Here is a 57,671-nt window from a genome sequence, read left to right on the forward strand (position 1 = left end):
CTACCCAGCTCAGGGGCTTTTTTTTTGTTTCATCGCATATTAGGGCAAGCATCAACGTTTGCTTAAAGCAGCAATTCTCTGATTGCCGTGATAAATGTTTTAGATACAAGTCTAACGGAAAAGACCCGCGTGATATTAAGTAATACCTTTTTTAGAGCACAGGCCTAGCGCAAAAAGGCGAAGTGACATTAAGTCACTTCGCCTTTTATTGCTGGTACCGAGAGCCGGAGTCGAACCGGCACGGCCGTAAAGCCATTGGATTTTGAATCCAACGTGTCTACCAGTTTCACCATCCCGGCAGATTAGTGTGTTTAGCTATTAGTCTGCGACAACACCATTAAGACAGACTTCAGTCTTAGAAACACGTTCAGTTTTTAAGACGGCGCGAATCATGTCATTATCAGAGAAGCTGTCAATAGAGTATGTAGTCGCCGGAGTAGGGTAATGACATATTAAATATCCTCTGTTTTATACATGTATTCAGCATTTTTTACCGCAGAGTACGCAAAGTTGCGCAGAGAAAGTCAAAAGTATTGTATTACAGGGCTCAATATGAATGTAGTGGAGCAAAAAGAACAATCATTGAACCATGATAAATCACCATACCAATGAGAGAGCAGCAAAATCATTGTTTATTGTTTGTTTCTACTTTGCGTCACTCTGCGTCCTCGGCGGTGAATGTTTTTTAAGGTTTTAATGCGATTGCCCTAGTAGTTGGAGTTCTCCTGCTGTTTCCCATTCAGATAGTCTATCTTGCAATCCGGCATAAACAGGCAAGGATATGAACTTATATTTGGTAGGGGAAAGAGAGATCATGGGGCTTGCAAAACATATAGATTTTGACGTTGTCATCGTTGGTGGCGGTGCCATTGGTGCTGTGCTGGCGCTGGAACTGGATCGATTGAATTATAGTGTGGCTATCGTTGAACTGCGCGAACCTCTTTTTTCATCGACCAACCCTGAGCGCGTGGTGGCATTGAATGATGGTTCACGTTGTTATCTGGAAGCTTTGGGTTTGTGGAAAGAGATTGAAGCGTTTGGTTTGGGTGATATCCGTCATATTGTTGTCACTGAACCGGGCAATCGTGGACGTTTTGATTTGCATGCAGATGATCTACAGAGCGCTGATAATGAACATGCCTTGGGTCATGTTGTGGAGATGGGGCATCTGCTTGAACCGATGTATCGGGCTTTGCAGGACTCATCGGTTGAACTGATTGCACCGGCTTGCATTGAAGCCTTTGAAGTACAACAGGATCAGGTCTCGATTCAAATACGCCGTGACGATGAACTATCCACAATTACAGCAGCTTTGCTGGTCGGTGCTGATGGTACTTATAGCCAGATACGTGCTATGGCGGGCATTGGTGTGTTTGGTTGGGATTATAATCGTTTTGGACTGGTGGCATCGGTGACTACAGAGCTTGGCCATCAGGAGACAGCACATGAGTGTTTCAGGTCATCGGGGCCGCTGGCTTTTTTGCCGTTGGCTGATGGTCGTTTCTCTATTGTCTGGGCTGCCACACCGGCTGAAGCAACACAGCTGTTGGCGATGGATGATGAGTCCTTTATCTATGCCCTGCAAAAAGCCGCCGGGGCATCTACGATGTCGAAACTCGGTGCGGTTACCGGGATATCAAAACGCGCCAGCTTCCCGCTTGAATTGACTATCGCCAAATCATTCGCCCAGTCTCGACTGGCCTTGCTTGGAAATGCTGCCCATACCATCCATCCGGTAGCAGGGCAGGGTATGAATCTGGGCTTTCGTGATGTAGAGACGTTGATTGAAGTGCTTGCTCGCGCCAAAGCACAGCAAGGGGATGCATCCGTTGATCCAGGCCAATCGATTCTGATGCAGGCCTATGCAGAGAAGCGACGTGGTGATGTGATGGCTGTGGCGGGATTTACCGAGTCGATGTCACATATCTTTGGCAGTAGTGTGCCCGGCATGAAATGGTTGCGCGGCATGGGGTTGGATAATCTTTCCAGCGTGCCAGCTCTGGCTGATCTGTTGTTGCAACAGGCTTCGGGTCTTGCCCAATTTAAACAGTTTAAACGCCCGGAGGTTCCTCATGCGTGATCATGCTGATGTAGTGATTGTTGGTGGTGGCATGGTCGGTTTGGCGCTGGCTTGTGCTTTAAGGCATACCGGTTTGCGTATTGTGATTGTCGAGCGTGGTGAGCCGCCAGTGCGTCTCTCCCTCGGTAGAGATTGCCGTGTGTCAGCCATTGTGATGGGCAATGTACGCATTCTTGAAGGTTTGGGTGTGTGGAAGCATCTCAAAGATGATGCAGGGCCTATGCGCAGCATGAAGATTTGGGATAATCAGGAGCAGGGTGGTATCCGCTTTGATGCATCCGAGATTGAAGAAGATGCACTAGGTTATCTGATTGAGAACTCCTGCACGCAGCGGGCTATGCATAAAACATTGCTGGATAGTGATGATGTGGAATTCTATTCGCCGGCTGAAATCACAGCCATCGATTGGCAGCCGGGTGATTGGTCGCAAGAAGATTGTTCGAAGAATCCGGCCAGGGTAAGGCTTGCTGATGGGCGGGTGATTACAACACCATTGATTGTAGGGGCTGATGGCGGTCGCTCATGGGTACGTGAGCAGGCTAATATCGGTGTCTGGCAGCGTGATTATGCGCAGAAAGGTGTGGTGGTGAACGTGCGTGCTGAACATCCGCACCGTGGTATCGCTTTTCAACGTTTTTTGCCAACCGGCCCATTAGCCGTATTACCGTTGAGTGATAATGTATGCTCCATTGTCTGGAGTGCAGAAAATGCCGAGGCGGATCGTCTGTTGGCGATGTCCGATGAAGAGTTCCTGGATGCATTGAATCTCACCTTTGGTCCTGTGCTTGGTCGTATTACAGAAGCCGGTGATCGGGCTGCTTTCCCGTTAAAAGGGCAGTTGGCCAAACATATGGTGCGTGAACGCGTGGCACTGGTTGGCGATGCTGCGCATTGTATCCATCCTCTGGCTGGTCTGGGCGTGAATTTAGGCTTGCGCGATGCCATGGTGTTGGCGCAGGAAATCGCTGATGCCAAACGCTTTGAAGAAGATTGGGGCGAGTTGGCGGTTTTAGATCGTTATATGAAACAGCGTATGCCTGATGTGTTATCGGTCATGGGTTCTATGGAAGGACTGCATCGGGTGTTCACGACAAACATTCCGGGCCTGAAAGAAGCGCGTGGGTTGGGCATGCGTATGGTTGGTAATGCCGGAGCGATTAAACATCTACTCATGCGTAATTCGACAGGCTTGTCTTTACCCGTTCCAAAACAAATTCGCACGTAACTATTCTTATTAATAAAAACATTTTACCGCTGAGGACGCAGAGTTACGCAGGGTAAAAGCGAAGCAGGGAGAGAGATTAAGTGCTCAATCAGTATTACCCATATCCACAAATGCTGCGCCCGATAGCTGTCTACATGACCTGCCAGTTTAATCTGCATCTGACTTCCTCTGCGCAACCTTGCGTACTCTGCGGTAGATGCCTTTGAATTTACAATATGGATGATTTGCAAAACTGGCAATATATTGCTGCTGCACTGATTTTTGTCTGGACCGGTTTTGTGCGTTCAGGTTTGGGTTTTGGTGGAGCAGCTCTTGGTTTGCCGCTGTTGCTGCTGGTGGTTGATGATGCACTGGTCTGGCTGCCGTTGATTGGTATTCACCTGCTCTTCTTTTCATCGATCACTGTCAGTTCCCGCATGCAGCATATTGATTGGGCCTACCTCAAAAAAGCACTCGCTATCATGATCATTCCCATGCTGGTTGGGGTGTTCGGGCTGCTAACGCTGCCTTCTGAGTGGGTGGTGGTGTTTGTCTATCTCACCACGCTGTTTTATGCCTGCTGTTATCTGTTTAAGTTTCAGATCCGCAGTAATAATCGTTGGGCTGATCATGTGCTGCTGATGAGTGGCGCCTATGCTGCCGGTGTGTCGCTCATTGGCGCGCCGCTGATTGTGGCGGTGTTCACCCATCACGTGGTCAAAGAGATGTTGCGCAACACCTTGTTTGTGCTGTGGTTTATACTGGTGGTGATCAAACTTTCCGTATTGTGGTCGGTGGATGTGAATTTCTGGTGGTGGCATCACCTGTGGTTGTTACCATGCGCCGCTATTGGCCATGTAGTTGGTTTGAAGTTGCATGATCACCTGATGGCAGGTGACGCGACCAGGTTTAAACAGGTGATAGGCGCTGTGCTGGTACTGATATGTATGGTTGGTCTGTCGGCTCAGTTTGAAAATGTGCTTTAAGTGACAGTAAAGAGGTGTTGAGTGAGTTTAGGAAATATTGATGGCTGGCAATTGATGGGCACGGTGGCGGCGCTGTCATTTACGGTAGGTTTTGTGGATCAGCTTCGTATTACCTATAAAACTAAGAATGTGGATGGCTTGTCATTCTTGCAATGGGCCGTGTTTGCCTCTGCATCGAGTATGTTTACAGCCTATTATGTGCATCTGGATCAGTGGATGATGGTGGCCGTGTCTGTTTTTGGTACGTGCTGCTGTCTAGCTATTCTGGCCATGATGATGCGTTTTAGGAGCACATAATGCGCAGTGCGATGGCCAAACATATTCTGGTCAAAACCAGGCAGGAAGCTGAAGAACTGAAACAGCGCCTAGCCAAGGGTGAAGACTTTGCCAAGCTGGCAAAAAAATACTCTCTATGCCCCTCAAAAAAGCGCGAAGGTGATTTGGGTGAGATCTATCCGGGGCAATTGGTGAAGTCTGTTGAACAGGTCATCTTCAATAAACCGCTTTCGAAAGTGCACGGCCCGGTGAAAAGTAAATTCGGCTTTCATCTGATTGTGGTCTATTTTAGAAATTAAGTACGAGCCTTTATATCGTTCAGAAAAGACTGCACGATCGGCAGCCTGCTAGCGGGGGAGGGAGACCTTTCTATTCTTTCCGTTGAAATAGGGCTAAATAATCACTCCTTTGGGGTGGTGTTTTTTCTGTTTTTTACTCAGGTTTCAGGAGTGTTTGAAAAGAGAGGTTTGATATCAGTGATCAAGACACTATGAGTAATTCCGTGGTTCATATTCTGTCGCCTCAGGTGGCCAATCAGATTGCTGCCGGTGAGGTGGTTGAGCGGCCTGCATCGGCGGTCAAAGAGCTGATGGAAAATGCACTTGATGCTGGCGCCACCAAGGTGGTTGTGCGCATTACTGGGGCCGGAAAAAAATCGATAGTGATTGAAGATAATGGTTGTGGCATGTCGGCGCACGATGCTGAACTCTCCTTGCAGCGCCATGCCACCAGTAAAATTGCGTCTTCAGATGATCTGCATCGCATCGCCAGTCATGGTTTTCGTGGTGAGGCGCTGCCATCCATCGCTTCCGTTTCACGCTTTCGCATGCAGACCGCTTTAGCTGGTAGCAGCGAGGGCATTGAAGTGCGTGTGGATGGAGGAGCTGAGACCGAAACGCGTCCTGCCCCACCGCGCCATGGCACCCGTATTGAGGTGCTGGATCTGTTTTTGAATACTCCGGCACGTCTGAATTTTATGCGTACAGATAAAACCGAAGAAGCCGCGATTGCCGAATCCTTTCGCGCTTTGGCGTTGGCCAACCCTGGTGTAGCAATGCAGTTGGAGATTGAAGGGCGTAGTCGTTTTAATTTTACCAGTCAGGATGAGCGATCCCGTATCATAGCAATTCTGGGTGATGCATTTGCTGAGAATAGTATGGAGCTAAGCATTGAGCATGAAGGTATGCTGGTTTCTGGCCATTTGGGATTGCCTACATTCCATCATCGTGATTCCACCAAAATGATGTTTCTGGTCAATGGCAGGGTTATCCGTGATAAACAGTTGATTGCAGCTATGCGAGCGGGCTATCGCGATGTGATGTTTCATGATCGATACCCTGTAGGGCTTATTCGCATTGAAATAGATCCGGCCGATGTGGATGTGAATGTTCATCCGGCCAAACGTGAAGTACGTTTCAAATCACCACAGACGGTGCGTGCAGGCGTTGTATCCTGTATCCGTGCAGCCATTGAACGCATGGGGCAATCGGTAGCATCTACAACGACTGATCAGGCCATGCATGCCATGCAGCAATCGGGCTCTTCAGACTATCAGCGCCAGGCGGGTACTTCTTCTGGCGCATTTGCTAATGCTTCCATGCCGAATTTCTCATCCGGTGATTTCAGGGTTCCTGTGCGCCAGCCGGCCTCTTCTGCTGCAGGTATGCCAGTAGATCTCCAGCGTATTCTGTTTGCCAGCGGTTCAGCGCATGAACCGGAAGGCTGTTATCAGGTAGATGGGGGGCTGGATTTAGGACATGCCCTGGCTCAAATTCATCGCTGTTATATTCTGGCCCAGACTTCATCCGGTGTTATTCTGGTCGATCAACATGCAGCCCATGAGCGCATGACCTATGAAAAACTGAAAAAGCAGTTGGCGGGTGCGCGTATTGCTACGCAGATGTTGCTTGAGCCGGTAAGTCTTTCTTTGGCTGCTGAATCAGCAGCCTGGCTGCATGATCATGATGATGCCTTGGTGTCATTCGGTGTTGAGATTGATGTGACCGGCGAGGAGTCCTGTTGCATTCGTTCTGTGCCAGCCATGCTTTCGACAGAACCTGTGGCTGAGTTGGTGGCGGAATTGATTGAGGCCTGTCGTCTGCTTGGAGCAGAATCAGAAGCCGGATCCAGTGGACAGGCGCGCGTACTGGAGCGTTGGCTGGGCAATCGGGCTTGCAAAGGGTCGATCAAGTCAGGACGTTTATTGTCACATGAAGAGCAGGAAGCGTTGTTAAGAAAGATGGAGCAGACGCCGAATATCGCACAGTGCAACCATGGTCGTCCGACTTATGTGTCACTATCGCTGAATGATCTTGATCGTCTGTTCGGGCGAAAAGAGTGAGAGGTTTGTTGGGTACAGAATACCGATTGTTAAGGATGGAGCACTAGATGCATCTTGATCCGGTGATTCTGGTTATCACCATTGTACTGTTTTTCTCCATGTTGATGGCTTATGTCGCCATGCGTGTGAAGTTACCTATTGTGGTAGCCTATATTCTTACCGGCGTGTTGCTCGGCCCATCCGGTTTTGCAGTGATTGAAGATCATGGTCTGGTGACCCGTATTGGTGAGATCGGTGTGATCATGCTGCTCTTTTTTGTTGGTCTGGAAGTGTCGATTCCGCGTTTGTTAGAAGGTTGGAAAATAGCATTTATCGGTACCAATATTCAGATACTTGTGAGTGTAATCGCCTGCGTGGCATTGGCGATGCTGTTTGATATGAGTTGGCAGCAGGGGGTGTTGTACGGCTTTATTATCAGTCTTTCCAGTACCGCCGTGGTGCTGAAAATATTGCAGGATTCCGGCGAAATCGAATTGCCGTTGGGGCAGAATGCACTTGGCGTGCTGCTGGTGCAGGACCTGGCAATTATTCCGATGATGGTGATTCTAGGCATGCTGGGAGGCGGTGAAGAGAGCACTGTCTCATCACTGGTGGTTCAGGTTGCCGGTGGTGTAACAGTGATTGGTTTTGTAATCTGGTTAATGCGTACAGGGCGTTTTCATATTCCCGATGCACTGCTTGGCAGTGATGAGCACCGCATGATGCTTGGTCTGTTGCTCTGTCTGGGTTCGGCCACATTGACTGGCTGGTTGGGGCTATCTCCTGCACTAGGAGCATTTCTCGCGGGTGTACTGCTCGCTTCATCGGATCAGTCTGAATGGGTGCATGATCATCTGGGACCGGTGCATATTATTTTCATGGCGATGTTCTTCCTCTCCATCGGTATGCTGGTAGATCTCGATTATTTGATTGCTCATGTTTGGGTTGTCGTTGTCGCCACGCTGTTGGTATTTCTATTTAATGCAGGCACTAATGTGTTCGTCATGCGTGCACTCGGTGAAGATTGGGAGTCGTCATTATTGACGGCTGGCCTGCTCAGTCAGATTGGAGAATTTTCATTCCTGCTGGCTGCGATTGGTTTGCATGTCGCGCTGATTGATGAGCCTCTGCATAGTTTGACGGTTCTGGTCATTGCACTGACCCTGATGCTCAGCCCAATATGGTTGATGTTGATCAAACGTTTCGCCCGTATGCGCGGTGTTGTGAGGGAGAGGGAGTCATGAGTGCAGCATTACAGGCTGTGGCGTTGATGGGCGCAACAGGCACGGGTAAATCTGCGCTGGCCATGCAAGTGGCGAAAGCTACGGGCATGAGTATTATCTGCTGTGATTCGATGCAGCTGTATAGCGGGCTGGATATCGGTACTGCCAAGCCGACAGTTGATGAACGAACACAGGTTGAACATTTTTTAGTCGATTGTTGTGAACTGCCTGATCTCTATTCGGCCGCACGCTGGGCCAATGAGGCACGCATCCATATCAGGGCGCAGAATGCGTTGGGTAAAGTCCCGATCATTGTGGGTGGGACGGGACTCTATTTGAAGGCACTAACACAGGGCTTTGCAGATATTCCGGAAGAGAAACCTGAAGTCAGGGCACATCTGGAAGCGGTGCAGAACGCTTTAGGTACTGCTGAATTGTATCGTTTATTGCAGGCGTGCGATCCGGACATGGCATTGCGCTTAAAAGAGAACGATACGCAACGCATCATGCGGGCACTGTCTGTTTATGAGAGTTCCGGCAAAGCATTGAGTGTATGGCAAAAGCAGGCCGCCGATATTCCTGCCATTGATTGTCCTGTATTTGTGCTTGATGTGGCCAGAGACGTGTTGCGTCAGCGTTTGGCGGATCGTTTTGACGTGATGATGAGCGATGGTTGGATGGAAGAGGTGAAATGGTTGGATGCGCTGCAACTGCCTGATACACATCCTACGATGCGGGCAGTGGGTTATCGTCAATTGCTGGACCATCTGCATGGTGATTTGAGTGTGGATAAAGCGTTAACCGATGGCATTACAGCGACCCGGCGTTATGCTAAACGACAGGTAACATGGTTTAATCACCAGGCGAAAGATGCAATCCATGGCGATGCGCAAGCAATTCAGACGTTCATCATGGCTTGTATGCACAGGCAGATAGATAAGATTGGTCATATTGATCAAAGTGAACAAACAGGGGTAGAAGATGGCTGAGACACATGATGTCGCATTAGAGAAGGATATCGCCATCAGCGTACATCCTGAATTTCCTACCAAACAGCTTGGTGCATATGCCTGGAAGGCACGGGCTGAAGAGTTTGATCTATTGGTAGATTCCAGTGGCTGTGAGCTGGTTGAATCAACGCGCGTGAATGTGCGGCGTATTACATCGGCTACGCTGTTTGGTTCAGGCAAGGTTGAGGAAGTGCGCTTGTTGGTTGAAGAACATGAGGCAAAAGTGGTGTTTGTTGATCACCCTTTAACGCCGGTACAGCAGGGTAAACTTGAGGACGCCTGGACAGCCAAAGTGGTAGATCGTACAGGTCTTATCCTGGAGATTTTCGCATCCCGTGCCCGCACGCGAGAAGGTATTTTGCAGGTTGAGCTGGCCAGTCTGAATTATCAGATGGGCCGACTGGTGCGCAGTTGGACCCATCTGGAACGTCAGCGTGGTGGGGTTGGTCTGATGGGCGGACCTGGTGAGCGCCAGATTGAGCTGGATCGACGTATGATCCGGGATAAGGCCATATCTCTTGAAAAAGATCTGGAAAAAATAAAACGTATGCGAGCCACACAGCGGGCTGGCCGGCAAAAGAAAGATATGCCAACCGTGGCCTTGGTGGGCTATACCAATGCGGGCAAGTCAACCCTGTTCAATCTTCTGACCAATTCCGGTGTCTATGTGGCAGATCAACTGTTTGCCACCCTTGATCCGACCCTGCGTTTGCTTCAGATAGGAGATAACTTGCGTTTGATGCTCTCCGATACGGTGGGTTTTGTGCAGGAGTTGCCGCATGAACTGGTGGATGCTTTTAAAGCGACACTGGAAGAGGTGATTGAAGCAGATCTCATTTTGCATGTGCGTGATGCGTCTGATCCGATGAAGGCTGAGCATGCCAAGGTTGTGCATGAAACACTCGAGCAGTTGGGTTTGGTAGGCGACTATGCGCCTCCGATTGTTGAAGTCTTGAACAAGAAGGATCTTGCTCCGGAGCTTGAGAGTTATCGTGCCGATGAGATCGCCGGCAGTCGCATGGCTATTTCTGCGCTTACCGGCGAAGGCATGGACGCGCTGGTGCAATTGCTGACCGACTGGCTGTGCCAGGAGATGCGTGAAATGCATCTCAAATTGAATCTTTCGGATGGGAAAGGCCTGGCGTTCTGCTATCAGCGCGGTGCGGTGCTGAGTAAAAATTGTGATGATGATAGTATGCATGTTGTGGTTCGCTTAAATACACTTGATGCGTTAAAGTTTATTGAAGATGATGGCTTCCATCGATTGCGCTGACTCAATCAATGTGATGATTTATAGACTAGTATGCGTGCGAACCTTTGTTGAGTTGCGCATCAGCTCAATATCTAGATAGAGATGCTCTATCAACCCGGCCTATTCATGAATAGGTCGGCTTAGAACGACTCACCAATATGTTGAATATTGGCAAGGAGATAACGTGCCACAAACAGTATCTGAACCAGTAGATTCAAATTTACCGCTTGATCATAAGGATCTCTATATCAATCGTGATTTAAGTATGCTTGAATTTAATCGGCGTGTGCTTGAAATGGCTGGTGACCCCAATACACCATTGTTGGAACGGCTTCGGTTTTTATGTATTTACACATCGAATATGGATGAGTTTTTTGAAGTTCGGATAGCTATTCAGAAGCATCGGCTTGCCCTTGGTTCGTTGAGTACAGGGCCGGATGGTTTGACTGCAACGGATATACTGTTGAAAGCGCGCGAGAGAATTGAAGAATTGGTGTCGGAGCAATATAACCTGCTCAATGAAGATCTGTTGCCTGCCTTGCGCGAGGAAGGGATTCGCATTTTACCTCGCGTAGAATGGACAGACGAGCAGTCCGATTGGGTTCGTAAATTTTTTAAACGCGAATTGTTACCAGTGCTGACTCCGATTGGGCTGGATATGTCGCACCCCTTTCCAGGTGTGCTGAGTAAAATTCTCAATTTCATTGTAGCCCTTGATGGTAAAGACGCATTTGGACGTGAGTCTAAGTATGCCATTGTGCAAGCTCCACGATCACTCTCCCGTGTGATTCAGTTACCCGATGATATTAGCAATTCAGAACATAACTTTGTGTTTTTGTCCTCGATTATTCATGAACATGTTGGTGATTTCTTCCCGGGTATGAAGGCAAAATCTTGTCACCAATTCCGCATTTCACGCAACAGTGAATTAATCGTTGATGAGGAAGAAGTTGATGATTTGAAAAAAGCGGTGGCAGGTGAACTGCTTGAACGCCGTTTTAGTGCGCCTGTGCGTTTGGAAGTGTCGAATAAATGTCCTGAAGAACTATATACGTTTTTGTTGCAACAATTTAATTTGCATGAAAGTGATTTATATCGGGTTAATGGGCCTGTTAACCTGTACCGGCTGGCAGCTATTTATGACAATGTGGATCGTCCTGACCTCAAATATCCACAGTTTGACCCGGGTGTGCCTGCCAGTTTACAGCTTGAGGATGAGGATATGTTCAGTGTCATTCGACGCGGAGATGTGCTCTTGCATCATCCATTTCAGAGTTTTAAACCTGTCGTGGAGCTGATTAATCAGGCAGCAGCAGATCCTGATGTATTGGTTATTAAACAGACGATGTATCGGGTAGTGCCTGACTCACCGATTGTTGACGCTCTGGTTAAAGCAGCGCGTGCCAATAAAGAAGTTGTGGCGGTGATCGAATTGCGTGCACGCTTCAATGAAGAAGACAATATTGCGCTGGCTGACCGCTTGAGTGGAGCTGGAGTGCAGGTGGTTTACGGTGTGCTTGGTTATAAAACCCACTGTAAAATGATGCTGATTGTGCGCAGAGAAGGGCGCAAGCTATGCCGATATGTGCACTTAGGTACAGGTAACTACCATACCATTACCACTCACTTTTATACTGATTTCGGCATGCTTAGCTGTGCCCCTGACCTGGGTGAAGATGTGCATCGGGTATTTCAACAATTGACGGGTATGGGACGTGTGTCCAAATTGAAAACCATGTTGCAGTCACCATTCTCACTGCATAGCGGTTTGATTGAACGCATTGGATTGGAGGCGGCCAATGCCAAAGTATATGGAAAGGGTCGTATTATCGCTAAAATGAATGGTTTGGAAGAACCCGAGATGATAAGGGCCTTGTACAAGGCATCACAGGCTGGCGTGAAAATTGACCTTATTGTGCGTGGTATTTGCTGCTTGAGGCCAGGCATCAAGGGGGTTTCTGATAATATTCGCGTTCGTTCAGTACTCGGCCGCTTCCTCGAACATACACGCGTCTTTTATTTTTATAATGGTGGGGAACCTGAAACGCTGTGCGCAAGTGCTGACTGGATGGGACGCAATTTGCTCAGGCGTGTGGAAACATGTTTCCCTGTACGTGACAAAAAACTGGCGCGTGAGATTATGACATTGGGTTTACGGCCATATTTGACCGATAACACAGGCGCATGGGCAATGCGTAAGGAAGGTGATTATCGACGCGTGCGTTCAAAATCCAAGCTACGTAGTGCGCAGCTGCTTCTTATGAAGACGCTTGGTCGCCTTGGTGGGTGAAATTATGTGTCTGCTTTTACATTGAGGTCAATGTGTAGTTTTCTGTCGAAAGCCTGCTTAATGTAATCGACGGTTTGTAAAGCAGCCCAGCGTTCCAGCATCAAGTCACCATCGCCTTCAAGATGTAGTGTGATATTATGATGATCTGTTTCGACATAAATATTGTGTACACGGTCTCGTCGTTCTTTGTTTAACGCGATGCCGAGCCGAAGCAAAGCACTTAATTGCCAGGCTTTGGCCTGATTTTCAGTCGATAGACTAGTAAAGTCACGATGTGCTTCCGAAGGTGCCGCTTTACGTTGATAACGTACAACTTGAGCCAATAAGGCCTTTTCGTGCTTGCTCAAACCTAGTAGCGGAGAGACCGAGATGATGTAAGCAGCATGACGATTGTGGCCACCAACACGGATGTACATGCCTATTTCATGTACCAGTGCAGCTACCTCTAATAGCAATCGTTCCAGATGTCCCAGTTTGTGCGTGGCAGCCATTTGGTCAAACAGGGCAAGCGAAAGCCTGGCGACGTGTTTGCAATATTTTTGGTCTACATGGTATTTCCTTTTCAGGCTGCGCGTCCAGGCGATAAGATTGTTGCGTTTTGACAGGAAAGTACGTTCTTCTCCGTCCATCATATCAAGAATGATACCATCAAGCAGACTGGCATCTGGCATGGCCATCTTTTTGGCACCAGCCAAAGCCATGATTTCATAAAACACCATGGTTGCAGGCAATATGACATCGGCCCTGTCGGGACGTAATCCCAGGTCGCGTACGCGTTCCTCGAAGCTGAGAACGGATATTTCATCAATCAATATGCCGAGTTCTTTGCGGCTGATCTGTTGTAAAGACTCGGTTGCCAGCAGCTGGTGCGCTAGTTCACCGATGGCACCGGCATTACCTCCGGTAGCAATGCACAGATCTGCTTTGCGTTTACCAATTTGTTCGCGAATTTTCTTGCGCATGCCATCCAGATATTCAGAGAGAAGTGTATTGAAGTCTCCACCTTTCCCCATCATTTCGAGCAGACGAACGGTACCAATTTTAAAACTTTGGGACGCAACCACCTCGCCGTTGTCGCAAAGCGTGATCTCCACACTGCCGCCGCCCATATCTACCAATAGGGTGAATTTATCAGCCAGATCCACGCGCCGGGAAATAGAGTAATGCACCAGCCTTGCTTCTTCCTCTCCGCTGATAAGTTGCAGCTTAATATTCGTTTCATCCCGGATGCGCTTGACCAGTTCGGCTCCGTTTTTGGAGTCACGCATGGCACTGGTGGCAGTGGCGCGATAGGTACCAATTTGTTGTTGATCGAGAATGCGCCGAAATTGACTAAAGGCCTCTACAGCATCATCCATGGTTTGCTGGCTCAAGATGCCAGTGGTGAAGGCATCGTGCCCCAGCCGTACGGCTTCACGATAACGTTGAATGAGCCTGGGCATGCCATCTGCATCACGCGTGGCTACACCCATACGAATAGCGTTGGAGCCAACATCAATAGCGGCGACCATGGCACCCGGTTCGGGTAGTGCATCATCTTCGACGAGGTTGATAATTTCCATGTGCTTATGATGCCTGCTGTTCAATACGAGGCCAACAAATTAATTTGATATTCATTTGACATGCGACGGTATCGGTTTGGTTTTTTTATAGTAGTGCTGTATACTGTTTTTTCCTTTCAAGCGGGGAATAACTATCAAAGGGGTATGATTGTCATGACAACAGAGGCAACAGGTGAAGTAATCCAGTGCAGTGGTTCACAGGAGGAGCTAATGACGAATGTCCGTTGTTTTGATGCGCTGGCAGAAAAAAATGATTTAAGTGATGAGAAGATAAAAAAGATCCTGGTTAAATATCAGCAGGAGCAGGAACTCAAGCCGTTTCAGGCAGAGCTTATTCATTTACAAACATATCTGGAAGAGACAGGGAAGCGTATGATTATCCTGTTTGAAGGTAGGGATGCTGCGGGCAAGGGCGGCACCATTCGCCGTGTCAGCCGCTATATGAATGAAAAACATTATCGCATCATAGCGCTAGGTAAACCGACCGAAGAGCAGCGTGGTCAGTGGTTCTTTCAGAAGTATGTATCTCAGTTTCCACATGGTGGTGAAATCGCCATGTTTGATCGCAGTTGGTATAACCGTGCGATGGTGGAACCGGTGTTCGGCTTTTGTAGTGATCAGGAGTATAAAAATTTCATGAAAGGAGTGGTGGGGTTTGAAAAGGACTTGGTACGTCAGGGAACGATTCTAGTGAAAATCTATTTTTCAGTGACCAAGGATGTGCAGCAGAAACGCTTTGATCGCCGTAAGGATGATCCACTCAGGCAGTGGAAGTTGTCTGAAGTTGATGTGATGGCGCAGGAACGTTGGGATGATTTCGATAAGGTGAAGTATGAGATGTTAAGACGTACGCATACTGCCGCTGCTCCGTGGACGGTCATTCGTTCGACCAATAAACATCTGGCCCGTTTGAATGCTATCAAATCAATCCTTAATGCTGTGGACTATGAAAAGATTAATAGAGAGCTGAACTATATACCTGATGATGATGTGGTGGTTTCCGGAGCGCGTGAAATTGAGTTGATGCAGCGAGAGCGCTTGCGTAAGGGGCAAAAAAGATTCTGAATAAATTTACTGATGATTGAAAAAGGAGGGTGAGCTAATCACCCTCCTTTTTTATGATGATTACTGATCAGGTAAATATGCCTTTAAACAGGAAGAAGAACAGTATGGAAAGTCCTGCACCGGCTGGAAGGGTAACTATCCACGACATGAATATGGTTTTAATGACGTTGCCATTTAATGCTCCAATACCGCGTGCCAGGCCGACACCCAGCACGCCACCGACCAGTGTATGGGTGGTGGAGATTGGTAATCCGGTTCCGGATGCAAACACGATGGTAATAGCGGCAGCCAAGGTAGCAGCAAAGCCGCGACTGGGGGTGAGTTCAGTGATACCTGAGCCAACCGTGGCAATGACTTTATGACCGTAGGTAATGAGCCCAATCACAATGCCTGCGCCGCCAAGTATCAGAATCCATATTGGCGTGGTCGATTTAGCTGCGATTTCACCGGCGCTACTGACAATGCCGACAATGGCCGCGACAGGACCAATGGCATTGGCTACATCATTGGAGCCATGGGCAAATGCGATAGCCATGGCGGTAAAAATCATCAAAACGCCGAAGATTTTCTCCATGTGATTGAAATGAAAATCAAGCTCAACAGTTGGATCAAATTTCAGACGATTGATTAAAAATGTACCGATGATGGTGATCACTATACCAATTGCAGATGCTACGATTAAGCATTCGCCCATCGACATATCAATGCCAACATGTTTTAAGCCTTTGACCATGGTGACCATCGCAATGATGAAGCCCACCATAAAGATATATGCAGGCACATACTTTTTGGCATTAGCAACAGGATCGTCTGTGTTGATGATTAACTTTTGAATACTACGGAAGAGGAAGAAGGCAATAGCACCAGCCAATAGGGGAGATGTAACCCAACTGGCTGCGATGGTGCCAACCTTACCCCAATGGACCGCATCCATGCCGATACCAACGGCACCAAAACCGACAATTGCACCGACTATGGAGTGGGTGGTGGATACAGGCCAGCCCTGGCGAGTGGCGACCAGTAACCAGATTCCGGCAGCCAGCAGGGATGCGAGCATGCCATAGACCAATAACTCAGGGGTGTTCCCCAGCGATGACACATCAATGATACCTTTGCGTATGGTCTTGGTAACTTCACCGCCAGCGAGTATTGCACCGGCTAATTCAAACACGGCTGCTATCATCACTGCCTGTTTGAAGGATAATGCTTTGGATCCTACGGAGGTACCCATAGCGTTGGCGACATCATTGGCTCCAATGCCCCAAGCCATGAACAGGCCGAAAATAGCGGCCAAGCCTATGTAGATCGTTGCATGTTGTACGAGGATGGATTCCATGCCTTGCTTGCTCTCCCTATCGGGCCATCAATAACTGAATGCGGGAGCCAACCTGATGAGAGACATCAGCTAGCTTGCCTATTTTGTCAATCATGCGGTAGAGGAACATCATATCCAGTGGCTCATATTTCTTTTCAATTTTGAACATGGCATGACGCAGTTTGCGTTCCTGTTGGTCGGTCTCTTTTTCAATCTGTTCGAGTTTTTCGATCAATGACTGGACGATATCAAGCTGTCTGCCACGAAAGCCGGTTTCCACCAGTTCATCAAGCTCATTGATAGCTTTTCTCGCCTGAAAAGCAGCATCTACGGCACGTTGAACAAAGGCAATAAACAGTTCATCAACAGGTGTGGGAATTTCTGTTTTGCGACCGGTCATGATGCCAGAAATATCTTGAGTGGTATTGGCGATTTTATCCTGCAGACGCAAAATTTCGAGCACTTGTTCACGCGGCATGGGCATGAACAGGCTGTTTGGCAGGTGCATGCGTAGATCAAGTTTGATGGTGTCGGCTGCTCTTTCCATGCTGGAAATAGATTTGTGCAGCCGTTTGCAGGCATCGTAATCTTTGTCTAATGATGCCTGAAAAAATAGAGGTAACTGGTTAGCACATTGGCATACCTGCTCCATATGTTGTTGTAACGGCTTGATCGGTGACCCGGCAAACATGCTGGTGATAGCGCTTTTTCTGATCATATCAAAGCTCCCTTTTAAAACAAAAAAGTTTAATCGCATCGCCTGCCAAGGTCACTCTATATGTTATGAACCGATGTTAGAGCATATCTTACTCATTGATCAGGGCTGTTGCTGTATCGGTATCAACGTGGCGTACTTCTTTGCCTTTGACCATGTAAATAACCATTTCTGCAACATTGACTGCATGATCTCCAATACGCTCCAGGCTTCTGGCGATATCTGTGGCAATCAGACCGGCGGTAATCTGGCGTGGGTCTTCCATCATATAGGTCAGGTATTCGCGCTGCATAGATTTGAAGTTCTGTTGAACCTTTTGGTTCTCTTCAATGCAAACCATCGCATCGTCTAAATCACCTTTTGAAAAGGCATTGAGCGCTTGTGTAAGCTGATCTAGTACAAGATCGGAGAAAGACTGCAAAGAGGAGATCTGGGTCAACGGATGCTCTTCCGTTTTCAGCATGTTTTCAGCAATATTTTCGGCCAAATCGCCCATGCGCTCCAGATCCGTTACGACCTTAATCGTGGTCATGATAAAACGCAGATCACCCGCAGCAGGCTGACGTAGCGCCAGGATAGTGCGTGTCATATCGTCAATTTCGACTTCCAGCGTGTTAATGGCATGGTCACGATCAATCACTTTATGTGCACGTTTGGAATCTTGTTTGATTAATGAGTTCATTGAGCGTTTCGTCGCTTTTTCAACCAGCCCACCCATGGCCAACACCTTTTCTTTCAGTTCGGTTAACTCATCTTCAAAGCGTTTAATGGTATGTTGGTTCATGGCTTTATCCCTCTTGTCTTTCTTATCTATACACTAGTGTAGTTGAATACAGTGTTATCCGAAACGGCCGGTAATGTAATCTTCAGTCTTTTGATTGGCTGGCGCTGTGAAAATGGTGTGTGTATCCGCAAACTCGATCACGTTACCAAGGTAAAAATATGCTGTGTAGTCAGATACGCGTGCTGCTTGCTGCATATTATGGGTGACGATAACGATGGTGTAGTCTTTCTTTAGTTCATCCATTAACTCTTCTATTTTAGCCGTAGCAATGGGGTCGAGGGCGGAGCAGGGCTCATCCATCAGAATTACATCGGGTTCTACTGCAATGGTGCGGGCGATGCAGAGGCGCTGCTGCTGGCCACCGGAGAGCGCTGTGCCCGGTTGTTGCAGCTTGTCTTTCACTTCATCCCAGATGCTGGCTTTTCTTAATGAGGACTCAACAAGCTCATCCATATCAGGGCCATCGTTAACCAGACCGTGAATACGCGGGGCGTATGCAATATTTTCATAAATGCTTTTAGGGAACGGGTTGGGTTTCTGGAATACCATGCCAACATGGGTGCGCAGTTGCACTACATCCACTTCAGGTGCATAAATATTTTGACCTTCAAGCAGGATTTCACCCTCAATACGGCATGACGGAATGCGATCATTCATACGGTTCATGGTGCGTAAGAAGGTCGATTTTCCGCAACCGGACGGGCCGATAAAAGCGGTAACTTTACCGCTCAATATATCCAGATCGATGCCGTGCAGGGCCTCAAAGTCACCATACCAGAGCTTCAGGTCACGGATGCTTATCTTGGTTTCGTTGTTTGTATTGTTGCCAGTACTCATGTTTCCTCACATGTTTGTTGCATACGATATATCACCATGATTGTTGTGAACGATTTCTAAGCTTAACTGCCAGCGCATTCAGGCTTAGCAGAACCGCCAATAGTACAAGAATACCCGCCGCAGTGCGTTCACCATAACCGCGCATGGATTCCGTTGACCATGTATAGATTTGTGCAGGTAATACCGTAGTTGCATCTAAAATTGTTGTAGGCGCTTCAGGGATATACGCCATCATGCCGACAATAATCAAAGGTGCTGTTTCACCCATAGCCTGCGCCAGTCCAATGATGGATCCTGTTAAGATGCCCGGCATGGCCAGTGGCAAGACATGGTGCCAGGCTGTTTGTAAATTTGATGCGCCAAGTCCATAGGCTGCTTCGCGAATCGATTCAGGTACAGCGCGCAGGGCGGCACGGGTAGTGATAATGATGACCGGCAGTGTCATCAGCGCCAGTGTCAGGCCGCCGGCAAGGGCAGATGAGCGTGGCACACCAAAAAAGCTAATGAAGATGGCTAGTCCCAACAGGCCATAGAGGATCGACGGGATGGCGGCCAGATTGTTGATGTTCACTTCAACCATACGGGTGAAACGGTTGTCTTCGGCAAACTCTTCGAGATAAATAGCGGTCATCACACCAATAGGTACAGCAACCAGCATGGTGATCAACAGGGTGAATACGGTACCAACGGATGCTGCCAGAATACCGGCATATTCAGGTAGCTTGGAGTCGCCATTGGTGAACAGTGTAGTGTTGAATACAGTGCGTATTTTGCCATCTTTGAGCATGGCATCGACAGTGCGCCGATGCTTGGATTTCAGGCCATGGCCATCATGTTGTTTGATATATTGATCTACCCGGCTGTCTGCAAGCACCCACAATTCAGCGCTGCTACCCATCAGTTCAGGGTGTGCTTTCATATATGCAGGCAAACTGCGCAACCAGGCCCGGCTGACGACACCACGCATTTTTTTATCGATAGCTTTATTATAGTTTTTGCTGGCAGCCTCGGAGTAATGAATGGTGGCTAGCACTTCTGTTTCATCAAAGGCAGGCAATGCCTTACCAATGATATCAACAAAAAAGAAGACCAAAAAGGCCAGAGCCAATGCGATAGCTGCAAAGCCATAAAAATGAAAACGGGCATCGGCGCGTTCGCGTTTGCGTTGATGCGGACTTTTGTGTTCATTCATAAAGCTCGGTGTGGTCTTACCTGCTTCGGTATTGTTTAAATCGTTGGCCATGGTTGTTGTATCCATTTTTGCATCATTGTTCGTATGCATAGCAATATCCGCTTCCGCTGTTTTATTCATAACGCTGCCTGAACTTTCGAACCACTATGGTTGACACAATGTTAAGCATGAGGGTGATGATGAGCAGTACCAGGCCGAGCGCAAAGGCCGACAGGGTGAAGGCGGAGTCAAATTCCTGATCGCCGGTAAGTGCCTCGACTATTTTTACGGTTACGGTAGTCATGCCTTCCAATGGATTGGCTGTAAGGTTGGGGCGAAGGCCGGCAGCCATGACCACAATCATGGTTTCACCGATGGCGCGAGATACGGCCAGCAAACATGCGGCGACAATGCCCGGAAATGCAGCAGGCAATACAATGTGGCGAATGGTTTCTGCTTTGGTAGTACCCAGTGCCAATGAGCCATCCCGCATTGATTGTGGAACAGCACGAATAACATCATCAGAGAGTGAAGAGATAAACGGGATAATCATGATACCCATAATCAGGCCCGGAGCCAGGGCATTGGTGTAGTCTGCTTCCAGTCCAAAGGAGTGGGCAATTTCTACTATGATAGGGCTGATGGTAATCGCGGCAAAGAAGCCATACACGACAGTAGGGATGCCTGCCAATATCTCCAATAGCGGTTTCAGACGACCGCGCGAAGCGTGACTGGCATATTCAGACATATAAATGGCGGCAAACAGACCAATGGGAATGGCTACCAACATAGCGATCAGGGTGATCATGAAGGTGCCTGCAAAAATTGGCAGGGAACCAAACATGAGAGGGCCAACAGATTCAGCGCGTCCTGCACCAATCAAAAAGGCTGTGTCAGGCTGCCATTGGGTGCCGGTGATGAAATCCCATACAGGTACAACCTGGAAGAAACGGATGGATTCAAAAATGACGGATAATACAATGCCGAGCGTAGTGAGAATAGAGATGATTGCAGCACTTAGCAGCACACCACGCATCACTTTTTCAACAGCAGGGCGGGCGCGGAAATCTGCCTTGATATGACCTAGTGCAAACCACATACCAGCACCGCCAAGTGCAAATGCTGTTGCTAATAACATGGTGGCAGGAACACTGAATAGGTGAAATAGATGCCCAATACTGAATATTAAGGATGTAGCCAGAGCAGGTAGCGCCACCCAGATAACCGTGTACCAACCATAAAAGCCGGGGCGAGAGTGCATTCGAATATTATTTTTTTCTGAAGTGATGGCTTTGCCACGGGCTAAAAAGTAAGCCATAGCTGAGAGCGGCAACAGGCCGCCAAAAAACCAGAGAAATAGATCAGCAATGCTCATGGGTATGGTGTAACTCCAGTTTTTTTATCTTTATAAATCTTGCTGTTAAAGAAAAACTGACCGGAGCGAGCTCCGGTCAGTTATCTAAGGCTGAAATAGTATTACTTTAAGAGGTGTTTGTTTAGTGCTTTTTCTTAAAAACTGATGGAGTCATGCGAGTGAGCTCTTTCAGGTTTGAACGATATTTAGCACGCATCTCTTTAGGCAACGGGATCAGACCGATATCAGCACATTCGCCTTCATCACCAATCATCTGTTCGCTCATAAACAGGTTGGCATATTCGAGCATGCCAGGAACCTTGTTGATATGAGACTGTTTGATGTAGAAGTACAATGAACGCGATAGTTTGTAAGAACCGTTCTGAACTGTTTCAGGTGCAGGAGCGATGCCTTCGATTGTTGCTGCTGCAATGCTGTCGCTGTTTTCAGCCAGGTAGCTATAACCGAAGATACCCAGTGCCTGTGTGTCTTTAGCCAGTTTCTGAACGATCAGGTTGTCATTTTCACCGGATGGAACATAAACGCCGTCCTGACGGATTTTGTGGAACTTCTTGTATTGTTTGTTTTTTACTTTGTCCGCTTTATACAGGTCAGTGTAAACATCCATATGCTTGGTGATGTGTTTGAGGATCATGTCTTCAAATGCATCACGCGTACCGGAAGATGCTGGTGGGCCATAGATGGTGATTTTACGATGTGGCAGTTTTGCATTGATTTCATTCCAGTAGTGATACGGGTTTGCAACCAGGCTCTTGCCATCTTTGCTTGGTACTTCTGCAGCTACTGCCAGCATCATTTCCTTACGGGTAAGGTCTAATGCAGCTGTAGATTTAGCCTGTGCGATGGCAATGCCGTCATAACCAACAACCATTTCAGTGATGTATTTAACACCGTTTTTCTGACATTTTTTGAACTCTTTGGCTTTCATGCGACGTGATGCATTGGTAATGTCAGGCGTGTCCATACCGTTGCCAGCGCAGAACAATTTCATGCCGCCACCGGAACCGGTTGATTCAACTACAGGAGTTGTGAATTTTGTTGTTGAACCCAATGCTTCAGCAGAATAACTGGAGAATGGGTAAACTGTTGATGAACCAACAATTTTAATTTGTTCGCGCGCTTCAACTGCATGGGCAGCGATGAGCAGTGTTGCTGTTGCCAGTATAATTCGTTTCACTAGTATTGCTCCGTCTTAATAAGATTTTTGTGATGATACATATTGAGATAGTGATGTTAGAAATAAAAGGCTGGGGGGTGAGCCCCAGCCTTTTTGTTTGTGTGACTAGAATTTAGTTTGAGTCCAAAGACCGAAACGTGTGGTTTTCTTACTGGTGACGCCTGCAAGTTTTGTTGTTGCTTTATCAATACCTAACGCAAGAGTGACATGTTTAACAGGTGAGTATTCTACACCACCGGCAAAACGATTGGTCTTGGTGACAGATGCAGCATTGTCTTTTGTGAGTTCATAACGGCCGAATACACCGAAGCCGTTGCTGATTTTACTCCAGCCCCAGATAGCATACGCTTTCTCTTTTACAGAGGTAGCTGTCGCAGTGGTTTTAACTCTGTTGTTGGTGTAGTTAGCACCAACGCGATAGTCGCTGCCTGAACCATAAGTGGTCATGATTTGGTACAATGTGCTTTTCTTTTCAGCCAGGTTAGTTGGAACTCTTTTGGTTCCTTTATAGCCATCGCGGTATTGGAAATCTACGGTCATGCCTTTTACAGGGTACAGGCTGAATCTGGAGTCAATATCCATAGTCTTGCCAGTAACTGCAGGGTGACTATAGCCAGCTCCATTGGTGTACGTGACAAAATATTTTGCCATGCCATCAAACAACTTACCTTTCAGACCAATGCCAAGATCAGATGAAGCATCATAACCATTGGTATCAATCATGACTTTTGAGAAATAACGATGTTTCCAAAGTCCTTGCTCATAATCAATCCATGGTGTGTGGGACTGACCAATACGTAATACAGCAGCGTCGCCATACAACTTACCTTCCAGATATGCATATTTAAGAAAGATATTGTTGTTTTTCTTGTTCAGGTTGGGGTCAAGGTTGACATCAGTAGTGATGCGCATCATCCAATCAGAGTTAAATGAATATTTTGCAGTTAAGTAAGCGCGTTCAACGCGAGCGCCCAGGGTCTCTTTTGTAGTGGCGCCAGTTGAGTTGGTTTGTTTGAATGAGGTGATGTCTGAAAAGACCTTACCACCTAGTTTTAATTTACTGTCGCCATCGTCATAGACATTTACGCCGCCAGCCATTGCTGGAGCAGAGAATGCCAACATAGCGAGAGCAGAGATTGAACGAATAATTGCTTTCAAGTGTTTCTCCTGTTTTGTGGATGTAAATAAAATCTCTTTCGAGTTGCCGCGGATGGTAATGGCTCTTTGTGACATGCATATGACATAAAGTCAGGCGTGTAGGTCTGTCACATGCATGTCATATCTATGGGTGAGAATAGCTCTATTCTTAATTTGTAAAGAGAGGTCTATATGTATATAAATCATGCCACTCAGGCAGAGCTTACAGAAGCTTTTGCCGCGACTCGAATGGCAGGTCCTTTATTTCATCAGTTTTGTGCGCTACCCGTCTGTGAGAAAATGCAGCCTGAAGAATGTATGCAGCTATTTCACTGTTTTGATGTTGTTGCCGTGAGTGCGGGTGAGGTGATTTATGAAGCAGATAGTAAGTCTGACAACACCATTCGTTTGATTGTTGAGGGGAGGGCTGAAGTATCCAGTTCCTTGATGAGTATATATGGTCATCTTGGTGCAGGGGATCTGTTTGGCTTGTTCTCTTTTTTAGATGAAGATCGACTGCATTCAGGTACGGTCAAGGCTGAGTCGGATATGATATTACTCTGTATTAACCGTGATTATTTTAATCTGATTACCGTTGAAGATGCTAAACTCGGTAATTTGTTATTACGCTCGATGTTTCGTTTGTTATCACATATGTCGTTGAAAATGGAAAATGAATACGTTGCCATGCGCCATTATATTGCAGGGAGGCATGGCTGATGCTAGAGATGCGGCATGGAAATTTTCTGTATAGTGATCTTATGACACAAAACCCGGATACGATCAGTGCCGATATTCTTATAGTTGAGGATGAAGCGCCTATTGCCAGATTAATGTCGCTGCATTTGCAGGCGGCTGGATATTCTACCCATGTGTGTGACGATGGAGATCTTGCGCTGGCGGCATTGCGGGATGGCAACTGGCGTCTGGTGGTGCTTGATCGCATGTTACCCGGAGCTAACGGCATGAAAATCTTGCGATGGATCAAAGGTTCATCGACCAAAGCCAATACGCCTGTGTTGATGGTGACCGCGCTAGGCATGTCATCAGAACGCGTTCAGGGCTTGAATGACGGGGCTGATGATTATTTACCTAAACCGTTTGAGCCGGATGAGTTGGTGGCACGAGCAAGGGCGTTGTTGCGGCGAAGTCGGGTGGTGGAAACAGGACGTACAGATAGCGAGTTCATCAAGTTAGACCCTGATGTGCCGGTGGTGTTTGAAGGCAATCAACGCGTTGAACTGCGCCCGATGGAATATAAATTGTTGAAATTGTTAATGGATAAACCCGGTAAAACCAGAAGCCGTGATTATTTGCTGGATCATGTCTGGGGGCATGAAGTGTTTGTGGAAGAGCGCACGGTGGATGTGACAGTGAAACGGTTGCGTAAGGCAATGGATACTTTGGGTCGGAAAAAATGCATTGAAACCGTCCGTGGTATGGGCTATCGCTTTGTGATGCCCAATGAATAACGCACGTGAATAAAACTGTTGTCATGCGTGTTCAGTAATGGATGCCACATGGTTTTCTTTGTTGATTGCTGCCGGTGCACTGTTCTATGCACTTCGCATGCGCCGGCAATTGCACTCCTATAAGCTTAAGCTTAATCAATTAAAAGAGCATCAGCATCTGCTGGAGCCTGATTTGGCCGATGGTGAAAGGCTTGATGCGCTACTTGTCTCTATGAATGAAGTGGTGTTTCGTCTGGATGCGTCAGGGCATGTTGTTGGCGCTAATGCACAAGCAGAAGAGATGTTCTCAATGCGGAGCGCTGCGTATCCAGTATCACTGAGACAAGTGTATCGTGAAAGTGACTGGCATGAAGCCTTTCAAAAGGCCTTGGATGCGCTGCCTGAGCACCACTGTTTACCTGATATGAAGCTCTCCCATGTTGCTTTAGCACCGAGAATTGCCGAGTTAAATGCCGGTCATATGCTGTTGTTATGTGTGGATGTGACAGAACAACGCAGGCTGGAGAAACAGCGTAGAACCTTTTTGTCTAATTTAATGCATGATCTGAAAACGCCGCTGACATCCTTGTTGGGCTACGCCCGTAGCATGGATCGTTTCGGTGATGATGTTGATTTTAGAAAAGAAGCTGCTCATGTGATTGCAGATGAAGCCAAGCATGTAAATCATCTGCTCGATGCGTTGTTGACCTTGGATCAGATCGAGTTTTCGGGAAGAGATGCTTCTGCATCATGCCAATCCAGGCCGGTTTTGCAGCTTGTGAGTGATATGTTGGCTCCGCAATGTGTTGAAAAACATATTGAGCTTGTGTGTGAATATGGCCCGGATGCTGAGCTTGCAATGATGGATGATGAGTTGGAAAGGATCATTACCAACCTGCTATCTAATGCTGTGAACTATTCTCCAGAAGATGGGCAGGTTCGCTTAACGCTTAGCGTTAATGAGCAGCGTTGCACTATTGTGATTGAAGATCAGGGTGAGGGTATTCCTGAAAAAGATCTGTCCAGAGTAACCGAGCGTTTTTACCGGGTGGATAAGGCCCGCACGCGAAAAAATGGTGGCCATGGCTTGGGTTTGGCTATTGTAAAAGAATTGGCAGAAAAGAATGGTGGCGAGCTGACACTTTCGAATCGGCGCGATCAGTCCGGTGGCGCATCCAGGGGATTGCAGGCTAAGCTTGTATTACCTTTAGCTGAAGCGACTGCGGCATCTTGAGCGTTTACTTCATTCATCGTATACCGTGCTCTGACATAATGTCTGTAGCTGACTCAATGGCTGTTCATAATGTTGCCATAGACCGATGGAACGAGCAGAGAGTGGTTTGCGAACCTGAATAGCACTGGCTGTTTGTACCGGGTGCGTGGCGTGTTGAAAATGCATGCATGATTCATTCCAGTTCAGGGTACAGGCATGCAATAAAGCACGCGTCTGCTCCTCCTGATGCTCTACCAATTGTTCATAAGTCATATTATAAAGTGTATTGTGTGGTAGCACCTTAGCCCAGTGCTGCATCAGACGCTGATAGGCTGCGTAATAATGTTTCAGCTCAGACAGATCAAAAGCGTAGCCGAAATGTGCGCCCTGTAGATTGTTTTTGTAAATGGATAAGCAGGTATCCAGCGGGTGACGTTGCAAATGTATGAAACAGGCTTGCGGCAGAGCCCGGTGAATCAAGCCTATAAGATTGATGTGACTTAAGGTTTTATCACAAACGCATGTCTTGGAGCCAACGTTTTCTTTGATGCGTTCTAAATAATTTTCTCCGATTGCTGAACAGAGGTGATCAGGCAGCGTGTTGAGTGCTGCTGCTGACAATGTTGAACCTACAGTATCGTATATGGCTGCTTGCATGTGGCCATTTTCACCCAGCGTGCTGACATCAGGGTGAGCCGCCAATATTTGTTCAACCAGTGTTGTGCCTGATCTGGGCATACCGACAACAAACAGGCAAGTGGGGTGAGCGGGGTGCTCTTGTCGCTGATGTGCTATTTCGCTGAAATCGCCCTGTATAAGCTGATCAATGTCTGCAATCGCGCCCGCGGTGTCAAAATCACTGTGTTGATGGCGGATGGTGTTGGCATCTTGAAGTAAGGAGAAGGCTTTATTGTAATGGCCCAGATCATCTTCTACTTTGGCCAGGGCGAATGATATTTTCATGTCTGTGTCGCTGCCTTTCGGGCATTGTTGTTTTATCTGCTGCATGATTTCAATATCATTATTTGATGCTTCATAATGCTGTAAGTCCACACGCATTAGCCAGGCGTCACCATGGTAGGGGTTAATTTGAAGTGTGTGCTGGATGTGTTGGCGGGCTACTTCCAGTGCTCCCTGCTCTACCGCTAACAGAGCTAATCCATAATGTGCATCGCTATTGTTGGTGTCGCGCGCAATAATCGCTTCCAGATGAAGGCGTCCTGCATCATGATGATTTAATGCGTGGCAGGCTTGAAATAGTCCCATGCGTATGGAGCTGTCACCAGGGTTTCTTTTTTGGATTTTTTCCAGCACAGCAAGTGCTTCTTGATGTTGATCTTGTGCCATCAACGCACCAGCCAGACCTAAATGTGAGGCGATGTCATGGGTGTCTATTGTGAGTGCATGCCGATAGCTTTTCATGGCTGAAGCTATGTCCCCTTTTTGTAGCTGCAGGTTGCCTAAGCTGGCCAGAAAGTGCGCACGCTTTGGCGCGGCATCAATGGCTTGCTGTATGCGTGTCAACGCCTCTTCGATATCTCCGTTTTGCATGGCCAGGTGACCACGCAGGTGCAAGGTGTCGGGATGTTGTGGGTATATGGCTTCGATCTCATCACATGCTTTCATGCATTGTGATGGGTTTCTCTGTTGCAGGGCTTCACCTGCCATCGCCAGCAGTTGAGATATTTTTCTTTTTTTGTTGTTGGAAAGCTTGATGGGCTTGGCCATGCACGACTCCTGAGAGGGGGATGAAGCAAGCATAACTGTGTTGGATGTCATGTAATACTGCTAAGTGATATTGAATACGCGTTGGTGATAGAGAAGTTGGTTTGGAGCGTGTTAATGGTAAAGAGTATTAAAAAAAAGCCGCCTCATTGAAGAGACGGCTTTTGTCTTTTTAAACGAATCCAGCTATCAAACTTAGTTGATCTGAGATAGTAGTTTAGGGTTTATTACGAGATTTCTTACACCGTGCGCATGATTTTCTTCAAAGTCATTGCCTTCGCACCATTTGCCAACTGTTTCGATGTTAACTTTGGCGACCTGAGGGCGAACACTCCATGTAACCTGATAGGGAGAACCTTTCTCATTATAACCGGGGCCAGTTGTCGAACCTTCATACTGAACAGGCGTACCAGTATCGCCTGGGATACCTGTTGCCTGATGCAGGCCATGTACTTTTTTATGCTTGGTTAACTTTTTAAAGCTAGCTGCATGTTTATCATTTACTACGACATAAACCTGAGTCTCAACACGTAACTGCGGATTTTGCCCTTCGACAGCTTTGTTGAAGCAAGCACCAAGGCTGTGGCCGGGTTTGACCTTAGCTGTTGAGTAAACATAGTGAACTTCAATGGTGTCGCCGGATTTGAGTGTGCTGTGGGCGCTATCGCATATTTTATGCTTGGTTGGCGCAAGTTCAGCCGGAGTAAGACTGGCTGTATCGAATCTGTAACCACTCTGATAGCCCTCGCCATTACCGTTACCTGCATAGATTGAGAACGCTTTAGCTTTGTGCTCTGCATTTTTGTGGAAATGAATGTTACACAGGTTCATTTCAGTTGATGCAGGAGCTTGACTGAAGATGCGTTTGTTTTTGCCAGCTACAGCATCAATATCACGCGGTGATTGTGGGCCGAAACCTACGCCTTTCGTGCTTTTTGCCAGTGCTTTGCGCTGTGCTTTAATTACTTTGTCAGCAACAGGGCCCGATGCGTGGTGGCCACCTTCTGCTGTGCCATGCTCACTGCTGTGCCCACTGTTATGGCCATGTTCACTGGCCATAAGTGGTGTGGCTAGCAGTGCAGAAGCAGCTAGCGCGATCATTACTCTTTTCATGTGTTCCTCCCAGAATTAGTGATCGGATGAATTTCCGATGTGGATACAATATAGTAAAGATTTTAGAATCTGCAACTTAGATTTTAATGGAACGACACATTTAAACAGGAGGGCTGGATGGTTACGCGGCACGATTTGAACAAATATTACCAATGGCTACGTCAATATGGTTATAATGATTCCCACTCGGGCAATATTTCCGGGCGCGATGGTGCCGCGATGTGGATTACGCCGACAGGAGCTTGTGCCGACACGCTTGAGCCAAAAGATTTTGTGGCTTGCAGGCTTGCAGATCAGCCGCCTGAAGGGGCATCCGGCGATGCTAATCTGCATCTGGCGATTTATCGCCAGAATCACAAAGCACAGGCTATTGTGCATTCGCATTGCCCGCATGCTGTTGCTTTGACGCTGAATGGTGAAGATTTTGTGCCGTTAGATTTTGAAGGGCAGCTCTATTTTCCTGTAGTGCCGGTGATTACCGTTCCATACGATGTCTATTTTGAGCAAGCGGCTGAGCAGGTGGCTAAGGTGTTGGTTGATCACCCGATCTGTATTGTGCGTGGTCATGGTGTGTATGCATGGGGTGAAACGTTGAATTTGGCATATAAATGGACCTGTTCATTGGAAATGTCTGCCAAAACAGCCTTTATTGCCAGGCAGGCGGGGATCTTATGATTTCTGTCCTGTTGCCAGTGCATGTTGGTTGTGCGCTGGTTTCTATCTCCATGTTTGTTTGGCGAGGGGGGGCAATGTGGATAAGACGGCCGATAACACACCCTTTCTTACGTCGAACGCTGCCGGACAGTGTGGATACCCTATTTTTATTGACGGGTGTTATGATGGCGTATCTGTTAGGTGTTTCACCGCTTGAAGCTGATTGGCTGGCAGCCAAACTTGTTGGTCTGTTGATATATACTTTGTTGGGTTTTGTGGCGCTGAGAAGTGGTAATATTGTTGTAAAACGGAGTGGTTTCATCGCCGCACTATGTGTGTTTGCTTATATTGTGGCGGTGGCACATGCGCGCAGTCCGTTGCCCTGGGTATAGTGCTACGTTAAATAAAAAATAGTTAGGAGATATGATGGCTTTGGTTGCGTCGATACATGTAAATGCTGGTTGGGCTTTGCCTGAAATGATGTTGAAAGATGTTGAAGGTAATGCCGTGGCATTGCGAGAACAGCTGGGTGAGAATGGTTTGTTGGTGGCATTTACCTGTAACCATTGCCCGTATGCGATTGCTGTTTGGCCGCGGTTGATTCGTCATGCAGCGACATTGAAAGCTATGGGGATCAATACGATTGCCGTGAATCCGAATATTCATCCCGGTTATCCAGCTGATGGAGTGATGGCCATGGCTGAAAAAATGAGCGAATGGGCTATCGAATTCCCTTATCTGGCTGATGATGGTCAGGATGTGGCGCGTGCTTTTGATGCGCAGTGCACACCTGATCTGTATATGTTTGATGGTGAGGGCAAGCTCTATTATCACGGTCGTATTGATGATTACTGGAAGGATGAGACAAAAATTACTAATGAAGAGCTGATGCCTGCTGCTGAATTGCTGATTGCAGGGGAGCCTGCCCCACAACCACAACATCCAACGATTGGGTGCTCAATTAAATGGTTAGGGTGATCGCATTAAAATAGCATATATATTTTTAATATGTGGATGAAAATAGAATAGTCAAAAACTTTACCGCAATCCCCAGGGGAGTCTCTCTTGCGCAAGCGCGCAATTCACCTTCAGGTCGCAGAGTAAGTCCTTATATAACAATGAATAGGGGATTTACTTATCTGAGGTGATCATCACAGCGTTCAGGTGAATTGTGACCAAGTGAAATGGCTGTGGTGTATAGCAAGAGCGTATTCCTTAGGGGTATAATCACTTGAACTAAAAACCAGGTAAACCATTCGGTCGATACGGTGCACTCCGCCACGGTGTTATCGCTTTTGACAATGACTACAGCCATTTCCTGCAAGGGATGGCTTATTGCGAAGCACTACTGTAACGCTGATACTGACAATGTGGTTGTGTGCCTTTGACTTACTCTGCGAAACTTTGCGTACTTTGCGGTTAGTGCTTCTGAATCAGGATGTGAGTATAGGGAGTGTTGATGCGATTGTTCTGATAATAGTTCAGATGTTTATTGCTATTTTACAGGCAAGCCTTATGCTTCGCCACGTTAAAAGTGAGCTGCGGCTCGCTTTTTTTGTTTTTTGAAGGTGGTTAAGGCATTGGAATCAGAAATTGAGTCATTGTTGCAGCCGATTACTGACGAGTTGGGTTTGGATATTCTCAAGGTCACGCTTGGTGGTGGAGGGCGTAGGCAGACGCTTAAAGTAGTCGTTGATAGAGTTGGTGGTGTGAGTGCAGATAGCTTGACGCGAGTTAGTCGGGGATTGGCTTTGCAGATGGATGCAGAGGATCTGATTAAAGGCGCGTATCAGTTGGAAGTGACTTCACCGGGGTTGGATTGGCCACTGCAGAGTGCGGCTGATTTCACGCGCTATCAGGATGAATGGATCAAAGTCTCTTTTTTGACGGGTACAAGCTGGGAAGGGCGCAATCTCGGGCCTGTGCAGCGAGCAGACGATGACAGTGATACGGATGTCTGCTTTAGGTTGTTGATTGAAGAGAAAAAAGCCAGAGATAATCATGAAGAGGTGATTTCCATGGCTGAAGTGCAAAAAGTAGTACGGGCTATCAATTGGTCAGAAGTGTCCCGCCATTCGTAATGGTTGATAGCATGTTTATAATAGTAATAAAGGGTGAGAGAATGCAGTCATGAATGTAGAAATGTTACAGGTTGCGGACGCGGTTGCGCGTGAAAAATCAGTTGAACGTGAGTTGGTGTTGGAAGCGATGGAACAGGCGCTGAAAACAGCTGCACGTAGAACCTATGCTGGTAAAAATGTTGAAGCTGAAATCGACCGAACAACGGGTGAAATTCGTTTGTGCCATGTGCGCACTGTGGTTGAAGAGGTCGAAGAAGAAGAGAATGACCTGACGCTTGAGCAAGGTAAGGAACTCGATGCTGAGGCTGAGCTGGGGGCGGAATTCCGCACCTCATTACCACCAATTACATTGGGACGTATTGAAGCGCAAACGGCCAAACAGGTGATTAATCAGAAGATTCGTGAAGCTGAACGAGATCGTGTGATTGCTGAATACGAACCGCGTGTAGGTGAATTGATCACAGGTATCGTGAAGCGTGTTGAACGTGGCAATGTCTATGTTGATCTGGGTCGTGGTGAAGCGGTGATGTACCGTGAAGATCTGTTGCCGCGTGAAACGTTCCGTCAGGGCGATCGTGTACGTGCATATCTGCGTGAAGTGCGCAATCAGAGTAAAGGCCCGTTGGTATTTGTATCACGTTCTGATGCTGGCATGGTATTGCGTTTGTTTGAGCAGGAAGTGCCAGAGGTACAAGAAGGTACAGTTGCTATTCAGGCAATTTCCCGTGATCCGGGTTCACGCAGTAAAATTGCGGTGATCTCGACCGATCCTTCTGTTGATCCGGTTGGTGCATGTGTAGGTATGCGTGGCGCTCGTGTGCAGGCTGTGGTGAATGAGCTACATGGTGAAAAGATCGATATTATTGAGTGGACTGAAGATCCGGCTGCATTTGTTGTAAATGCGCTGGCTCCGGCAGAAATTGAACGTGTATTGGTGGATGAAGCTTCGAATACCATTGAAGTTGCTGTCAGTGAAGAGAATCTGGCGATTGCCATTGGCCGTCGTGGTCAGAACGTACGTTTGGCCTCTGAACTATCAGGCTGGAATATTGAGCTGATGAGCAGTGGCGAAGAGAAAGAACGTCGTTCTGAAGAAGTGGCGAAAGCACGCCTTATTTTCCAGGAAGGTCTGGATGTAGATGAAGATTTCGCTGCTGTATTGGTAGGTGAAGGTTTCTACAGTATGGACGAATTGGCATATTGCGCTGTGGAAGATATCTCAGGTATTGAAGGGTTGGACGAAGAAGTGGCGCAAGAGCTGCAGAATCGTGCGCGCAATACCTTGTTGGATGCTGCTTTGAAACAGGGTAAAGATGAAGGGGAAGCACATATCTCCTTACTTGATCTGACTGGTATGACGCGAGAAGTTGCTGAGCAACTGGCAGCGCGTGAAATGAGCAGCGTGGATGCATTGGCAGATGCCGCGATAGATGAAATTGAAGATATTGATGGTCTGAGTCGTGAGCAGGCGGAAGCATTGATTATTGCTGCCCGTGAAGCTTCTGGTTGGTTTGACTGAGTCTGTGATGAATGACGTTCAGGAAGCTTCCGGGACTCCAATGAGAAGCTGCTTGATTTGTCGTGAATCAAAAGCAAAACAGGATGTTTTGCGTTTAGTTATAGATGATGAAGGGGTGATCTGGCCGGATTTGCAGCAAAAGGCACCTGGTAGAGGCGTTTATTTTTGTATGTCGGAAGAGTGTCTTTCGCGCACCAATGATAAACGTTTGCAGGCTTTGAAAGCGAAGTTTTCGGTTTCATTGCCACAGTGGGATGATTTGCAACAGCGCATAAGATCCGCTCTACAGCAGCAGTTGAAGCGTATGTTAACGCGTCAACGCTCCTCGGCATCAATAGGCAGGGATGCAGTGATGCATCGACTGTGGAATAATGCGCCGGTGATGCTGTTGCGGGCGATGGATGCAGGTGATGCTCTGGTTCGTCAGACCGATGATGGATTAGAGAAAAGAGCGCAGGCGGGCAAGAAGTCATTGCTGGTCAGCGCACCATCCAGGCATTGGTTGGGTGAGATGTTTGACCGTGAAGATGTTGCGATTGTAGCGCTTGATGCTGCTGGACCGACTGCGGCGATTGTAAAAAAGTTGAATGTATATTGTGTCTGGTATGGACGCATAAAGGTGTTGGGTAATAGATGAAACGAATTCTTGATTTGGCGAAAGAACTTGGTGTTGACGCGGCTGAAGTGCAGCGCGTTGCAGTAGAATGCAATGTGGTTGTGAGTGGCCCTACTAGCAGTCTGGATACGGATGACCAAAATAAAATTCGTAATGCAGTGAAAGCTGATGCGAAGGCGGAGCCTAAAAGCACAGGGGGCAAAACATTGACCCTGAATCGCCCCATGGTGGCAGGCCAAACCCGTAGTGGTGGTCAGGTCGAAGGGCGCGGTAGAACGGTAGAAGTTGCTGTTCGTCGCCGTCATGCAGCAGCACCCAAACCTGCTGCTAAACCAGCCCCGGTGGCCGCCAAAACACCTGCTGCTGCGCCAGTGGAGAAAACCCCTGAAGTCATCGCTCCAGTAACAAAGCAGAAGCTTACCCCAGCCCAACGCGCAGCTGCATCGGTTGAAAAGAAAAAACAGGATGCCGCTAACCTTGCTCGTGATAATGCTGCAGCTAAACAGGCAGAGGCGAAGGCTATAGCAGAGAAGACAGCCGCAGCGAAAGCCGCTGAAGTGAAGCCTGCGGAGCCAGCTAAGGTTAAGCCTGCTGCAGCGAAACCCGCTGTAACAAAACCAGTGGCTGCAAAAGCTCCTGTCGCTAAACCTACAATGACATTGAAGCCAAAGCCTGCTGACATTGCACGCAAGGCAGTGGCTCCAAGTTCAGTTAGACCATCCGGTGGTGGTGTCCAAGGTGCCAATCGTCCCGTGGCGGAACGCCAGGCAGCTAACCGTCCCGGAGCAAATCGCCCTGCAGGAGCAAGGCCAGCGGGTGCAAACCAAACTACAAATGCTCCAGGTAATAACCGTCCGAGTGTGAATCGTCCGGCAAATGGACCTGCAGGGAATCGTCCGAACCAGGCTCGTCCTGGTGCTAATCAAGCACGTCCAGGTGCAGGAAGTCGTCCGAACCAAGGGCGTCCGGGTGCAGCTAGACCAACAGCAGGTGCTCAGCCAACGCATAAAGGCCCACGTACAACGATCCGTCGTGGTTTAACACCGGCCCAGATTGCCGCATCGAAAGCACCACGTTCTTCGGTGAAACAGATTGAGAAGAAAATTTCTGAAGAACGTGCAGCACAGCGTCGTAACACTAGTCGTCCTGCCCGTCCGGGAGGTACGCAGAATCAAGGTGCAGGTGCTCCAAGGCGCTCTCCATCGGTAGCAGTAGCTCCGGGTGCAGCAGGTGCAGGTGCTCCGCCACCACCAGGTGCAGGACAGCGTCGTCGTGGCCCGGGTGGCGCACGTCCGATTCGCCGTCTCTCTCCTGCTGAAAAAGCAGCACGTCGCGCTTATTCAAGTAAACGTCATGAAGTATTATCACCTGAGCAGGAAGAGCGTCAGGCTAGATTAGCGCGTGGTGCGGGATCCAAACGATTCAGCGGTACAGTTACCAAGGATGATGAAGATTTCGTAGTACGTACGGTAGGGTTTACAGATCCGATTTTGGTATCTGAACTGGCCAGTCGTATGGCATTCAAGAGTTCGGAAGTTGTCAAAAAATTATTTGAAATGGGTATTATGACAACTGTGAACGAAAGTATTGATGGTGATACTGCTACGTTGATTATTGAAGAGTTTGGGCACAAAGCCAAGTTGATCAATGCCGCAGCGGTGGAAGATGTACTGGTTGAAGATGTGTCTGAAGATGATGAAGGCGATTTGGAGCCACGTCCGCCGGTTGTGGTTGTCATGGGTCATGTGGATCATGGTAAAACCTCTATTCTGGATGCGTTGCGCAAAGCCAAGGTAGCCGATGGTGAGGCGGGTGGTATTACGCAGCATATTGGTGCGTACATGGTTAAACTTGAAGGTGGTGAACGTGTTGTGTTCGTTGATACACCTGGCCATGAAGCATTTACCGGCCTGCGTGCTCGCGGTGCAAGTATGACTGATGTAGCTGTATTGGTTGTTGCTGCAGACGATGGAGTGATGCCTCAGACAGTTGAAGCCTTGAACCATGCGCGTGCTGCTGGTGTGCCAATCATTGTTGCTGTCAATAAGATGGATAAAGATGGTGCTAACCCTGACATGGTCAAACGTCAGTTGGCTGAACATGATGTAACACCTGAAGATTGGGGTGGTGATACGATCTTTGTAGAAGTATCTGCACATACTGGTCAGGGACTTGATGATCTGCTTGAAATGCTCGCACTACAGACTGAGATTCTTGAGTTGAGAGCGAATCCAACCCGTCGTGGTAAAGGAATTGTGGTTGAATCACGCTTGGATAAAGGCCGTGGTCCGGTTGCTACTGTACTGGTGCAGAACGGTACCTTTAAACAGGGTGATACTGTGGTTGTTGGTTCAGCGACAGGCCGATTGCGTGCCATTGTTGATGAAAACTCCGTCCAACATCGTACTGCCGGTCCATCTATTCCGTTTGAATTGTTGGGTCTGGATTCTGTGCCAGAGGCAGGGCAGGAAATTTATGCTGTTGAAAATGAAAAACAGGCACGTGATATTGTCCGTTACCGTAAAGATCGTGAGCGTGAACTCGGTGCTGATGCCAAGAAACGTGCAAGCCTTGATGAACTGTTTGCAAACATGCAGAGCGGTGTCAAAGAGGTGCCTGTACTGATCAAGGGTGATGTGACCGGTTCTGTTGAAGCGATGGCTGAATCATTGACGAAAGCCGGTACGGATGAAGTGAAAGTGAAGATCATTCACAAAGCCATTGGTGGTATTACTGAATCTGATGTGATGTTGGCATCGGCGGCTAATGCAATCATTATTGGCTTTAATGTACGTCCTGAAAACAAGGCCAAGAAAGTGGCTGAAGTTGAAGGTGTTGATATTCGTTTCTACAAAGTTATCTATGATGCTATTGATGAAGTGAAAGCCGCGATGGCGGGTGTATTGTCACCGAACAAAGTCGAGAAAGTTACTGGTACAGCTGATGTGCGTGAAGTATTCCAGGCTCCTAAGGTGGGCGCTGTAGCTGGTTGTTATATGACTGATGGTTATGTGACACGAGGCGCTCATGTACGTGTGTTGCGTGAGAATGTATTGATTTATGATGGTGTGTTGGCTTCTCTACGTCGATTCAAAGATGATGTAAAAGAAGTAAAATCCGGTTATGAATTTGGTACAAGTGTTGAGAAATTCAATGATGTGAAAGAAGGCGATACGTTCGAGTTCTTTATTATTGAAGAAGTAGCAGCAACACTCTGAGTCCCCGTTCACCGAATCAGCAGCGTTTTCTAACGGATGTTCAACGCTTACTGTCAACGCTGATATTGCGTGAGGTTGCAGACCCGCGCTTTAATGGTGTCAGTATCACACGGTTGGAAGCTTGTGGTAGTGAACATATCAATGTCTGGGTCTTTCATAATGCAGAAACGGATCAGCAGCTATGTATTCAAGCACTGAACCGTATGGCGCCACATTTTGAACATAAGTTGAGACGTTCGTTCAGCAAACGTCGTTTGCCTAAAATTCATTTCAAATGGGATGCCAACTTTGAAAAATCAGGTGATGTGCTGCAGATGCTGAGAAACCTGGAAAGGCCATGAATGCCTCTGGTTTAAGTAGCCCGGTGGTTGCCAGGAGTAATCTTCAGCCGCTATTTGCTGACGTTGATTGGCAGCCGGTTATCAATGCGATTGCAGCGGCAGATAAAATTTTACTGACGACCCACTGTAATCCGGATGGTGATGGGATTGGATCTCAGCAGGCCATGTATGATGCTTTGATTGCGATGGGTAAAAATGTCGTGATGCATAACTTTGATGGTGTGCCGCGCATCTACTCTTTTTTGAAACACGCTGAACAGGTAACAATGGGTGCATGGCAGTCAGGCAGTCAGGATGCTGATCTGATTATTGCACTCGATTGTGGCGCAAAAGGCCGCTTGGGTATGGCTGATGCCTTTTATGATGGCACTCAGCTGGTCAATATTGATCATCATGTCAGTAATAAATATTTTGCAGATATTAATATCGTTGATGCGCGATATTGTGCTACGGGTGCAATGGTTTTTGATCTGTTGATAGCCATGGATATTGCTCTGACAAGATGCAGTGCGAGCGCAATTTATGCAGCCGTTTTGACCGATACAGCCAGTTTTAGGTTATCCAATGCAACATCAGCCGTATATAGAATGGCAGCTGATTTGATCGATGCAGGCGCTGAACCCTGGCCGATTACAATTCATATTTATGAAAGTCAGCCGCTGGCCGGCTTGAAGATTCTTAAGGCCACCCTGGATACATTGCAGCTGCGTGATGAGAACCGCTCTGCCTGGATACATGTGACATCAGATATGTATCAATCAACCGGGGCCGATGTTGAAGATTCCGAAGGCCTGATTGATTATGCTCGAAGCATAGATGGTGTTGAAGTGGCTGTGTTTATTCGTTGTGATGAAAACCATGATAATTGCTGGAAAGTAAGTTTCCGGGGTAAGACGACTGCCGATGTCGGCGCGTTGGCCGCAACATTGGGTGGTGGTGGCCATAAACATGCCGCAGGTTGTTTGATGCGCGGTGGTTTTGATGACGTGCGTACAACTGTCGAGAAGGCTGTTAGTCAAATTCTTGGCTGATTCCAAGTGCTTCAATGATAACATGAGAGATGTAATGACGGATGCCTGTGGCATCATATTCCTTGATAAACCGTTGGGCTGGACATCGCGTAAAGCGGTGAATGAAGTGTCGCGCTTGTTTTCTGTGCCGGGCAAGAAACGTATCAAAGCAGGTCATGCCGGTACACTCGACCCTTTGGCAACGGGGATGTTGCCCATTCTATTGGGGGATGCGACACGCTTTGCTGAGATGGGATTGCAGGCTGAAAAATCGTACCGTGTGAGTTTTGATCTCTCTTATCAAACCGATACCCTAGATTGTGAGGGTAAAGTGCTATCATCATTTAATGATGTAGTAAGTCGCCAACAACTTGAAGCAGTTTTACCCGCATTTAGAGGCCTTATTACACAGGTTCCGCCGATTTACTCTGCTATTCGCATTGATGGTAAACGTGCGCATGATCTGGCACGAAAGGGTCAGGATGTTGAAATGAAAGCCCGGGAAGTCACGATTCATCAACTTGATTTGATCGCATTTGAATATCCTATGGTGACGCTCGAGGTTTCATGCTCGAAAGGTACATATATCAGGTCACTGGCACGTGATATTGGTGAAAAACTTTCTATGGGTGGATGTGTTACTCATCTTAGAAGGCTTTCTACTGGCGGTTGGCCTGAACTGATCATGGTGTCGATGCAAGTGTTGTCTGAACAGAAGGGAACCTGTTTGGTGAGTTTGGCGCAGTGGTTACGTGAATTTGAGCGCGTGGATTTACAACCCGATGAAGCAAAACGTTTTTTACAAGGTCAGCGGATTCAGTTGAAAGGAACTACGGCTGATACGCAGTTGAAAGATGAAACGGTGGCTGTGTTCGCCGATGATAGCGTCATTGGTACTGGACTGTTAAAAGCCGGGTTGCGACATATGGTATTGCATCCTGCACGCATTTTACCCTCTGCCCAAAAGAGATATTTGTGAGTGATGAACAGGAACTTATTCGCGTACAAAAGTTAAAAAGAAGAAATTATATCATCATGGCGTTCGCATTTATCGGTGTACTGATTGGCAGCCAGGTGGGGCAAGATCAAACTACAAATGTAACAAAGGAGCATAACGTGGGTCTATTTACAAAAGCGCCTCAGGCGAGTGATAAGGATATTCCTGAGGGAAACCATATTAAAATTGAAACCAAATATGGTGATATTTTGATTGAACTGTATGCAGATACAGCACCAAATACGGTAGCAAACTTTAAAGCACTGGCTGGCAGTGGCTATTATGATGGTTTGACTTTTCATCGTGTGATTGCCGGCTTTATGGCTCAGGGCGGTGATCCGGATGGCACTGGCATGGGTGGCCCCGGATATAAAGTAAAAGCTGAATTTAATGCACGTAAACATGTCCGTGGTACGCTTGCTATGGCGCGTTCATCGGATCCGGATTCTGCCGGTAGTCAGTTCTATATCTGTTATGGTGATACTCCGCATCTCGATGGTCAGTACACGATTTTCGGTCAGGTCACTGAAGGCATGGATGCAGTTGATGCCATCAAACAGGGGGATAGTATGGATAAGGTCTCAGTACTACCATAAGTCTCAAACAATGATGTTGATAAAAAGGCGGGCATTTGCCCGCCTTTTTTATGGACTGAATCTGAGTTGTGAGTGCTGGTACCTAAGATGTTGAGGCTGTAAGCACGGCGCGGACAGGGGCGGGGTATCCTTCTATGGTGAGACTATGATCCTCCGGGTCGAGAAAATCAGGTAGAGATTCGAATGTCATCCACTCGGTTGGGCGTTGTTCTTGTACTGTCGTTGGGCATACATCGATAAGGTTCACTGATTTAAAGCCAGCCCGTTTGAGCCAGATTTTCAGCATTTCCACACTCGGTATGAACCAGACATTGCGCATTTTGGCGTAACGCCCCTGCGGCATCAGGCACTGATTCGCATTGCCTTCAATCACCAGCGTGTCAATGACCAGTTCACCACCTGTATTCAATAGATTTTTTAGCTCGATCAGGTGATCAATAGGTGACTTGCGATGGTAGAGAATGCCCATAGAGAAGACCGTATCAAAGCATCCCATGTTCACTTGCATATGTTCGATGCCGACGGGTAGAATAAATGCAGGTGCATTCGGGCTGTAACGTTTGACGGTGGCAAAATGCATGGAGAATAACGGTGTTGGATCAATGCCAATAACCAGCTTGGCATCGGCGCCAAGCATGCGCCAGAGGTGATAACCAGACCCGCAACCGACATCGAGGATGGTCCGCCCTTCAAGAGGTGTGATGGCATCTGCCAGTCGATCCCATTTCCAGTCAGAACGCCATTCGGTGTCAATATGCACACCGAACAGATCGAAAGGTCCCTTTCTCCATGGATGCATCTGTTGGAGAGCCGATTTGATCTCATCATGGGTCATGCTTGTATCATCAGCGGTACCGATCTTTAGTGCTGAACAGTTGAAATTCAATGCTGAAGGTGTGACATCCGGCAGTAATTCAAATCCACCTTGCCAGCGTTTCAGATCACCATGTTTGAGAATTTTCTGCCAGCCTTTTTCATAAAGTCCTAGTAGTTCTTTGCTATACTCTCCCAGTGCAGAGTCTTGAAGGTGGTGTTGAAGAAGAAGCGCTTCCTGATCTTTATAATGGTTCATTTGATAGCGATCATTGATGAGAAATTAAAACATTGAAACCATGTGTCGGACGACGTGAATCCAGCCTGCTTTAAACGGGCGTGATGAATATCCAGGGTCTCAGGAATAAGTACATGCTCCAGTGCGGTGCGTTTGCGACTGATTTCAAGCTCGGAGTATCCCTGTGCCCGTTTAAATGCTTCGTGTAAGGCTATCTGGCGTCTGTTCTCGGATGTGTCGGAAAAGGCAATTTTCTCTGAAATAATCAGAATACCACCGGGTTTGAGTCCCTGCTGAATATTTTCAAGCAGCATGAGGCGTTTGTCGCGCTCTATAAACTGTAATACGAAATTAAGCACCACTACCGATGCGTTTGTAATTTCCATTTCCAGAATATTCTGGCAGGTAATTTCAATATCTTCATTTTGGAGTGTGTTTTTACAGCGTTCAACCATGGCGGGGGAGTTATCTACACCGATAATGCTGCAGGTTTTGCCCGCACTGCCACGGGAAAGCGCCATGGTTGCCGCACCAAGAGAGCAGCCCAGATCATAAAGGTTACTATTGTCTTGAGCATAGTGGTGTGCCAATAACTCAACCATCTGCAATGTCTGAGCGTATCCGGGTACAGAGCGATTGATCATATCTGCAAACACAGATGCGACCTTATCATCAAAGATAAAACCGTTGTTGTGAATATCAGAAGTATAAATGCTGTCGTGATTCATGTGTCAGGGGAGAGTGGGTTAATCCTGGCTAAAGACGGTGCCAACACCTTCATCCGTAAAAATTTCAAGTAATAATGCATGTGGAACACGGCCATCAATGATATGAGCCTGGGCTACGCCATCGGCTACTGCATCCAGGCAGCATTGCACTTTAGGGATCATACCACCGGCAATAGTGCCGCTATCAATCATGGATTTTGTTTCGGTCAAGTTAAGTTGAGAGCAGAGTTGTTTGTCTGCATCCAGAACGCCGGTAATGTCTGTGAGTAGAATCAATTTTGCCGCACCAAGGGCTGAAGCAATCGCACCAGCCACCAGATCAGCATTGATGTTAAAGCTCTGGCCTTCCGACTTGTGATAACCGACAGGGGCAATGACCGGTATAAAGCGTTCTGATTCCAGTACCTTTAAAATTTCAGTGTTGATGGAATGCACATGGCCAACATGACCAAGGTCAATAATTTCAGGTACATCCAGTTCAGGATCATTTTTCTCGAGCTTCATTTTACGGGCACAGATTAGTCCACCATCTTTACCGGATAGACCAACAGCTTTTCCACCCGCTTTATTGATATTGCCAACGATCTCTTTATTGACCAATCCGGCTAGAACCATTTCAACGACATCCATGGTTTCACTGTCAGTGACGCGCATACCATCAATAAACTTTGCTACTTTTCCAATTTTGGCCAGATGTTTACCAATTTGCGGGCCGCCGCCATGTACGACAACGACATTGATGCCGACTTGTTTGAGCAGGGTTACATCTGCGGCAAAACTGGCTTTTAAAGTTTCTTCAACCATGGCATTGCCACCATACTTGATGACGATGGTCTGATCTGCGAAGCGTTGCAGGTAGGGTAGTGCTTCAACAAGCGTTTCAGCAATTTCCCCTGCATGTTTCATTGATCTGATTCCTCAACGGGTACGGTTTTGCGACGATGGATCGGATTGCAGTCCAGCATTGTTGACCATAAGAACATCATGCCACACAGGGCGAGGGTGATGCCCAGACTTAGTGCTATACGTGAATCATTAGGGTCATTGATCTGGTTGCCAAGTGGAACCATTACAATCAGAGCTGTCGATAGGGTAGCCAATCGCGTCCAGCTTATATTTTGGCGGAAAAGCACGCTGGCAGCACCGGGTATTGAAATAAGTGCATACAGGGTGGCAACAATCCAGTGGTTTTCTATGTTTACTGATGTGAGCAGATGCCAGATGCCTTGCTGCCCACTTAGTCGCAGCTCAATCACGGCGGCAATGATGATCACACCAGGAACCGTCAACCCCCATATTACCCAGCCCATCCATGGTTTATGGCGCACGATATGGTTGGTCCATGCTCCATTTCCGATTAAAAACATCATGGCAGCAAATCCCATGCCCCAAGGCGCTAAAGAAAAATCAATATTCATAACACATCCTAATTCGTAGTAAGCCAAACCCTAACGATAATGAACAACAGAATCACCTTATGAAGATTATGTTTATATGCGGATGTGAAGTGTTGCTTATTATTTAACCCTCTATGGTTAAATAATAGGCATTATTTTTATGTTTTTAAATTTATAAAATCCCAAGTTCTTGAATTTAAAAGATAAATTAATTTTGGCATGTTTGGCATCTACGGTGCTATATGTAGACATATGCAAGAAGACAAATATTGGATATTCATAAGGAGCGAACAATGAAGTTGAAAAAGAGTTATTTGGCCATGTTAATGGCAAGCACAATGGGGATGGCTGTAAATGCATCTGTTGCACATGCTGAAGATCTATCTATCTCAGGAGATATAGGCGTAGCGAGTCAATATGTATGGCGTGGTGTCGCACAAAGCATCGATTCATCAGGGGGCAATCGTCCTGCTGTTCAAGGTGATCTGGGTGTTTCATATGGCGGGTTATCTGCTTCTGGATGGTTTTCAAACTCCTATCCTTCTCCTGACCCTCAGACTCCGAACAAGAGCGTTGTAGAGTTCGACTGGACTTTGGACTACTCGGGAAGCTTTGGTGATACGGGGCTGGGTTACTCTGTCGGAGGCATCTACTATACATACCTGTATGACGCTCATTCTAACTTTGCCGAGACGTATGTGGGCCTCTCTTATGATGCAATGATTTCACCATCTCTGACCGTTTATTATACAGCTAAGGGTGTGCAAAGTGGTTTCTATAAAACTGGAGATCTATGGGTTGACCTGGGGCTTTCAACATCAGTGAAAGGTTTTGACCTCTCCCTTACTGGTTCTTATGTGAACTGGAAAACTGATGCGATAAATCGTGCTGTGGTTGCTGGTCTTGATACGTATAAAAACGGTCTCAGTTTAGTACAAGTGGGCATCAGCAAAGATATAGAAGCTGGTGCAGTAACAATTACACCTTCTATTGGTGTGTCTCTTCCAGTGATCGGAAAATCAAGCGATGGTGAAAGGTATATCTACGGCACCGCTGCAAAGAATGAATTTGTTGCAGCTGTGAATATTGCCTACTGAGTGAACTGCTAAATATCTAAGGATACATATTGATAGTAAAGGGGGCGGTGTTGTCTCCGCCCCCTAACTCAATGTTTAGATAAAACCTATAGGAGAAGCTATATGAAAATGATTCGAGCCATCATTAAGCCATTCAAGCTGGATGATGTGAAAGACAAATTGATTGAAGTGGGTGTCGCAGGACTGACAGTAACTGAAGTGCGTGGTCATGGCCGTCAGAAAGGGCATACCGAACTCTATCGTGGTGCGGAATACAATGTGGATTTCGTTCCGAAAACCGAGGTTTCCGTTGTAGTGACTGCAGCAGAAGTGGATGCAGTGGTGGAAGCCATCGTATCCGCCGCACGTTCTGGAAAAGTGGGTGACGGCAAAATCTTTATCACAGATGTAGAACAAGTCGTTCGTATTCGCACCGGTGAAACCGATGCCGATGCGTTATCTTAAAGGAGGAATAATCTAATGGAACAGTTATCAGGAGATATCCTGCAAACAAAATATGCACTCGACACCTTTTATTTTCTGGTGATGGGCGCATTCGTCATGTGGATGGCGGCTGGCTTCTCGATGTTGGAAGCTGGCCTTGTCCGCTCTAAGAATACAGCTGAAATTTTAACCAAGAATATTGTGCTCTATTCCATTGCATGCGTGATGTATATGTTGATTGGTTATAACATTATGTATGGCGGTGTATCTGAAAGTGGTTGGTTGCCAACAGGTATGGGGTTTGGTCTTGGTGCAGAAAACGAACTGGAAGCCGTACTGGCTGGAGGTGAAGAGCCGCCGTATTACTCCAAACTGTCGGATTTCTTCTTCCAGGTGGTGTTTGTTGCAACCGCGATGTCGATTGTATCCGGTGCTGTAGCTGAACGTATGAAATTATGGGCTTTCTTTGCTTTTGCTATCGTGCTGACCGGTTTCATCTATCCCATGCAGGGTATGTGGAAATGGGGTGGTGGTGCTCTAGATGCTGCCGGGTTCCTGGATTTCGCAGGTTCCGGTGTGGTGCATATGACTGGTGCTGCAGCTGCTTTGGCCGGTGTGCTGTTACTTGGAGCGCGTAAAGGAAAATATGGTAAAGATGGCTCTATCAATGCGATTCCCGGTGCGAATCTGCCATTAGCTACACTGGGTACATTTATCTTGTGGTTGGGCTGGTTCGGTTTCAACGGCGGTTCTGAGCTGAAGGTTTCCGATGTGGCAGAAGCCAATGCGGTTGCGATGGTGTTTGTGAATACCAATATGGCTGCGGCGGGTGGTTGTATTGGGGGGCTGCTTATTGCACGCCTGTGGTTTGGTAAGGCTGATTTGACCATGGCCTTGAATGGTGCACTGGCAGGGCTTGTTTCCATTACTGCTGAACCGCTGACACCATCACCTGAGTTGGCTACGTTGATCGGTGTTATTGGTGGTGCGATTGTAGTCGCTTCAATTGTACTTATGGATACAAAGTTCAAAATTGATGATCCTGTCGGTGCGATTTCTGTGCATGGTGTGGTTGGTATCTGGGGTCTGTTGGCAGTATGTCTGTCTAACCCGGAAGCAACACTGGGCGCTCAATTGATGGGTATCGGTGTGATCTTTGCATGGGTGTTCGGCACCAGCTTCATTACCTGGTATGTCGTTAAGGCCCTCTTTGGTATTCGTGTATCAGAAGAAGAAGAGTATGAAGGTCTTGATGTGGGTGAATGTGGTTTAAATGCATATCCTGAGTTTACACAAAGCAGAACCTGATATCAGAGCAATGCATTGAAAGGGGCTTTGTTCAGTACATTAGAATGAAGTACCTGTAGATTGTAGAAGAAGAATAGAATATTTTCACCCGGCAGAGAAATATGGCTTCTTCTACAGATGGATCGAGAGTGGGATTACCCACTCTCGATTTTCTGCGTTTGTATGTTACCTTGTTTGATATGACGTTTTAAATAGTTGATACCTGTTTTTTAAGGTGTAGCAAGAGAGAAAAAAGCAGTAGTGTTTTCCGATCTGTGTTTTTTAGCGATTGATGCGCAATATAGAAGGAAAAATGAAGGGGAAAAGATATGAAAATGATTCGAGCCATCATTAAACCATTCAAACTGGATGATGTGAAAGATGCTTTGATTGAAGTGGGTATTAGCGGAATGACCGTGACTGAAGTGCGCGGTCATGGTCGTCAGAAAGGGCATACCGAACTCTATCGTGGTGCAGAGTATAATGTTGATTTTGTACCAAAAACTGAAATATCAGTTGCCGTTGCAGAGTCTCAGCTTGATGAAGCTATTGAGGCTATTCGTAGTGCGGCATGTTCAGGTAAAATTGGTGATGGTAAGATTTTTGTATATCCCATTGAGCAGGTGATCCGTATTCGTACGGGCGAAGAGAATGAAGACGCACTATTATAAATATTCATATTGTTACAACGTTTCGTGAGCTGAAAACGATTATTTAGCAGATGCTGATTTATTATTGCATCTTGCACAGGGCCACGCCCGAAGGGTGCTACGCATGGAAGTGTGGCATAAAAATAACCATCAATATTATAAAATTATAAACGTAAGGGGATTGGTTTAATGAACACAGCAGGTTTTGATGTTTTTTTTCTTACCATGGGCGCTGCCATGGTGTTTGCGATGCACGCTGGCTTTGCATTTTTGGAAGCAGGAACGGTACGTAAAAAGAATCAGGTGAATTCACTGGTGCGCGTGATCACCGATTTCGGTTTTTCAACTATATCCTATTTCTTCATCGGTTTTGCAGTGGCGTACGGTATTAACTTTTTTGCTCCTGTCTCGGAGTTGAATGTGCTTGGCGGTGCGAAGAACGGTTATGAAATGGTGCATTTCTTCTTTTTGCTTACCTTTGCAGCAGCCATTGCTGCCATTATATCCGGTGGTATCACAGAGCGTGTGCGCTTCTGGCCCAATGCAATGGCGACGGTCATTATTGTGGCGACGGTCTATCCATTTTATGAAGGTATGATCTGGGCTGGTAATTATGGTTATCAAGCCTGGTTAGCAGCCAGCTTTGGTGCTGAATTTCATGATTTTGCAGGTTCTGTCGTGGTGCATGCTATGGGAGGTTTTCTCGCTCTGGGTGCGGTGATCATGGTTGGTGCTCGCAAAGGACGTTACAATAAAAACGGTACAGTCAATGCGATCCTGCCATCCAATATCCCATTTCTGGCATTGGGTTCATGGATCCTTTGTGTGGGCTGGTTCGGCTTTAATGTGATGAGTGCAGGCAATGCAGCAGGTGCTTCAGGTCTTGTCGCCATGAATTCATTGCTGGCCATGGTTGGTGGTTTAGTCGCTGCTTTGGTGGTCGGTAAAAACGATCCGGGCTTTGTACATAATGGAGCATTAGCAGGACTGGTGGCGATTTGTGCGGGTTCTGATCTGGTGCATCCGATCGGGGCGTTGGCCATTGGTTTAGTAGCGGGCTCTGTTTTTGTGCTCGGCTTTCAATATATCCAGAATAAACTGAAAATTGATGACGTGTTGGGGGTGATCCCCTTACATGGTATTTGTGGTGCATGGGGTGGTATATCAGCAGGCGTTTTTGGGACCACTGCAATGGGTGGTGCCGGAGGCGTAACCTTTATGGCGCAGCTTGTCGGAACACTGACGGGTGTAGGCATTGCGGTGTTTGCAGGCTTCGTGGTTTTTGGGGCGATTCAGAAAATAATCGGCCTGCGATTGTCTGAAGAAGATGAGTATTTGGGAGCGGATCTGGCTATTCACAATATCAGTGCCAACCCTGAAGACGATATGGCGAATCATTAATGATGCGTGTTGGTCATTTTTAAGCTTCAGGTACAGATAAATTTACAAAGCCTTCACCTCTGGTGGAGGCTTTTTTTCTGTGGGATCATGTAAAGATGATGCTGATGTATTATATCCAGTAAGAAATATTCACCACATCCACGTGGCTCCAAGCCTATTCGCGATGCAAGGCCAGCAGTGTGATGTCATCGCTTTGCCGTATCCCGTTCGCAAATCGATTCACACTCTTGTAGAGGAAATCGATGCAGTTGCCGGCACCCTGCGGTGCCTTGTTCAGTAAGGCCATCATACCGTCTTCGCCCAGTAACTCGCCTTGCGGAGACTTGGCCTCAGTAATGCCATCGGTGTACATCAGCACTGTTTCTCCATGTTGCAGCTGTATGCTGTCATAACTGTAAGCAGCGATGTCAATAATACCGATCGGTGGACCGGACGCCTCCAAACCGAAACGGGGTTTTCCTCCCTGTAAATAGACCGGTGGTAAATGGCCTGCATTGGCGATTTCCATGCGTCCGGAAGCAGGCTCCAGAATTAGCAATGTCAATGTGACAAACATCCCCTTGCTGACTGTTTCACAAAATTTGCTGTTAAAACGGTTCAGTATATCGCAGGCATTGCCTCCTGCCATGCCCTCATAGCGCAAGTCTTTGAGCACGCGCGACATAATCAGGGCTGCCGCCACACCCTTGCCGGACACGTCTCCAAGAAAATAGGCTACCCTGCCGTCCGGCAGGGGGAAGGCATCATAAAGATCGCCACCGACCTCAAAGGCGCTTCGACTGAAGAAGGCGCAATCATAACCTTCTACGTTAGGCGGTGAAGCAGGTAGAAAGGACTGTTGCAACTGCTTGGCAAGCTCAAGATCTCGTTCTAACAGTGACTTCTCCAGCAGACATTGATGTATGCGAGCATTCTCAATTGCCACCGCGACCATTTTTGATAATGCATCAAGAAGGTTTAGGTCTTCCTCACTGAAATCGCCGCCAATACGGTTGATGACCTGGCATACGCCGATGCATTCCTCACCATAGCAGACTGGCACACAGACCATGTTGCGGGTACAAAAACCGGTTTCTTTGTCGTAATTGGAGTTAAAACGCGGGTCGGAAAATACATTATTTTGTAGCACCGCTTGTACATGCTCGGCTGACCAGCCGGCAATGCCGGTCCCTTTTGGCACGCGATACAACTCTCTCAATCGCTCGCTGGACTCACCCAGTGCCACATTGAATACCAGATCACCTGTCTCTGCATCCAATAAAAATAGTGTACAGGCCTCAGATTCCATCACTTTCTGTGTCACTTCCATGATTAGCTTCAGTAAGGGGCCGAGTTGCAGTTCACTGGAGATAAGCTGGTTGACTTCCAGCGCCTTCAGAAGGTGTTTATTGCGTTTCTGACATTTATTCAGAATGCGGATCGAATCAAGCTTATTTATCCTTGGCATATCAGTGGATACAAGGCAAAACCCCAGGTTTTGTCAATCTTGCAGCGACTTGCCATCTGCCTGTCAGTACCCATGGCTGCGTTACGCCTCTTGCCATGAGTACTTACAGATCAACTGATACCGACAATATGAGGTGGTTGGTGTGCTACAAATATAAAAATTATTTATAAATGAATGCGCCTTTGCTTGAATTCATTGCTGGCGCTAGTCTGCGCGACCGTTTTAAAATAGAGATAGTTTAGAGGTAATAGCAATGCTAGCGCGTACATATTGTGGTGATTTTCGTAAAACAGATCTGAAGAAAAAAGTACGTTTGAATGGTTGGGTAGAGACCAATCGTGACCATGGTGGCGTGATTTTCCTGGATGTACGAGATCGCTCCGGAGTTGTGCAGGTAGTCGCCCATCCTGACACACCTGAAATGCATGTCCTGGCACATTCCATGCGCCAGCAAAATGTTATTGAAGTGGTCGGTGAAGTGATTCCTCGTTATGCTGATGCTATTAATCCCAAGCTGGCGACTGGCGAGATCGAAGTGAAAATCATCAGCATGACGTTACTCAACAGAGCTGATACACCACCATTTGCGATTGAAGATGATTGTAATACAGGTGAACAGCATCGTCTTGAATACCGATATCTGGATCTGCGTCGCCCTTGCATGCAGAAGAATTTGATGTTGCGCCATAAAGTTACCCATGCTGCACGTAATTATCTGGACAGCCAGAGCTTTCTCGATGTTGAAACACCTATTTTAAACAAATCTACCCCTGAAGGTGCACGTGATTACCTGGTGCCTTCGCGTATTTATCCGGGTTCTTTTTATGCTTTGCCACAGAGTCCACAGCTTTTTAAACAGTTGTTGATGGTTGCCGGTGTAGATCGTTATTATCAAATTGCACGCTGCTTCCGTGATGAAGATTTGCGTGCTGATCGCCAGCCTGAATTTACCCAGGTGGATCTGGAAATGTCGTTTGTTACACAGGACGATGTCATGGCCGTGGCTGAAGGTTTGATCCGCTCTATGTTTGAAGCGGGCATGAATACGCCAATTGAAGAAGCCTTTCCGCACATTACCTACGCTGAAGCGATGGATCGTTATGGTTTAGATCGCCCTGATGTACGTTTTGGTCTGGAACATATTGATGTCACTGACCTGATGAAAGAGGTCGACTTTAAAGTGTTCAGCGATCCTGCCAACAATGGTGGACTGGTTAAAGTGATTCGCGTGCCGAATGGTAGTAGTCAGTTGAGTCGCAAGAAAATTGATAACTACACCAAGTTTGTGTCTATTTATGGTGCCAGAGGTTTGGCCTATATCAAGGTTAATGATAAGGATGATATTCCGGGTGGCCTACAGTCTCCGATTGTGAAAAACCTCTCTGAAGATGTGTTGAAAGCACTGCTTGAGCGTTGTGAGGCAGAAAATGGCGATCTGTTGTTCTTTGGTGCTGATACCAAAGAAGTGGTGAATAATGCCTTGGGTTATTTGCGTGTTGAACTGGGTAAAGATCTGGAACTGTTTGATGTCAAATCGAATCAGTTTGTCTGGGTGGTTGATTTTCCGATGTTTGAATGGGATGCCGAGAACAAACGTCCACAAGCTCTGCATCATCCGTTTACGGCGCCTTACCCTGAAGATCTGGATAAACTTGAAACAGCACCGCTTGAGATGCGTTCACAAGCCTATGATCTGGTTTGGAACGGCACGGAGATTGGTGGTGGATCCATTCGTATTCACGACACCGAAGTTCAAGCACGTGTATTGAAAGCGCTTAATATTTCTGATGAAGAAGCCAATGATAAGTTCGGCTTCCTGCTCAATGCCCTGAAATACGGTGCTCCGCCACATGGCGGTCTGGCGTTTGGTTTAGATCGTGTGTTGAGTTTGATGGTGGGTGCAGAATCTATTCGTGATGTGATTGCCTTTCCTAAAACACAGCGTGCGGCTGATCCAATGTCTGATTCACCATCTGAAGTGGGTGATGCGCAGTGGAAAGAGCTGGGCTTGCGTAAACGTCCAACCATCAAAGTCACTGAGTAATCATCGACTCAGCGCTTAGCAACAGTATTTAGATAAAAAAAAGGCTCACTTACGCAGGTAAGTGGGCCTTTGTTCTGTTTGGCTGATGATTTCTAAATCATCAGATTGGTTATCTGTTGCTAGTGGGCTTGGATAGCGATTATTTTGATCGCGTTGACATCAACTAAAAATGATACGATCATACCTCCATGCGTCTTATATTGTTGATACCATTGCTGTTACTGGCTTCCTGTGTGACAAAGCCACCGGCTCAGGAAATGTCCGATGCGCGCTCTGCCATCAAGATGGCACAAGAGTTGCCCGGTCAGCAACAGAATGCTGATAAGTTTTTACAAAGTGCGGAGAAAGCGTTGGAAGAAGCGGCCGCTGCTATTCAGGTGGAACGCTATGAGCGTGCCCGTAACAAAGCTTTGGAAGCCAAGCGCCATGCCCAACAGGCTGCACGTTTGAAACAGTCCAAACATAAATAACAGAAGTGAAGGCTTCAATCTTTTAACCTATTTATAGACATTCGAGGATTCATCATGGCATTTGATCATATCACTGTTCCAGAAAATGGCGAAAAAATAACCATGGGAGATGATGGCCTTCTACAAATACCAGATCGGCCGATTGTCACGTTTATTGAGGGTGATGGCACTGGGAGGGATATCTGGAAATCTTCCAGGCGCGTGCTTGATGCTGCTGTTGAGAAAGCCTATGGCGGAGCGCGTAAAATTGCCTGGATGGAAGTGTATGCAGGCGAAAAATCATGGAATATGTATGGTCAGAATGATGATGCCTGGCTGCCGGATGAGACGCTTGAGGCATTTAAAACGTATCTGATCGGTATGAAAGGTCCGTTGACCACTCCTATTGGTGGCGGCATCAGTTCGCTGAATGTGGCGCTGCGTCAGAAATTGGATCTCTATACCTGTCTGCGTCCGGTGAAATATTTTGAGGGTGTTCCGTCTCCGGTGAAGCGTCCACAAGATGTCGATATGGTGATTTTCCGTGAAAATGCTGAAGATATTTATGCCGGTATTGAGTGGCAGGCCGAAACCGATGATGCCAACAAGGTGATCGCCTTTTTGCAGAATGAAATGGGTGTGAAAAATATCCGCTTCCCTGAAAGTAGCGGTATTGGTGTGAAACCGGTATCGCGTGAAGGTACGGAGCGCTTAGTGCGCGCAGCAATTCAGTATGCCATTGATCACAACCGTACCTCTGTCACGCTGGTGCATAAGGGCAATATTATGAAATTCACCGAAGGTGCGTTCCGCAACTGGGGATATGCGCTGGCTAAAGCTGAATTCGGAGCCGAAGAGATTGATGGTGGCCCATGGTGCAAGTTGCCCAATGGTATCGTGATTAAAGATTCTATTGCTGACATTACGCTCCAACAGGTGCTCACGCGGGCAACTGAATTTGATGTTATTGCTACCCTGAATTTGAATGGAGATTATCTGTCGGATGCACTGGCTGCACAGGTGGGTGGCATAGGTATCGCACCTGGAGCCAATATCAATTATGTGTCCGGTCATGCGATTTTTGAAGCAACACATGGCACTGCACCTAAATATGCGGATAAAGACATGGTCAATCCCTGTTCGGTTATCTTATCCGGTGAAATGATGCTGCGTTATATGGGGTGGGAAGAAGCTGCGGATCTGATTCTTAAAGGTATCAATGAAACGATTGCAGCCAAGACTGTGACCTATGATTTCCATCGTTTGATGGATGGTGCAACCAAACTCTCTACCTCAGCATATGGTGATGCAGTCATTGCAGGTATGGATCTATCGCATGTCGATCACGCAGATACGGTAGCTGATCAATATGATGAGCTGGCGGCGCGTTTTAAAGAGCAATTTGAAACGGGCGCTGAAAAGAGTGCTGAGTTTGCTGGCATAGCGATGGAAAAAGCGCGCAAGCAACTGACTGCGGCTGGTGCCTTTTCTGAAGAGCAGGGACAGAATCTAAAAACATTCCTTGAACGTGATCTATCTCAAATGGCCGAGATGATGCGGGATGAAGCTAAAGAAAAGTTGAATCCGGCGCGTGTGGGAGCAGGGGCGATGTCCTCCTTGTCAGCCCTGTTGAATATGGCTGGTAGTAGGTTTGCATCGATAGCTGAAAAAACCAAAGAGGCTATTTCATGTCGTTCCGGTGAAATCACCAGTGCGGGCACGTTGACCTGTGTGTCATGTGATCATGAACTGCATTTCAAAAAAACTGGCCGTGTGCCTCCATGTCCGAACTGCCATGCGACGACATTTCGCAAGAGCTATTAAGGCGGTTTTTATAAAAAGTCATTCATCTAACTTGGCATTGATGGAAGATTCGGAAAATATCAAGTCAAAGTGTTCACCTCTGCATTCTGAACGGATATAAAATAGGAGGCATCAATGAAAAAATATCTGTTTATAATGATCTTGTTCGGGCTGACTCCTTTGGTCGCAAATGCTTCATGCAGCGAGGATAGAATTACGACCAACGAGTTGGCATAGCCTGACCAAAGATCCTGATTGGGCCATTACAGATTATAATGAATATGGTGCGACTGTTGATAATTATGATGTCTATGAAAGCAGTAAAAAAGTGCGTTTCAAAAGAACCAATTGGGGGAATGATCGTTATAACGGGTTTATTCAATGTATGCCTGACCATCAAATCCACGTTAAGGTTTGCGGAGGTTACGGATCGGGGCGGCATGATCTGATGAATCAATTGCTTAAAGGTGCTTATCCGTAATCGTCGGTAGAAGATGCGATAGAGAAGTTTTGTGATGCATGTTGGTGCATCTCTCCCTTTATTTATTGAAAAACTACCTCTCTGAATTTCGATTTATTGCTGCTGCATCGTCGTTGTTAAACCTTGCATTCGTGGCAATGGTGTAATCATCAATGATATCCACGGTGTACTGAAATAGTACATCTGGAAAGCAGATGTCGGCTTATTGATTCAGTGCAATATCTACAATCGGTGCAAGGTAAGGTTTCACCATTGGATTATCTTGCGGATCGACGTGTTGTAACAGTTTCACGGGAATACGCAGCTTAGTGCCTGCTTTCGGCCGCATGTGGATGCCGGGATTGGCTGACATAATCTTTAAGGGAGAGGTGCGGAAACGTTTACCGATGCGACCAATGCTTTCACCTTTGGCGACTTTAATCGTCATATAATCAACCGGTTTGGAAGGAATATGCTGTTGCAGTTTTTTTACACGAACCTGAGATATACGCAGCTGAATGCTCTTCGATTTAGCATTGAAATATTGATTCAGTTTGAGTTTCGGGTTGAGTCGAAAAATTTGATTTTTCGGTAGTTCCGTTGCCTTCTGCAGTTGGGCGATATCGACAGGTATATGCAGTGTCATGGTTTGGGTCGCAAAGGGTTCTGGAAAAGTGATTTTACCCTGCTCATGTAGTGCAATCAGCCCAATGATATGACGAATGTATGTTTTGGTGATTGGAGGCAGTGGCATCGCTTTTAGGCCGTCCTCCGGCTGCCATGGCCTGCGATCAAGGCGACGTTGAACGGCGTTGGGGCCGAGATGATAGGCTGCAAAAGCCATTGGCCAGTTGCCGAAACGTTGATGTTGTAGCGTTAAATATTTGGCTGCAGCTTTTGTACTACTGCGAATGTCACGACGGCCATCGAAATTAGCATCACTTTTAACATGCATGTCATCAGCTGTTTCGGGCATCAATTGCCAAAGTCCTGTAGCGCCTACCGAGGATACAACATAAGGATCATAGCTGGATTCTACGACGGGAACCATTTGCAATTCTGAGGGAGCACCAGAAGCCTCTAAGGTCTCAAGTAGTGGTTGGCGCACATAACGCGAACGGCTGGCAACTCCGCTCCAGAAGGTTCCATAAATCGACCATGCCTCTCGTTTAAGATGTCTAATCTCTTTGTCGGTGAGTCCGGTTAGGAAGGGGTTTGATGACTGTGCTTTATCTGTCTCAGCGTTGTTCATTGCAGCTTGTGTGCGTTCAAGGTCTTTATCGCCGCCCCATAAATTAGACAGGGAAGGCCAGAATGGATTCATGCCCAGAGTCTGCGGTTGTGTGCAGGAGGTAATGAAAGCCAGAGATAGCAGAATAAGTATGGATCGTGAAAGTAATTTAGGTATAGACATGGCGCAAGCTTAGTGGCCCTATCATTTGGAAAAGTTGATCTATGTCACAAAAATTAGGGCGCTTTATTCAACCTTGTGCGGCAATCATTAGCTAATAAAAAGGCCGGGATTCAATACTGAAAACCGGCCTTGGTTGGAATGGAGTATGATCTGTTTATGAGGTCACACTGTAGTGTTTAAAAGCGAAAAAAGACGCCGGCATGTGGCCCTTTGAACGTGGCGTCAGCCAGAATGCCACTGGCATCAACTTTTATTTTCAGAAAACGATAACCGCCATAGATACCCAGCGTTGGAATAGGAGAGAATTCAATCTGTGCATCATAATCGGTAAAACTATTGCCGGAATAACCCAAATAGCCAATACGGCCTGTTAGTCCAATAAAGTCAGCCAACGCAACACGCCCACGCAAACCAATCGTTGGGATGGGAACGGTGGCGCTTTTATTGGATGTGATGCCGCCACTGGTGATGTTGGTTTTAATATTTACCGTTTTGACCGATGTTTCAAACGCAATCTGCAGGCGTGATGGCAGATCATCCATGTTTAAAAGGTAATAACCGTAAGAAAAATCAAGAATGTCGGCCTTGAGCTCACTCTGGATAGCACTATTTATTGCGTAGGTAGTACCGTTGTAGGTGATGGGACGAGGCAATGAGCTTGAACCACTGAAATTGAGCGGGATGAAGCCAAAAGAGAATATGTTGTCGCCAAGATTGAGAGTGATCTCTCCGGTTGGCTGGACGCTGTTACCTAAATTTATATCATTTTTTGTATCAATCTTGGTACCGATATTGTTGATCGTAGCGCCAAACGTACCTGACGGTGATAACAGCATATAACCAACTTTGATGGCAACGGTTTCATCAGCAAAAGCCGGGTTCGTAAAGGCTAATAGGGCAGTGAATATAGATGCAGATATTCTTGATTTCATTGGCGACTCCAAATCATTTTTTTGTGGCGGGGCACTGTATCGCAGATGATAGCAAAAACCGTGAGCTGTATCACAGTTTGTTTCCGATTCTGCAATAATTGAGGTTAGTAGAGACCACTTACAGAGGCTACAATGCTGCCATGTTTTTAGGTGTGGATACAGGTGGGACGTTTACTGACTTTGTCTGTTTTGATGCAGATGGCATGCGCTTTCATAAAGTGCTTTCAACACCTGATGACCCTTCTCTGGCTATTGAGCAGGGTATTGAGGAGCTTGGCCTTGATGCATCGATGTTACATGTGGTGCATGGTTCCACGGTTGCCACCAATGCGATCTTGCAACGTAAAGGCGTGCATACGCTGTTTGTAACGCATCAGGGGCTAGAAGATCTACTTACGATTGGTCGGCAAACACGCCCTGAACTGTATCAACTCTGCCCCGATGCAATTGCGCCGGTTGTTGGCAGGCAAGATTGCATCGGTATTTCAGGACGCATCAATGCGTCAGGTGATGAGCAATCAGTATTGGATGCCGGTGATCTCAAACGCGTGATTGAACGTGTTGCAGCTGGCGGTTATGAGGCTGTGGCAGTCTGCCTGTTGTTCTCGTTTCTCAATCCGGCTCATGAACGTGCCATAGCGAAGGCATTGCATGATACCTATTCAGATGATCTGTTTGTGTCGCTCTCGCATCAGGTGCTTGCTGAATATCGTGAATATGAACGCTCAGCAACTACCTTCCTCAATGCTTATGTCGGGCCGTTGGTGCAACGTTA

At 47.1% G+C, this 57,671-nt stretch carries 53 protein-coding genes and 1 tRNA gene (1 of these 54 running past the window's edge); 35 read left to right on the forward strand and 19 right to left on the reverse strand.

The window, feature by feature from the left end; genetic code table 11:
* Window positions 1–212 precede the first annotated feature (212 nt).
* Window positions 213–299, reverse strand: a tRNA-Leu gene (locus tag D8Y20_RS00970).
* Window positions 300–814: 515 nt separating this feature from the next.
* On the opposite strand from D8Y20_RS00970, the gene D8Y20_RS00975 reads away from it, so the two are divergent.
* The 10 genes from D8Y20_RS00975 (at window position 815) to ppk1 (ending at window position 12,641) form a co-directional block, all read left to right on the forward strand.
* On the forward strand, window positions 815–2,080 hold the full coding sequence (locus D8Y20_RS00975) for an FAD-dependent monooxygenase (protein WP_121541166.1): 1,266 nt from the start codon (window positions 815–817) through the stop codon (window positions 2,078–2,080).
* Window positions 2,073–3,305 carry a UbiH/UbiF/VisC/COQ6 family ubiquinone biosynthesis hydroxylase gene (locus D8Y20_RS00980; RefSeq protein WP_121541167.1) on the forward strand — a complete coding sequence of 411 codons (1,233 nt, stop codon included), beginning with the start codon at window positions 2,073–2,075 and terminating at the stop codon, window positions 3,303–3,305. The genes D8Y20_RS00975 and D8Y20_RS00980 overlap by 8 nt, the downstream gene beginning before the upstream one ends.
* Window positions 3,306–3,520: 215 nt before the next feature.
* On the forward strand, window positions 3,521–4,270 hold the full coding sequence (locus tag D8Y20_RS00985; RefSeq protein ID WP_121541168.1) for a TSUP family transporter: 750 nt from the start codon (window positions 3,521–3,523) through the stop codon (window positions 4,268–4,270).
* A gap of 21 nt (window positions 4,271–4,291) precedes the next feature.
* A complete protein-coding gene (locus tag D8Y20_RS00990) occupies window positions 4,292–4,567 on the forward strand; it encodes a PQ-loop domain-containing transporter (protein ID WP_236075174.1) in 276 nt (91 codons plus the stop codon).
* Window positions 4,567–4,845 carry a peptidylprolyl isomerase gene (locus D8Y20_RS00995; RefSeq protein WP_121541169.1) on the forward strand — a complete coding sequence of 93 codons (279 nt, stop codon included), beginning with the start codon at window positions 4,567–4,569 and terminating at the stop codon, window positions 4,843–4,845. The genes D8Y20_RS00990 and D8Y20_RS00995 overlap by 1 nt, the downstream gene beginning before the upstream one ends.
* A gap of 191 nt (window positions 4,846–5,036) precedes the next feature.
* Window positions 5,037–6,887, forward strand: a complete 1,851-nt coding sequence (gene mutL / locus D8Y20_RS01000; protein WP_121541170.1) for a DNA mismatch repair endonuclease MutL — start codon at window positions 5,037–5,039, stop codon at window positions 6,885–6,887.
* Window positions 6,888–6,934: 47 nt separating this feature from the next.
* A complete protein-coding gene (locus tag D8Y20_RS01005) occupies window positions 6,935–8,110 on the forward strand; it encodes a cation:proton antiporter (RefSeq protein ID WP_121541171.1) in 1,176 nt (391 codons plus the stop codon).
* On the forward strand, window positions 8,107–9,078 hold the full coding sequence (gene miaA, locus D8Y20_RS01010) for a tRNA (adenosine(37)-N6)-dimethylallyltransferase MiaA (RefSeq protein ID WP_121541172.1): 972 nt from the start codon (window positions 8,107–8,109) through the stop codon (window positions 9,076–9,078). Before D8Y20_RS01005 ends, miaA begins: the two co-directional genes overlap by 4 nt.
* The gene (gene hflX, locus D8Y20_RS01015; RefSeq protein WP_121541173.1) at window positions 9,071–10,372 is read left to right on the forward strand and encodes a GTPase HflX; all 1,302 of its coding nucleotides are present in this window, start codon (window positions 9,071–9,073) and stop codon (window positions 10,370–10,372) included. The genes miaA and hflX overlap by 8 nt, the downstream gene beginning before the upstream one ends.
* Window positions 10,373–10,535: 163 nt before the next feature.
* Window positions 10,536–12,641, forward strand: coding sequence for a polyphosphate kinase 1 (gene ppk1 / locus D8Y20_RS01020; RefSeq protein WP_121541174.1), 2,106 nt, complete (start codon window positions 10,536–10,538; stop codon window positions 12,639–12,641).
* Window positions 12,642–12,643: 2 nt separating this feature from the next.
* Here the strand turns inward: ppk1 and D8Y20_RS01025 are convergent, their stop codons facing one another.
* Entirely contained in the window at window positions 12,644–14,203 is a 1,560-nt protein-coding gene (locus D8Y20_RS01025) for a Ppx/GppA phosphatase family protein (RefSeq protein ID WP_121541175.1), read from the reverse strand.
* A 210-nt stretch (window positions 14,204–14,413) separates the two neighbouring features.
* On the opposite strand from D8Y20_RS01025, the gene ppk2 reads away from it, so the two are divergent.
* Window positions 14,414–15,268: a polyphosphate kinase 2 gene (gene ppk2, locus D8Y20_RS01030; protein WP_121541176.1), complete on the forward strand. Its 855-nt coding sequence runs from the start codon at window positions 14,414–14,416 to the stop codon at window positions 15,266–15,268.
* A gap of 67 nt (window positions 15,269–15,335) precedes the next feature.
* Here the strand turns inward: ppk2 and D8Y20_RS01035 are convergent, their stop codons facing one another.
* The 8 genes from D8Y20_RS01035 to D8Y20_RS01070 form a co-directional block, all read right to left on the reverse strand.
* Window positions 15,336–16,604 carry an inorganic phosphate transporter gene (locus D8Y20_RS01035; RefSeq protein WP_121541177.1) on the reverse strand — a complete coding sequence of 423 codons (1,269 nt, stop codon included), beginning with the start codon at window positions 16,602–16,604 and terminating at the stop codon, window positions 15,336–15,338.
* A 16-nt stretch (window positions 16,605–16,620) separates the two neighbouring features.
* A complete protein-coding gene (locus D8Y20_RS01040; RefSeq protein ID WP_201265487.1) occupies window positions 16,621–17,301 on the reverse strand; it encodes a TIGR00153 family protein in 681 nt (226 codons plus the stop codon).
* Window positions 17,302–17,389: 88 nt separating this feature from the next.
* Window positions 17,390–18,082 carry a phosphate signaling complex protein PhoU gene (gene phoU, locus D8Y20_RS01045; RefSeq protein WP_121541178.1) on the reverse strand — a complete coding sequence of 231 codons (693 nt, stop codon included), beginning with the start codon at window positions 18,080–18,082 and terminating at the stop codon, window positions 17,390–17,392.
* A 54-nt stretch (window positions 18,083–18,136) separates the two neighbouring features.
* Window positions 18,137–18,919, reverse strand: coding sequence for a phosphate ABC transporter ATP-binding protein PstB (gene pstB, locus D8Y20_RS01050; RefSeq protein WP_121541179.1), 783 nt, complete (start codon window positions 18,917–18,919; stop codon window positions 18,137–18,139).
* A gap of 31 nt (window positions 18,920–18,950) precedes the next feature.
* Complete coding sequence (gene pstA / locus D8Y20_RS01055; RefSeq protein ID WP_121541323.1) at window positions 18,951–20,111, reverse strand: phosphate ABC transporter permease PstA; 1,161 nt, start codon at window positions 20,109–20,111, stop codon at window positions 18,951–18,953.
* A gap of 112 nt (window positions 20,112–20,223) precedes the next feature.
* Window positions 20,224–21,465, reverse strand: coding sequence for a phosphate ABC transporter permease subunit PstC (gene pstC / locus D8Y20_RS01060; RefSeq protein ID WP_121541180.1), 1,242 nt, complete (start codon window positions 21,463–21,465; stop codon window positions 20,224–20,226).
* 121 nt (window positions 21,466–21,586) lie between these two features.
* Window positions 21,587–22,642: a PstS family phosphate ABC transporter substrate-binding protein gene (locus D8Y20_RS01065; RefSeq protein ID WP_121541181.1), complete on the reverse strand. Its 1,056-nt coding sequence runs from the start codon at window positions 22,640–22,642 to the stop codon at window positions 21,587–21,589.
* Between the two features lie 105 nt (window positions 22,643–22,747).
* Window positions 22,748–23,800: a hypothetical protein gene (locus D8Y20_RS01070; RefSeq protein ID WP_121541324.1), complete on the reverse strand. Its 1,053-nt coding sequence runs from the start codon at window positions 23,798–23,800 to the stop codon at window positions 22,748–22,750.
* Between the two features lie 171 nt (window positions 23,801–23,971).
* Here D8Y20_RS01070 and D8Y20_RS01075 point away from each other — a divergent pair, with 171 nt between their 5' ends.
* The 3 genes from D8Y20_RS01075 to D8Y20_RS01085 are packed head-to-tail and all read left to right on the forward strand — an operon-like array spanning window position 23,972 to window position 26,464.
* The gene (locus D8Y20_RS01075; protein ID WP_121541182.1) at window positions 23,972–24,499 is read left to right on the forward strand and encodes a Crp/Fnr family transcriptional regulator; all 528 of its coding nucleotides are present in this window, start codon (window positions 23,972–23,974) and stop codon (window positions 24,497–24,499) included.
* Between the two features lie 41 nt (window positions 24,500–24,540).
* Entirely contained in the window at window positions 24,541–25,251 is a 711-nt protein-coding gene (locus D8Y20_RS01080; protein WP_121541325.1) for a winged helix-turn-helix domain-containing protein, read from the forward strand.
* A gap of 37 nt (window positions 25,252–25,288) precedes the next feature.
* Window positions 25,289–26,464 (forward strand): cell wall metabolism sensor histidine kinase WalK, encoded by a 1,176-nt coding sequence (locus D8Y20_RS01085; RefSeq protein WP_121541183.1) that lies wholly within the window; start codon window positions 25,289–25,291, stop codon window positions 26,462–26,464.
* A 9-nt stretch (window positions 26,465–26,473) separates the two neighbouring features.
* Here D8Y20_RS01085 and D8Y20_RS01090 read toward each other — a convergent pair whose 3' ends face one another.
* Together D8Y20_RS01090 and D8Y20_RS01095 are read right to left on the reverse strand one after the other, a co-directional pair.
* Window positions 26,474–28,171 (reverse strand): sulfotransferase, encoded by a 1,698-nt coding sequence (locus D8Y20_RS01090; protein ID WP_121541184.1) that lies wholly within the window; start codon window positions 28,169–28,171, stop codon window positions 26,474–26,476.
* Between the two features lie 192 nt (window positions 28,172–28,363).
* Window positions 28,364–29,227 (reverse strand): delta-class carbonic anhydrase, encoded by an 864-nt coding sequence (locus D8Y20_RS01095; protein ID WP_370050428.1) that lies wholly within the window; start codon window positions 29,225–29,227, stop codon window positions 28,364–28,366.
* A 171-nt stretch (window positions 29,228–29,398) separates the two neighbouring features.
* Between D8Y20_RS01095 and D8Y20_RS01100 the strand changes: the two genes are divergently transcribed.
* The 11 genes from D8Y20_RS01100 to D8Y20_RS01150 all read left to right on the forward strand — a co-directional run bounded on the left by D8Y20_RS01100 (window position 29,399) and on the right by D8Y20_RS01150 (window position 40,313).
* Entirely contained in the window at window positions 29,399–29,956 is a 558-nt protein-coding gene (locus tag D8Y20_RS01100) for a class II aldolase/adducin family protein (protein WP_121541186.1), read from the forward strand.
* A complete protein-coding gene (locus D8Y20_RS01105; protein ID WP_161957550.1) occupies window positions 29,953–30,327 on the forward strand; it encodes a SirB2 family protein in 375 nt (124 codons plus the stop codon). The genes D8Y20_RS01100 and D8Y20_RS01105 overlap by 4 nt, the downstream gene beginning before the upstream one ends.
* A 34-nt stretch (window positions 30,328–30,361) precedes the next feature.
* Window positions 30,362–30,913: a thioredoxin family protein gene (locus D8Y20_RS01110; protein WP_121541188.1), complete on the forward strand. Its 552-nt coding sequence runs from the start codon at window positions 30,362–30,364 to the stop codon at window positions 30,911–30,913.
* Window positions 30,914–31,515: 602 nt separating this feature from the next.
* Window positions 31,516–32,016, forward strand: coding sequence for a ribosome maturation factor RimP (rimP, locus tag D8Y20_RS01115; protein WP_121541189.1), 501 nt, complete (start codon window positions 31,516–31,518; stop codon window positions 32,014–32,016).
* A 49-nt stretch (window positions 32,017–32,065) separates the two neighbouring features.
* Window positions 32,066–33,535, forward strand: coding sequence for a transcription termination factor NusA (gene nusA / locus D8Y20_RS01120; protein ID WP_121541190.1), 1,470 nt, complete (start codon window positions 32,066–32,068; stop codon window positions 33,533–33,535).
* Between the two features lie 7 nt (window positions 33,536–33,542).
* Window positions 33,543–34,172, forward strand: coding sequence for a YlxR family protein (locus D8Y20_RS01125; protein ID WP_121541326.1), 630 nt, complete (start codon window positions 33,543–33,545; stop codon window positions 34,170–34,172).
* A complete protein-coding gene (gene infB / locus D8Y20_RS01130) occupies window positions 34,169–37,369 on the forward strand; it encodes a translation initiation factor IF-2 (protein ID WP_121541191.1) in 3,201 nt (1,066 codons plus the stop codon). Before D8Y20_RS01125 ends, infB begins: the two co-directional genes overlap by 4 nt.
* Window positions 37,366–37,710, forward strand: coding sequence for a ribosome-binding factor A (locus tag D8Y20_RS01135; RefSeq protein ID WP_121541192.1), 345 nt, complete (start codon window positions 37,366–37,368; stop codon window positions 37,708–37,710). Before infB ends, D8Y20_RS01135 begins: the two co-directional genes overlap by 4 nt.
* The gene (locus D8Y20_RS01140; protein ID WP_121541193.1) at window positions 37,707–38,741 is read left to right on the forward strand and encodes a bifunctional oligoribonuclease/PAP phosphatase NrnA; all 1,035 of its coding nucleotides are present in this window, start codon (window positions 37,707–37,709) and stop codon (window positions 38,739–38,741) included. The genes D8Y20_RS01135 and D8Y20_RS01140 overlap by 4 nt, the downstream gene beginning before the upstream one ends.
* A 22-nt stretch (window positions 38,742–38,763) precedes the next feature.
* Window positions 38,764–39,699, forward strand: a complete 936-nt coding sequence (gene truB / locus D8Y20_RS01145; RefSeq protein WP_121541194.1) for a tRNA pseudouridine(55) synthase TruB — start codon at window positions 38,764–38,766, stop codon at window positions 39,697–39,699.
* A gap of 56 nt (window positions 39,700–39,755) precedes the next feature.
* Complete coding sequence (locus D8Y20_RS01150) at window positions 39,756–40,313, forward strand: peptidylprolyl isomerase (RefSeq protein WP_370050430.1); 558 nt, start codon at window positions 39,756–39,758, stop codon at window positions 40,311–40,313.
* 82 nt (window positions 40,314–40,395) lie between these two features.
* Here the strand turns inward: D8Y20_RS01150 and cmoB are convergent, their stop codons facing one another.
* Genes cmoB through D8Y20_RS01170 form a run of 4 tightly spaced genes read right to left on the reverse strand, consistent with a single transcriptional unit; the run spans window position 40,396 to window position 43,510 of the window.
* Window positions 40,396–41,385 carry a tRNA 5-methoxyuridine(34)/uridine 5-oxyacetic acid(34) synthase CmoB gene (gene cmoB / locus D8Y20_RS01155; RefSeq protein ID WP_121541196.1) on the reverse strand — a complete coding sequence of 330 codons (990 nt, stop codon included), beginning with the start codon at window positions 41,383–41,385 and terminating at the stop codon, window positions 40,396–40,398.
* Window positions 41,382–42,092: a carboxy-S-adenosyl-L-methionine synthase CmoA gene (gene cmoA / locus D8Y20_RS01160; RefSeq protein WP_121541197.1), complete on the reverse strand. Its 711-nt coding sequence runs from the start codon at window positions 42,090–42,092 to the stop codon at window positions 41,382–41,384. The genes cmoB and cmoA overlap by 4 nt, the downstream gene beginning before the upstream one ends.
* An 18-nt stretch (window positions 42,093–42,110) precedes the next feature.
* Window positions 42,111–42,998 (reverse strand): acetylglutamate kinase, encoded by an 888-nt coding sequence (gene argB, locus D8Y20_RS01165; RefSeq protein WP_121541198.1) that lies wholly within the window; start codon window positions 42,996–42,998, stop codon window positions 42,111–42,113.
* On the reverse strand, window positions 42,995–43,510 hold the full coding sequence (locus D8Y20_RS01170) for a hypothetical protein (protein WP_121541199.1): 516 nt from the start codon (window positions 43,508–43,510) through the stop codon (window positions 42,995–42,997). Before D8Y20_RS01170 ends, argB begins: the two co-directional genes overlap by 4 nt.
* 272 nt (window positions 43,511–43,782) lie before the next feature.
* On the opposite strand from D8Y20_RS01170, the gene D8Y20_RS01175 reads away from it, so the two are divergent.
* The 5 genes from D8Y20_RS01175 (at window position 43,783) to D8Y20_RS01195 (ending at window position 48,347) form a co-directional block, all read left to right on the forward strand.
* Window positions 43,783–44,586, forward strand: coding sequence for a TorF family putative porin (locus D8Y20_RS01175; protein WP_121541200.1), 804 nt, complete (start codon window positions 43,783–43,785; stop codon window positions 44,584–44,586).
* A 102-nt stretch (window positions 44,587–44,688) separates the two neighbouring features.
* Window positions 44,689–45,030, forward strand: coding sequence for a P-II family nitrogen regulator (locus tag D8Y20_RS01180; protein WP_121541201.1), 342 nt, complete (start codon window positions 44,689–44,691; stop codon window positions 45,028–45,030).
* 15 nt (window positions 45,031–45,045) lie between these two features.
* The gene (locus D8Y20_RS01185; protein WP_121541202.1) at window positions 45,046–46,317 is read left to right on the forward strand and encodes an ammonium transporter; all 1,272 of its coding nucleotides are present in this window, start codon (window positions 45,046–45,048) and stop codon (window positions 46,315–46,317) included.
* 308 nt (window positions 46,318–46,625) lie between these two features.
* Window positions 46,626–46,967 (forward strand): P-II family nitrogen regulator, encoded by a 342-nt coding sequence (locus D8Y20_RS01190; protein ID WP_121541203.1) that lies wholly within the window; start codon window positions 46,626–46,628, stop codon window positions 46,965–46,967.
* Between the two features lie 168 nt (window positions 46,968–47,135).
* On the forward strand, window positions 47,136–48,347 hold the full coding sequence (locus tag D8Y20_RS01195; protein ID WP_121541204.1) for an ammonium transporter: 1,212 nt from the start codon (window positions 47,136–47,138) through the stop codon (window positions 48,345–48,347).
* 154 nt (window positions 48,348–48,501) lie between these two features.
* Here the strand turns inward: D8Y20_RS01195 and D8Y20_RS01200 are convergent, their stop codons facing one another.
* Window positions 48,502–49,794, reverse strand: coding sequence for a GAF domain-containing SpoIIE family protein phosphatase (locus tag D8Y20_RS01200; protein WP_121541205.1), 1,293 nt, complete (start codon window positions 49,792–49,794; stop codon window positions 48,502–48,504).
* Window positions 49,795–50,047: 253 nt separating this feature from the next.
* Here D8Y20_RS01200 and aspS point away from each other — a divergent pair, with 253 nt between their 5' ends.
* The 4 genes from aspS (at window position 50,048) to D8Y20_RS01220 (ending at window position 54,571) form a co-directional block, all read left to right on the forward strand.
* Window positions 50,048–51,838, forward strand: coding sequence for an aspartate--tRNA ligase (gene aspS, locus D8Y20_RS01205; RefSeq protein ID WP_121541206.1), 1,791 nt, complete (start codon window positions 50,048–50,050; stop codon window positions 51,836–51,838).
* 188 nt (window positions 51,839–52,026) lie between these two features.
* Window positions 52,027–52,308 (forward strand): DUF4398 domain-containing protein, encoded by a 282-nt coding sequence (locus D8Y20_RS01210; RefSeq protein ID WP_121541207.1) that lies wholly within the window; start codon window positions 52,027–52,029, stop codon window positions 52,306–52,308.
* Window positions 52,309–52,362: 54 nt separating this feature from the next.
* Window positions 52,363–54,111: an NADP-dependent isocitrate dehydrogenase gene (gene icd / locus D8Y20_RS01215; RefSeq protein WP_121541208.1), complete on the forward strand. Its 1,749-nt coding sequence runs from the start codon at window positions 52,363–52,365 to the stop codon at window positions 54,109–54,111.
* Window positions 54,112–54,280: 169 nt separating this feature from the next.
* Window positions 54,281–54,571: a hypothetical protein gene (locus D8Y20_RS01220; RefSeq protein WP_121541209.1), complete on the forward strand. Its 291-nt coding sequence runs from the start codon at window positions 54,281–54,283 to the stop codon at window positions 54,569–54,571.
* A gap of 202 nt (window positions 54,572–54,773) precedes the next feature.
* Here the strand turns inward: D8Y20_RS01220 and D8Y20_RS01225 are convergent, their stop codons facing one another.
* Together D8Y20_RS01225 and D8Y20_RS01230 are read right to left on the reverse strand one after the other, a co-directional pair.
* Window positions 54,774–55,964, reverse strand: coding sequence for a transglycosylase SLT domain-containing protein (locus D8Y20_RS01225; RefSeq protein ID WP_121541210.1), 1,191 nt, complete (start codon window positions 55,962–55,964; stop codon window positions 54,774–54,776).
* 176 nt (window positions 55,965–56,140) lie between these two features.
* On the reverse strand, window positions 56,141–56,896 hold the full coding sequence (locus D8Y20_RS01230) for a hypothetical protein (RefSeq protein WP_121541211.1): 756 nt from the start codon (window positions 56,894–56,896) through the stop codon (window positions 56,141–56,143).
* 140 nt (window positions 56,897–57,036) lie between these two features.
* Here D8Y20_RS01230 and D8Y20_RS01235 point away from each other — a divergent pair, with 140 nt between their 5' ends.
* Window positions 57,037–57,671, forward strand: partial view of a hydantoinase/oxoprolinase family protein gene (locus D8Y20_RS01235; RefSeq protein ID WP_121541212.1) — the beginning only. Its footprint extends 1,363 nt past the window's final position; 635 of the gene's 1,998 nt are visible here — the first part of the coding sequence; it begins with the start codon at window positions 57,037–57,039; its stop codon lies beyond the right edge, outside the window.

This window comes from Mariprofundus sp. EBB-1 (assembly GCF_003665155.1).
Classification (GTDB): Bacteria; Pseudomonadota; Zetaproteobacteria; order Mariprofundales; family Mariprofundaceae; genus Mariprofundus.

Coding starts and splice junctions, on each gene's coding strand:
- D8Y20_RS01095 (WP_370050428.1), bottom strand. CDS start 29,227: ATGGCCAGTGAACATGGCCATAACAGTGGGCACAGCAGTGAGCATGGC.
- hflX (WP_121541173.1), top strand. CDS start 9,071: ATGGCTGAGACACATGATGTCGCATTAGAGAAGGATATCGCCATCAGC.
- pstA (WP_121541323.1), bottom strand. CDS start 20,111: ATGAATGAACACAAAAGTCCGCATCAACGCAAACGCGAACGCGCCGAT.
- D8Y20_RS01190 (WP_121541203.1), top strand. CDS start 46,626: ATGAAAATGATTCGAGCCATCATTAAACCATTCAAACTGGATGATGTG.
- D8Y20_RS01175 (WP_121541200.1), top strand. CDS start 43,783: ATGAAGTTGAAAAAGAGTTATTTGGCCATGTTAATGGCAAGCACAATG.
- D8Y20_RS01185 (WP_121541202.1), top strand. CDS start 45,046: ATGGAACAGTTATCAGGAGATATCCTGCAAACAAAATATGCACTCGAC.
- D8Y20_RS01125 (WP_121541326.1), top strand. CDS start 33,543: ATGAATGACGTTCAGGAAGCTTCCGGGACTCCAATGAGAAGCTGCTTG.
- D8Y20_RS01100 (WP_121541186.1), top strand. CDS start 29,399: ATGGTTACGCGGCACGATTTGAACAAATATTACCAATGGCTACGTCAA.
- D8Y20_RS01180 (WP_121541201.1), top strand. CDS start 44,689: ATGAAAATGATTCGAGCCATCATTAAGCCATTCAAGCTGGATGATGTG.
- D8Y20_RS01005 (WP_121541171.1), top strand. CDS start 6,935: ATGCATCTTGATCCGGTGATTCTGGTTATCACCATTGTACTGTTTTTC.
- D8Y20_RS01105 (WP_161957550.1), top strand. CDS start 29,953: ATGATTTCTGTCCTGTTGCCAGTGCATGTTGGTTGTGCGCTGGTTTCT.
- D8Y20_RS01110 (WP_121541188.1), top strand. CDS start 30,362: ATGGCTTTGGTTGCGTCGATACATGTAAATGCTGGTTGGGCTTTGCCT.
- phoU (WP_121541178.1), bottom strand. CDS start 18,082: ATGAACCAACATACCATTAAACGCTTTGAAGATGAGTTAACCGAACTG.
- aspS (WP_121541206.1), top strand. CDS start 50,048: ATGCTAGCGCGTACATATTGTGGTGATTTTCGTAAAACAGATCTGAAG.
- D8Y20_RS01220 (WP_121541209.1), top strand. CDS start 54,281: ATGCTTCATGCAGCGAGGATAGAATTACGACCAACGAGTTGGCATAGC.
- D8Y20_RS01150 (WP_370050430.1), top strand. CDS start 39,756: ATGGCGTTCGCATTTATCGGTGTACTGATTGGCAGCCAGGTGGGGCAA.
- D8Y20_RS00980 (WP_121541167.1), top strand. CDS start 2,073: ATGCGTGATCATGCTGATGTAGTGATTGTTGGTGGTGGCATGGTCGGT.
- D8Y20_RS01075 (WP_121541182.1), top strand. CDS start 23,972: ATGTATATAAATCATGCCACTCAGGCAGAGCTTACAGAAGCTTTTGCC.
- cmoA (WP_121541197.1), bottom strand. CDS start 42,092: ATGAATCACGACAGCATTTATACTTCTGATATTCACAACAACGGTTTT.
- D8Y20_RS00995 (WP_121541169.1), top strand. CDS start 4,567: ATGCGCAGTGCGATGGCCAAACATATTCTGGTCAAAACCAGGCAGGAA.
- icd (WP_121541208.1), top strand. CDS start 52,363: ATGGCATTTGATCATATCACTGTTCCAGAAAATGGCGAAAAAATAACC.
- D8Y20_RS01035 (WP_121541177.1), bottom strand. CDS start 16,604: ATGGAATCCATCCTCGTACAACATGCAACGATCTACATAGGCTTGGCC.
- D8Y20_RS01170 (WP_121541199.1), bottom strand. CDS start 43,510: ATGAATATTGATTTTTCTTTAGCGCCTTGGGGCATGGGATTTGCTGCC.
- D8Y20_RS01090 (WP_121541184.1), bottom strand. CDS start 28,171: ATGGCCAAGCCCATCAAGCTTTCCAACAACAAAAAAAGAAAAATATCT.
- pstC (WP_121541180.1), bottom strand. CDS start 21,465: ATGAGCATTGCTGATCTATTTCTCTGGTTTTTTGGCGGCCTGTTGCCG.
- D8Y20_RS01140 (WP_121541193.1), top strand. CDS start 37,707: ATGAATGCCTCTGGTTTAAGTAGCCCGGTGGTTGCCAGGAGTAATCTT.
- D8Y20_RS01210 (WP_121541207.1), top strand. CDS start 52,027: ATGCGTCTTATATTGTTGATACCATTGCTGTTACTGGCTTCCTGTGTG.
- D8Y20_RS01200 (WP_121541205.1), bottom strand. CDS start 49,794: ATGCCAAGGATAAATAAGCTTGATTCGATCCGCATTCTGAATAAATGT.
- D8Y20_RS00975 (WP_121541166.1), top strand. CDS start 815: ATGGGGCTTGCAAAACATATAGATTTTGACGTTGTCATCGTTGGTGGC.
- truB (WP_121541194.1), top strand. CDS start 38,764: ATGAGAGATGTAATGACGGATGCCTGTGGCATCATATTCCTTGATAAA.
- D8Y20_RS01085 (WP_121541183.1), top strand. CDS start 25,289: ATGGATGCCACATGGTTTTCTTTGTTGATTGCTGCCGGTGCACTGTTC.
- D8Y20_RS01195 (WP_121541204.1), top strand. CDS start 47,136: ATGAACACAGCAGGTTTTGATGTTTTTTTTCTTACCATGGGCGCTGCC.
- miaA (WP_121541172.1), top strand. CDS start 8,107: ATGAGTGCAGCATTACAGGCTGTGGCGTTGATGGGCGCAACAGGCACG.
- D8Y20_RS00985 (WP_121541168.1), top strand. CDS start 3,521: ATGGATGATTTGCAAAACTGGCAATATATTGCTGCTGCACTGATTTTT.
- infB (WP_121541191.1), top strand. CDS start 34,169: ATGAAACGAATTCTTGATTTGGCGAAAGAACTTGGTGTTGACGCGGCT.
- argB (WP_121541198.1), bottom strand. CDS start 42,998: ATGAAACATGCAGGGGAAATTGCTGAAACGCTTGTTGAAGCACTACCC.
- mutL (WP_121541170.1), top strand. CDS start 5,037: ATGAGTAATTCCGTGGTTCATATTCTGTCGCCTCAGGTGGCCAATCAG.
- nusA (WP_121541190.1), top strand. CDS start 32,066: ATGAATGTAGAAATGTTACAGGTTGCGGACGCGGTTGCGCGTGAAAAA.
- D8Y20_RS01225 (WP_121541210.1), bottom strand. CDS start 55,964: ATGTCTATACCTAAATTACTTTCACGATCCATACTTATTCTGCTATCT.
- pstB (WP_121541179.1), bottom strand. CDS start 18,919: ATGAGTACTGGCAACAATACAAACAACGAAACCAAGATAAGCATCCGT.
- D8Y20_RS01025 (WP_121541175.1), bottom strand. CDS start 14,203: ATGGAAATTATCAACCTCGTCGAAGATGATGCACTACCCGAACCGGGT.
- D8Y20_RS01230 (WP_121541211.1), bottom strand. CDS start 56,896: ATGAAATCAAGAATATCTGCATCTATATTCACTGCCCTATTAGCCTTT.
- D8Y20_RS01080 (WP_121541325.1), top strand. CDS start 24,541: ATGACACAAAACCCGGATACGATCAGTGCCGATATTCTTATAGTTGAG.
- D8Y20_RS01040 (WP_201265487.1), bottom strand. CDS start 17,301: ATGATCAGAAAAAGCGCTATCACCAGCATGTTTGCCGGGTCACCGATC.
- cmoB (WP_121541196.1), bottom strand. CDS start 41,385: ATGAACCATTATAAAGATCAGGAAGCGCTTCTTCTTCAACACCACCTT.
- ppk2 (WP_121541176.1), top strand. CDS start 14,414: ATGACGAATGTCCGTTGTTTTGATGCGCTGGCAGAAAAAAATGATTTA.